Annotated in this window: 48 protein-coding genes, 1 tRNA gene and 3 pseudogenes (1 of these 52 only partly in view); 12 read left to right on the plus strand and 40 right to left on the minus strand. The window is 36.1% G+C overall.

Annotated features, from left to right (window positions below; translation table 11 throughout):
* From ME5_RS03275 to gshB, 19 genes and pseudogenes are all read right to left on the minus strand, one after another.
* Positions 1 to 835: glycosyltransferase (locus ME5_RS03275; RefSeq protein ID WP_039964547.1), on the minus strand; the 835-nt coding region annotated here is incomplete at its 3' end.
* A gap of 247 nt (positions 836 to 1082) precedes the next feature.
* Complete coding sequence (locus tag ME5_RS03280; RefSeq protein WP_155799369.1) at positions 1083 to 1547, minus strand: hypothetical protein; 465 nt, start codon at positions 1545 to 1547, stop codon at positions 1083 to 1085.
* A gap of 132 nt (positions 1548 to 1679) precedes the next feature.
* Complete coding sequence (locus tag ME5_RS10965; protein ID WP_081485927.1) at positions 1680 to 1820, minus strand: glycosyltransferase; 141 nt, start codon at positions 1818 to 1820, stop codon at positions 1680 to 1682.
* An 81-nt stretch (positions 1821 to 1901) separates the two neighbouring features.
* Entirely contained in the window at positions 1902 to 2378 is a 477-nt protein-coding gene (locus ME5_RS03285; protein WP_008038384.1) for an acyltransferase, read from the minus strand.
* A 110-nt stretch (positions 2379 to 2488) separates the two neighbouring features.
* Entirely contained in the window at positions 2489 to 4099 is a 1611-nt protein-coding gene (locus ME5_RS03290) for a glycosyltransferase family 61 protein (RefSeq protein ID WP_008038385.1), read from the minus strand.
* Positions 4100 to 4266: 167 nt separating this feature from the next.
* Positions 4267 to 4722: a sugar 3,4-ketoisomerase gene (locus ME5_RS03295; RefSeq protein WP_008038387.1), complete on the minus strand. Its 456-nt coding sequence runs from the start codon at positions 4720 to 4722 to the stop codon at positions 4267 to 4269.
* A gap of 309 nt (positions 4723 to 5031) precedes the next feature.
* Positions 5032 to 5934: a hypothetical protein gene (locus ME5_RS03300; protein WP_008038388.1), complete on the minus strand. Its 903-nt coding sequence runs from the start codon at positions 5932 to 5934 to the stop codon at positions 5032 to 5034.
* Positions 5935 to 6101: 167 nt separating this feature from the next.
* Positions 6102 to 6557, minus strand: a complete 456-nt coding sequence (locus ME5_RS03305) for a sugar 3,4-ketoisomerase (protein ID WP_008038387.1) — start codon at positions 6555 to 6557, stop codon at positions 6102 to 6104.
* Positions 6558 to 6866: 309 nt separating this feature from the next.
* Positions 6867 to 7769: a hypothetical protein gene (locus tag ME5_RS03310; RefSeq protein WP_008038391.1), complete on the minus strand. Its 903-nt coding sequence runs from the start codon at positions 7767 to 7769 to the stop codon at positions 6867 to 6869.
* 167 nt (positions 7770 to 7936) lie between these two features.
* On the minus strand, positions 7937 to 8392 hold the full coding sequence (locus tag ME5_RS03315) for a sugar 3,4-ketoisomerase (protein WP_008038387.1): 456 nt from the start codon (positions 8390 to 8392) through the stop codon (positions 7937 to 7939).
* Positions 8393 to 8775: 383 nt separating this feature from the next.
* A pseudogene (locus tag ME5_RS03320) lies at positions 8776 to 9908 on the minus strand (IS3 family transposase).
* 587 nt (positions 9909 to 10495) lie between these two features.
* A complete protein-coding gene (locus ME5_RS03325) occupies positions 10496 to 11449 on the minus strand; it encodes a cell wall hydrolase (protein WP_008038393.1) in 954 nt (317 codons plus the stop codon).
* A gap of 145 nt (positions 11450 to 11594) precedes the next feature.
* Complete coding sequence (gene phoB, locus ME5_RS03330) at positions 11595 to 12278, minus strand: phosphate regulon transcriptional regulator PhoB (RefSeq protein ID WP_008038394.1); 684 nt, start codon at positions 12276 to 12278, stop codon at positions 11595 to 11597.
* A 14-nt stretch (positions 12279 to 12292) separates the two neighbouring features.
* Positions 12293 to 13015 (minus strand): phosphate signaling complex protein PhoU, encoded by a 723-nt coding sequence (gene phoU / locus ME5_RS03335; protein WP_008038397.1) that lies wholly within the window; start codon positions 13013 to 13015, stop codon positions 12293 to 12295.
* Between the two features lie 21 nt (positions 13016 to 13036).
* Positions 13037 to 13795 (minus strand): phosphate ABC transporter ATP-binding protein PstB, encoded by a 759-nt coding sequence (gene pstB / locus ME5_RS03340; RefSeq protein WP_008038399.1) that lies wholly within the window; start codon positions 13793 to 13795, stop codon positions 13037 to 13039.
* 62 nt (positions 13796 to 13857) lie between these two features.
* Entirely contained in the window at positions 13858 to 15150 is a 1293-nt protein-coding gene (pstA, locus tag ME5_RS03345) for a phosphate ABC transporter permease PstA (protein ID WP_008038400.1), read from the minus strand.
* Positions 15147 to 16631, minus strand: a complete 1485-nt coding sequence (gene pstC, locus ME5_RS03350) for a phosphate ABC transporter permease subunit PstC (protein WP_008038403.1) — start codon at positions 16629 to 16631, stop codon at positions 15147 to 15149. Before pstC ends, pstA begins: the two co-directional genes overlap by 4 nt.
* Before the next feature lie 60 nt (positions 16632 to 16691).
* A complete protein-coding gene (locus ME5_RS03355) occupies positions 16692 to 17738 on the minus strand; it encodes a PstS family phosphate ABC transporter substrate-binding protein (protein ID WP_008038407.1) in 1047 nt (348 codons plus the stop codon).
* 152 nt (positions 17739 to 17890) lie between these two features.
* On the minus strand, positions 17891 to 18835 hold the full coding sequence (gene gshB, locus ME5_RS03360) for a glutathione synthase (RefSeq protein ID WP_008038409.1): 945 nt from the start codon (positions 18833 to 18835) through the stop codon (positions 17891 to 17893).
* 85 nt (positions 18836 to 18920) lie between these two features.
* Here gshB and ME5_RS03365 point away from each other — a divergent pair, with 85 nt between their 5' ends.
* Entirely contained in the window at positions 18921 to 19679 is a 759-nt protein-coding gene (locus ME5_RS03365; RefSeq protein WP_008038410.1) for a molybdopterin-synthase adenylyltransferase MoeB, read from the plus strand.
* A 304-nt stretch (positions 19680 to 19983) separates the two neighbouring features.
* Here the strand turns inward: ME5_RS03365 and ME5_RS03370 are convergent, their stop codons facing one another.
* From ME5_RS03370 to ME5_RS03390, 5 genes are all read right to left on the minus strand, one after another.
* Positions 19984 to 20733 carry an outer membrane protein gene (locus ME5_RS03370; RefSeq protein WP_008038411.1) on the minus strand — a complete coding sequence of 250 codons (750 nt, stop codon included), beginning with the start codon at positions 20731 to 20733 and terminating at the stop codon, positions 19984 to 19986.
* 198 nt (positions 20734 to 20931) lie between these two features.
* Positions 20932 to 21552: a ribonuclease D gene (locus tag ME5_RS03375; RefSeq protein WP_008038412.1), complete on the minus strand. Its 621-nt coding sequence runs from the start codon at positions 21550 to 21552 to the stop codon at positions 20932 to 20934.
* The gene (locus ME5_RS03380; RefSeq protein WP_008038413.1) at positions 21545 to 22942 is read right to left on the minus strand and encodes a M20/M25/M40 family metallo-hydrolase; all 1398 of its coding nucleotides are present in this window, start codon (positions 22940 to 22942) and stop codon (positions 21545 to 21547) included. Before ME5_RS03380 ends, ME5_RS03375 begins: the two co-directional genes overlap by 8 nt.
* 66 nt (positions 22943 to 23008) lie before the next feature.
* The gene (gene mutM / locus ME5_RS03385; protein ID WP_008038414.1) at positions 23009 to 23884 is read right to left on the minus strand and encodes a bifunctional DNA-formamidopyrimidine glycosylase/DNA-(apurinic or apyrimidinic site) lyase; all 876 of its coding nucleotides are present in this window, start codon (positions 23882 to 23884) and stop codon (positions 23009 to 23011) included.
* Between the two features lie 280 nt (positions 23885 to 24164).
* Positions 24165 to 25415, minus strand: a complete 1251-nt coding sequence (locus ME5_RS03390; RefSeq protein WP_008038415.1) for an aminopeptidase — start codon at positions 25413 to 25415, stop codon at positions 24165 to 24167.
* Between the two features lie 298 nt (positions 25416 to 25713).
* Between ME5_RS03390 and ME5_RS03395 the strand changes: the two genes are divergently transcribed.
* Positions 25714 to 26658: a 2-hydroxyacid dehydrogenase gene (locus ME5_RS03395; protein WP_008038416.1), complete on the plus strand. Its 945-nt coding sequence runs from the start codon at positions 25714 to 25716 to the stop codon at positions 26656 to 26658.
* A gap of 343 nt (positions 26659 to 27001) precedes the next feature.
* Here the strand turns inward: ME5_RS03395 and moaA are convergent, their stop codons facing one another.
* Positions 27002 to 28009: a GTP 3',8-cyclase MoaA gene (moaA, locus tag ME5_RS03400; protein ID WP_008038417.1), complete on the minus strand. Its 1008-nt coding sequence runs from the start codon at positions 28007 to 28009 to the stop codon at positions 27002 to 27004.
* Between the two features lie 415 nt (positions 28010 to 28424).
* Between moaA and ME5_RS03405 the strand changes: the two genes are divergently transcribed.
* Entirely contained in the window at positions 28425 to 28754 is a 330-nt protein-coding gene (locus ME5_RS03405; protein WP_008038430.1) for a hypothetical protein, read from the plus strand.
* On the plus strand, positions 28754 to 29419 hold the full coding sequence (gene msrA, locus ME5_RS03410) for a peptide-methionine (S)-S-oxide reductase MsrA (RefSeq protein ID WP_008038431.1): 666 nt from the start codon (positions 28754 to 28756) through the stop codon (positions 29417 to 29419). Before ME5_RS03405 ends, msrA begins: the two co-directional genes overlap by 1 nt.
* Positions 29420 to 29557: 138 nt before the next feature.
* Here the strand turns inward: msrA and ME5_RS03415 are convergent, their stop codons facing one another.
* From ME5_RS03415 to ME5_RS03425, 3 genes are all read right to left on the minus strand, one after another.
* Positions 29558 to 29764 (minus strand): SlyX family protein, encoded by a 207-nt coding sequence (locus tag ME5_RS03415; RefSeq protein ID WP_196793524.1) that lies wholly within the window; start codon positions 29762 to 29764, stop codon positions 29558 to 29560.
* A gap of 147 nt (positions 29765 to 29911) precedes the next feature.
* A complete protein-coding gene (locus ME5_RS03420; RefSeq protein ID WP_008038433.1) occupies positions 29912 to 30199 on the minus strand; it encodes a group III truncated hemoglobin in 288 nt (95 codons plus the stop codon).
* Positions 30200 to 30203: 4 nt separating this feature from the next.
* Entirely contained in the window at positions 30204 to 31190 is a 987-nt protein-coding gene (locus tag ME5_RS03425) for a hypothetical protein (RefSeq protein ID WP_008038434.1), read from the minus strand.
* Between the two features lie 249 nt (positions 31191 to 31439).
* Here ME5_RS03425 and ME5_RS03430 point away from each other — a divergent pair.
* Positions 31440 to 31515: transfer RNA gene (locus ME5_RS03430), tRNA-Thr, on the plus strand.
* A gap of 280 nt (positions 31516 to 31795) precedes the next feature.
* Here ME5_RS03430 and ME5_RS03435 read toward each other — a convergent pair.
* The 3 genes from ME5_RS03435 to ME5_RS03445 all read right to left on the minus strand — a co-directional run bounded on the left by ME5_RS03435 (position 31796) and on the right by ME5_RS03445 (position 36323).
* Positions 31796 to 33685 (minus strand): BCCT family transporter, encoded by a 1890-nt coding sequence (locus tag ME5_RS03435; protein ID WP_008038435.1) that lies wholly within the window; start codon positions 33683 to 33685, stop codon positions 31796 to 31798.
* 338 nt (positions 33686 to 34023) lie between these two features.
* The gene (locus tag ME5_RS03440) at positions 34024 to 35475 is read right to left on the minus strand and encodes an NAD-dependent succinate-semialdehyde dehydrogenase (RefSeq protein ID WP_008038436.1); all 1452 of its coding nucleotides are present in this window, start codon (positions 35473 to 35475) and stop codon (positions 34024 to 34026) included.
* Between the two features lie 350 nt (positions 35476 to 35825).
* Positions 35826 to 36323 carry a peptidase dimerization domain-containing protein gene (locus ME5_RS03445; protein ID WP_342413253.1) on the minus strand — a complete coding sequence of 166 codons (498 nt, stop codon included), beginning with the start codon at positions 36321 to 36323 and terminating at the stop codon, positions 35826 to 35828.
* On the opposite strand from ME5_RS03445, the gene ME5_RS03450 reads away from it, so the two are divergent.
* The 5 genes and pseudogenes from ME5_RS03450 (at position 36324) to ME5_RS10615 (ending at position 38710) form a co-directional block, all read left to right on the plus strand.
* Positions 36324 to 36596, plus strand: a complete 273-nt coding sequence (locus ME5_RS03450; protein ID WP_008038438.1) for a hypothetical protein — start codon at positions 36324 to 36326, stop codon at positions 36594 to 36596.
* A gap of 560 nt (positions 36597 to 37156) precedes the next feature.
* Positions 37157 to 37495 carry a hypothetical protein gene (locus tag ME5_RS03455; RefSeq protein WP_008038439.1) on the plus strand — a complete coding sequence of 113 codons (339 nt, stop codon included), beginning with the start codon at positions 37157 to 37159 and terminating at the stop codon, positions 37493 to 37495.
* Between the two features lie 9 nt (positions 37496 to 37504).
* Positions 37505 to 37639, plus strand: a pseudogene (locus ME5_RS10860) (autotransporter outer membrane beta-barrel domain-containing protein); the annotation flags it as partial.
* A gap of 436 nt (positions 37640 to 38075) precedes the next feature.
* A pseudogene (locus tag ME5_RS03465) lies at positions 38076 to 38261 on the plus strand (autotransporter outer membrane beta-barrel domain-containing protein); the annotation flags it as partial.
* A gap of 140 nt (positions 38262 to 38401) precedes the next feature.
* On the plus strand, positions 38402 to 38710 hold the full coding sequence (locus ME5_RS10615; protein ID WP_081485921.1) for an autotransporter outer membrane beta-barrel domain-containing protein: 309 nt from the start codon (positions 38402 to 38404) through the stop codon (positions 38708 to 38710).
* 270 nt (positions 38711 to 38980) lie between these two features.
* On the opposite strand, the gene ME5_RS03475 is transcribed toward ME5_RS10615, so the two are convergent.
* From ME5_RS03475 to ME5_RS03515, 9 genes are all read right to left on the minus strand, one after another.
* Entirely contained in the window at positions 38981 to 39724 is a 744-nt protein-coding gene (locus ME5_RS03475; RefSeq protein WP_008038455.1) for an ankyrin repeat domain-containing protein, read from the minus strand.
* Between the two features lie 384 nt (positions 39725 to 40108).
* Positions 40109 to 40807 (minus strand): IS6 family transposase, encoded by a 699-nt coding sequence (locus ME5_RS03480; protein ID WP_008038456.1) that lies wholly within the window; start codon positions 40805 to 40807, stop codon positions 40109 to 40111.
* 23 nt (positions 40808 to 40830) lie between these two features.
* Complete coding sequence (locus tag ME5_RS03485; RefSeq protein WP_342413254.1) at positions 40831 to 42018, minus strand: hemagglutinin repeat-containing protein; 1188 nt, start codon at positions 42016 to 42018, stop codon at positions 40831 to 40833.
* A gap of 504 nt (positions 42019 to 42522) precedes the next feature.
* Positions 42523 to 51249, minus strand: a complete 8727-nt coding sequence (locus ME5_RS03490; protein ID WP_245256479.1) for a hemagglutinin repeat-containing protein — start codon at positions 51247 to 51249, stop codon at positions 42523 to 42525.
* A 68-nt stretch (positions 51250 to 51317) separates the two neighbouring features.
* Entirely contained in the window at positions 51318 to 53060 is a 1743-nt protein-coding gene (locus ME5_RS03495; RefSeq protein WP_008038463.1) for a ShlB/FhaC/HecB family hemolysin secretion/activation protein, read from the minus strand.
* Positions 53060 to 53614 carry an invasion associated locus B family protein gene (locus tag ME5_RS03500; RefSeq protein ID WP_245256480.1) on the minus strand — a complete coding sequence of 185 codons (555 nt, stop codon included), beginning with the start codon at positions 53612 to 53614 and terminating at the stop codon, positions 53060 to 53062. Before ME5_RS03500 ends, ME5_RS03495 begins: the two co-directional genes overlap by 1 nt.
* A 221-nt stretch (positions 53615 to 53835) precedes the next feature.
* The gene (locus tag ME5_RS03505) at positions 53836 to 54234 is read right to left on the minus strand and encodes a hypothetical protein (RefSeq protein WP_008038466.1); all 399 of its coding nucleotides are present in this window, start codon (positions 54232 to 54234) and stop codon (positions 53836 to 53838) included.
* Between the two features lie 121 nt (positions 54235 to 54355).
* A complete protein-coding gene (locus ME5_RS03510; RefSeq protein ID WP_008038467.1) occupies positions 54356 to 55171 on the minus strand; it encodes a DUF5681 domain-containing protein in 816 nt (271 codons plus the stop codon).
* Positions 55172 to 55177: 6 nt separating this feature from the next.
* A complete protein-coding gene (locus ME5_RS03515; RefSeq protein ID WP_008038469.1) occupies positions 55178 to 56533 on the minus strand; it encodes a site-specific DNA-methyltransferase in 1356 nt (451 codons plus the stop codon).
* A gap of 296 nt (positions 56534 to 56829) precedes the next feature.
* Between ME5_RS03515 and ME5_RS03520 the strand changes: the two genes are divergently transcribed.
* Both ME5_RS03520 and ME5_RS03525 read left to right on the plus strand, forming a co-directional pair.
* On the plus strand, positions 56830 to 57306 hold the full coding sequence (locus tag ME5_RS03520) for a DUF2924 domain-containing protein (protein ID WP_008038471.1): 477 nt from the start codon (positions 56830 to 56832) through the stop codon (positions 57304 to 57306).
* Positions 57303 to 57671: the start of a recombinase family protein gene (locus ME5_RS03525; RefSeq protein WP_008038472.1), read on the plus strand. The gene runs 1338 nt beyond the window's last position; only the first 369 of its 1707 coding nucleotides appear in the window; it begins with the start codon at positions 57303 to 57305; the stop codon falls past the right edge of the window. The genes ME5_RS03520 and ME5_RS03525 overlap by 4 nt, the downstream gene beginning before the upstream one ends.

The raw sequence follows: 57671 nt of genomic DNA on the forward strand, positions 1-57671 counted from the left end.
TAAATATATTTTCATCTATTTTTAATTTTAAAAGTTTACGGTTTTTACAAATAAAATCATAATTTTCAACAATCCGTCTTTTAAAGGCCCATTCAAATTCCGGAGCTATGTGTGCAATCATTGCTGCAACCAATATTGTAAAAACAGATTTCTCTTTTTTTGGGCGTATATCCCAATGACCGCCAGAAACTCTATACGAATAGGCTAATTTAGGCTTATAATATAATTCACCAAATTGAAACATAAAGGGTACAATCGTATTATCTATAAGAAAAGGTACGGATGCTAATTTTTTAATTTGACTACTAGAAAGCTGATTACGAAAAACAAATGTCCCAGAATGGGCATAATTTTTACAAATAAAGTCATATCTATTGACTATACCCTCATGAAGTTTATTGTCATTAATATCAACATAATTGGCTATTTGTAGCTTATTAGGAAATCTATACTCAAAGTTGAATACTACAGAACTTATAGAGTCATCATTATCCATGATTTCAATAGCATCTTTAGAAAATTCTTTGCTTAAGCAATAGTCATCACCATCAAACAAACAAAAATATTTTCCAGATATATTTTTTAGAGCGCATTCATTGAAGTTCTTAATTCTTTCCATTAATGGGATTTCAATTTGAGGATCCCGTTGTTGAACAATTAATTTAATTATATCAGGATATTGACTTTTCCATCTTAGAAATTTTTCATTTGTACCGTCATCAGAACCATCATCACTGACTATAACTTCGTAAATACATATAAGATCTTGGTTAAAAATACTTTCTAATACAGCATCAATTTCATTACACTGATTATAACATAAAAATATAAAAATATAAAACTCATTTTAATCAGAGTGTTTCCATCTATTTTTTTAAAAGGAATAAACTTAAATAAATAATAAATTTTATCATCATAGTTTGTAATATATTCTTTAGAACACAATATATTTTTATTTAATTCTTTATTAGTTACATTATTTTTTTGGTAATTTTCTCTATGAATTTGTTTGATTTTTCATCTAAAAATTGAGTTATATAAGCAATTTCGTTGATTTCTTTTTTCTTATCATTTATTTTTATTTAAAATATCGAAGAAAATAACTTTTCAAGATATTCACGAGCATAAAATAAAAAATTTACAATAATATCTTTTTGGACTTCATCCAAACCCGTATAAATACCTTTGTGATCAATTTCATATACAGTATTAGTGACGTTTTTGTAGTAACCTTTACCTTTATTTAAATGCCAACAATTTCTAAATTTATCACCTCTTATAGTTTTTTCATAGTCCGTACCAATATAATTTTTAAGATTTTCAATATCATGTTGGTTATAATAATTGCGAAAAAAAATTGCAGATGAGTGAGTAAGAGGACAGTATACAGATGTTTTAAGATCATAATCAGTAATAGAACTTTGAACAGTAGTTAAACCCAATTCTTCGCCAGTAATCGAAAGCATCATGGTATTTGTTGCATAAAGACGATAATTCTCATGGGATGTTAAGAATTTTAAAGCTTCGTCAATGTGGTTTTGTGCCAACCAATAATCATCAGAGTCAAGGACCCTCTAAAATGGCGTTGTTAACAATTCGCATCCTCGAAGCACACAGTACCTAAATAACGCATATTCTTTTTATTTTGATAAAAGAAAATTTTTTTCAGGCAATTATTGTCAATATTCTTTTACGATAAATTGGCTACCATCTGTCGAACAATCATCAATAACAATAACTATAAAAGAATAATCGGTTTGCTGATTTAAGATAGAGTCAATAGCACATTTTATAACGTGTGCTTTATTGTATACAGCCATATAATGGTCAGTTTATAATCTAATTTCATTTATGGTTAGCCTTTAATATGATAAGATACTTTTATGCTTGATATTGCAAGATTACGAACCTTTAATATCATTATATTTAATTATTCGAGCTGGATTACCCACAACAATTGCATTATCAGGAATATTTTTTGTAACAACACTTCCAGCACCTACCATGGCATATTTGCCTATTGTTATGCCTGGTAATATAGTTGCATTTGCACCGATGCTCGCACCTTCATCTAATATTGTCGTAAGAAATTTATCAGGATAACATTTTGATCTTGGAAAAATATCATTACAAAACGTCGCATTAGGTCCTATAAAAACATTGCTAGCTATGCGAATTCCGTCCCATAATTGTACACCGCATTTTACAGTGACATTATCACCAATGATAACATCATTTTCAATAAAAACATGATCACAAATATTGCAATTTTTTCCAATCTTTGCGTCTTTTAATATATGAACAAAAGCCCAAATATTTGTATCTTCACCTATATTAAAAGTTTCACATATTGCTGCATCATGTACAAAATAAGACATAATCAATAACTCCGTTAATTTAAATTTTGTATATATTTACATAAATTTGATAAAAGCAGGACGCAATTACAATTAGTTATAAAACTAATTAAATTCATTATTTAAAATTATTAAGTAGTAATTTGTTTTATTTTATCTATGTCTATTTTGTAGTCACAATGTGGATATCTTACATCAATATCTCCTTGTACTTGACCAGTAATAATGATCAAATCAAAACCAATAAATTCTGCAATAATTTTCCAAAATGACATATTATTAAATGGGTGGTCAGGATAAAAAATGACAACTTTAATATGAGGTGAACACCATAATAGATTAGTCATAGCTGCACCAGTAGGCCCCATGATGACTTTAGCCTTTGAGAAAAACAATACCTGATCAAGAAAAGATAAATTTTGTGTTTCTATGATTTCGTAACCACTATCAATTAGATGTTTTTCAATGATATTTTCGTTAAGTACTAATCGTGCACCAAATTTTCGCGGGATATAAATTTTATTTAATGTTTGAGTTTTAGATGAATTTTCGTTTTCCACATATTTTAATATTTTTTTTCTTAATGAGTTTAAGATAACATCTGGAAATATGGTAACATTATTATCACTAATCTTGTTATAAGTATTAGCAGCCAACGTAATATCTGATAAATAATACAATTTATTTACTAATATTTTTTTACCACCATCTATTTTAATAATTTTTCTATTTTTTACGTTAATAATATCAATCATTTTGTAAATATTTTCATGCAAATCGTTAGATACTATTATAGGAACATTGTCTGGAAAAATATTATTGTCTTCTATATAAGATAATTTAGCTAAAACTTCAAAAATAAAATGAAAATAATTGTGATTATATTCTTTTGTTAAGTGAATACCTTCTTTGATAACAATATTTGATTCTTCAATATTTTTGATTATTAATTTTTCTTTAAAAAAACCATGATGCATCAAATCTTTTATAGGATCACCATAAATATCTTTTATTTGATATGAATAAAATAGCTCATCATTTATGACATGTTTATTATCAAAAAAAATATCAGCGGTGCCCGATATAATTTTAACATTATTGAATATAGCATAATAAGGCATATTATAGTTAAAAAAAGGATTTTTCAGATAAAATTTACATTCTTTATCTAAAAATGTTTCTTTTTTTAGAAAAGTATAATTAATATTATTCTCTTCTAGATATGAAATACCATTTTTTAAATTACATAAATTAAAATTAACAATTTTTTGAAAATCTTCGAAAAGATTTGGTTTAAAAAATTCAATATCATTATTATTTTTAATATTAAATTCTTCCATAAGTCCTAAAAGATAACTTTTATGTTTAGGAACATGATTTGATAATAATTCAAATAATACTTTCGGTTTTATTAAAGAATTTGTATTTATTCCCCTTTTTTCACCAATAACTAAGTAATGTAATAAAGGATTAGAATTCGGTTTATTGATAAGATAATAAGATCTATACCATTCTGAATCAAATAAATCGCAAGGATTAATATTTTTTTTAAATCCTACTTTCTTATAATGCTTCCATATATTTGTGTTTTTTTCTATAGGAAACCCTTTTTCAAGGCATTTTTCTCGGTAATTGCCGAGCTCTAAAATGCGTTTAGCATTTGTAATTGCTCGATAGGTCCTTATTAAAGATGACGGCGATAGAAAAAATCCAATTTTTTTTTGAATTGATTTAAGATTCACTTAGTACCTTTTAAAGTTTATAGTATCATTGGTCAGTATGTTGATATCAAATTTAATCGTTTTAATGTTAAAATACACCCTACTTTATAATTAAATAAAAAAGAGGGAATCATAATCAGTTAATATAATAAACGGATTTAATTTAAAATTACATTTGCAAACGTTAATTAATTTTTTGAGATGTTTAAAGCGGAGGATATTTTTAAAAATTCATCATATTCACGAATATAGTCTGATTCTTTATAAAAATCATTTGCAATAACTAATAAGACAGCATCATCAGAAAATTTTTTCATAGTACGCCAAACTAACCCTTCAATAAGTAATCCTTGTTGCCGTGAAGATAATGTGTATGTTTCTTGTTTGTTTTCATATTCACAAATAATGTCTACACTACCAGATATAGCGATTAAAACTTGTTTCAAATTTTTGTGTGCATGATGTCCACGCGTAATATTGGGTTGAATACCATAAATGTAATACATACGTTTCATATCAAAAGGGATTTGTTTCATTTCCTCTAATGCAACCAAAAATCCTTTTTCATTTCCAATAGCTTGAAAATTAAGTAACTTTACACATGTTGAAAATTTTTCATTTTTATTTTTATTTAAAATATTCATCTATTTATTTTTCCTATTGGCAATATTTAATTTGATTCAAATGTTTAAAGTAGTTGAATTAATTATCGCTTAAATAATTAAGATACTATTTTTTTAGAGTTAATAAAAAACAAAAAAATAAATTTTATCAGTACCATCATTCTTATTATTTTAAAAAAATAAGACGGATAAATTTTATTTTTTTAATTTTTGAATTAGTAAACTAACAGCCATATTGTATAAAGTATGTTGTTATGTTTACGATGTATAAATATTGAAAATTGATTAAAAATAACTTCTTGCCCTTCAGTAATTTTTTTCTAAAAGACTTCAGTTCATTGTGAAAAGTGGCTTGGTTTGTCTGAACAGTTTGTAGTGTTTTGTTAAGTGAATACCTTCTTTGATAACAATATTTGATTCTTCAATATTTTTGATTATTAATTTTTCTTTAAAAAAACCATGATGCATCAAATCTTTTATAGGATCACCATAAATATCTTTTATTTGATATGAATAAAATAGCTCATCATTTATGACATGTTTATTATCAAAAAAAATATCAGCGGTGCCCGATATAATTTTAACATTATTGAATATAGCATAATAAGGCATATTATAGTTAAAAAAAGGATTTTTCAGATAAAATTTACATTCTTTATCTAAAAATGTTTCTTTTTTTAGAAAAGTATAATTAATATTATTCTCTTCTAGATATGAAATACCATTTTTTAAATTACATAAATTAAAATTAACAATTTTTTGAAAATCTTCGAAAAGATTTGGTTTAAAAAATTCAATATCATTATTATTTTTAATATTAAATTCTTCCATAAGTCCTAAAAGATAACTTTTATGTTTAGGAACATGATTTGATAATAATTCAAATAATACTTTCGGTTTTATTAAAGAATTTGTATTTATTCCCCTTTTTTCACCAATAACTAAGTAATGTAATAAAGGATTAGAATTCGGTTTATTGATAAGATAATAAGATCTATACCATTCTGAATCAAATAAATCGCAAGGATTAATATTTTTTTTAAATCCTACTTTCTTATAATGCTTCCATATATTTGTGTTTTTTTCTATAGGAAACCCTTTTTCAAGGCATTTTTCTCGGTAATTGCCGAGCTCTAAAATGCGTTTAGCATTTGTAATTGCTCGATAGGTCCTTATTAAAGATGACGGCGATAGAAAAAATCCAATTTTTTTTTGAATTGATTTAAGATTCACTTAGTACCTTTTAAAGTTTATAGTATCATTGGTCAGTATGTTGATATCAAATTTAATCGTTTTAATGTTAAAATACACCCTACTTTATAATTAAATAAAAAAGAGGGAATCATAATCAGTTAATATAATAAACGGATTTAATTTAAAATTACATTTGCAAACGTTAATTAATTTTTTGAGATGTTTAAAGCGGAGGATATTTTTAAAAATTCATCATATTCACGAATATAGTCTGATTCTTTATAAAAATCATTTGCAATAACTAATAAGACAGCATCATCAGAAAATTTTTTCATAGTACGCCAAACTAACCCTTCAATAAGTAATCCTTGTTGCCGTGAAGATAATGTGTATGTTTCTTGTTTGTTTTCATATTCACAAATAATGTCTACACTACCAGATATAGCGATTAAAACTTGTTTCAAATTTTTGTGTGCATGATGTCCACGCGTAATATTGGGTTGAATACCATAAATGTAATACATACGTTTCATATCAAAAGGGATTTGTTTCATTTCCTCTAATGCAACCAAAAATCCTTTTTCATTTCCAATAGCTTGAAAATTAAGTAACTTTACACATGTTGAAAATTTTTCATTTTTATTTTTATTTAAAATATTCATCTATTTATTTTTCCTATTGGCAATATTTAATTTGATTCAAATGTTTAAAGTAGTTGAATTAATTATCGCTTAAATAATTAAGATACTATTTTTTTAGAGTTAATAAAAAACAAAAAAATAAATTTTATCAGTACCATCATTCTTATTATTTTAAAAAAATAAGACGGATAAATTTTATTTTTTTAATTTTTGAATTAGTAAACTAACAGCCATATTGTATAAAGTATGTTGTTATGTTTACGATGTATAAATATTGAAAATTGATTAAAAATAACTTCTTGCCCTTCAGTAATTTTTTTCTAAAAGACTTCAGTTCATTGTGAAAAGTGGCTTGGTTTGTCTTAACAGTTTGTAGTATTTTGTTAAGTGAATACCTTCTTTGATAACAATATTTGATTCTTCAATATTTTTGATTATTAATTTTTCTTTAAAAAAACCATGATGCATCAAATCTTTTATAGGATCACCATAAATATCTTTTATTTGATATGAATAAAATAGCTCATCATTTATGACATGTTTATTATCAAAAAAAATATCAGCGGTGCCCGATATAATTTTAACATTATTGAATATAGCATAATAAGGCATATTATAGTTAAAAAAAGGATTTTTCAGATAAAATTTACATTCTTTATCTAAAAATGTTTCTTTTTTTAGAAAAGTATAATTAATATTATTCTCTTCTAGATATGAAATACCATTTTTTAAATTACATAAATTAAAATTAACAATTTTTTGAAAATCTTCGAAAAGATTTGGTTTAAAAAATTCAATATCATTATTATTTTTAATATTAAATTCTTCCATAAGTCCTAAAAGATAACTTTTATGTTTAGGAACATGATTTGATAATAATTCAAATAATACTTTCGGTTTTATTAAAGAATTTGTATTTATTCCCCTTTTTTCACCAATAACTAAGTAATGTAATAAAGGATTAGAATTCGGTTTATTGATAAGATAATAAGATCTATACCATTCTGAATCAAATAAATCGCAAGGATTAATATTTTTTTTAAATCCTACTTTCTTATAATGCTTCCATATATTTGTGTTTTTTTCTATAGGAAACCCTTTTTCAAGGCATTTTTCTCGGTAATTGCCGAGCTCTAAAATGCGTTTAGCATTTGTAATTGCTCGATAGGTCCTTATTAAAGATGACGGCGATAGAAAAAATCCAATTTTTTTTTGAATTGATTTAAGATTCACTTAGTACCTTTTAAAGTTTATAGTATCATTGGTCAGTATGTTGATATCAAATTTAATCGTTTTAATGTTAAAATACACCCTACTTTATAATTAAATAAAAAAGAGGGAATCATAATCAGTTAATATAATAAACGGATTTAATTTAAAATTACATTTGCAAACGTTAATTAATTTTTTGAGATGTTTAAAGCGGAGGATATTTTTAAAAATTCATCATATTCACGAATATAGTCTGATTCTTTATAAAAATCATTTGCAATAACTAATAAGACAGCATCATCAGAAAATTTTTTCATAGTACGCCAAACTAACCCTTCAATAAGTAATCCTTGTTGCCGTGAAGATAATGTGTATGTTTCTTGTTTGTTTTCATATTCACAAATAATGTCTACACTACCAGATATAGCGATTAAAACTTGTTTCAAATTTTTGTGTGCATGATGTCCACGCGTAATATTGGGTTGAATACCATAAATGTAATACATACGTTTCATATCAAAAGGGATTTGTTTCATTTCCTCTAATGCAACCAAAAATCCTTTTTCATTTCCAATAGCTTGAAAATTAAGTAACTTTACACATGTTGAAAATTTTTCATTTTTATTTTTATTTAAAATATTCATCTATTTATTTTTCCTATTGGCAATATTTAATTTGATTCAAATGTTTAAAGTAGTTGAATTAATTATCGCTTAAATAATTAAGATACTATTTTTTTAGAGTTAATAAAAAACAAAAAAATAAATTTTATCAGTACCATCATTCTTATTATTTTAAAAAAATAAGACGGATAAATTTTATTTTTTTAATTTTTGAATTAGTAAACTAACAGCCATATTGTATAAAGTATGTTGTTATGTTTACGATGTATAAATATTGAAAATTGATTAAAAATAACTTCTTGCCCTTCAGTAATTTTTTTCTAAAAGACTTCAGTTCATTGTGAAAAGTGGCTTGGTTTGTCTGAACAGTTTGTAGTGTTTTGTTAAGTGAATTTGCGTCTTGATCACGCTGTCATTATTATGGTTTCCAACGCTTTGAAGTATGCCATATCCAGTATTATCGCTACCAAGCGATGAATGTGGATTTCTGGTATTGCAAAAGTTAGATATCGGCCAATGCCAGCACGTGCCTTAGCAACGCTCTTATAGGTATGGAGATAAACCTCCTCATATTTGACTGTTTCAAAATCGCTCAACAAAGGCATTGTGGCGTCACGCGCCCTTGCCATCCATTGAGATAGCGATTTGCGCGTTCTGTAGTACTGCCGTGAAGTCTATCGACGTCAATTGTGAGTCTTGGTTGGTATTGAATATGTCGGGTTTACCATAACGCGCAAGTGCTTCCTTAACGACGCTCACCTATGCAAAAAGCGGCTACCATTGTCATTGACCGCCACAAAGACAAAACCCTTCGACTAAACCAGTCCACAACGACACAAAGATAAAAAAACCACAGGCTATGGGAATATAGCTGATGTCCATCGCCCAGACCTGATTAAGCCATGTCACAGCCAGATGACGCAGCAGATAGGGATAGACTTTATGAGCAGAAGTTGGCTTCGAGGTATTAGACCGTCGCGGTATATCGCTTCTATCCCTATTTTCTTCATTTGCGTGGCGACATCTAGTTGCCCGACTTCCATCTTTCGCTTTTCAAAGCCCTTGCAACATTCAGCTTCTCGCAAACGGATATTCGATATTCAAAATGGAGTTCGTCAATTCGGCGTATCAGTGCCAAATCACCATCTGATACATGGCACGGGGAATGGTAAAGACTGCCACGGCTGAAACCTAAAAGCTTAGATTGGCGTGAGATCGATAGTTTGTGTTCAGGGTCAATCATTTCTTTGCACTCAGCAATCCCGCCGTGTTGAACGCCCCTGATAAAAAATCATTCTCTAAAGTCAGCTCCCCAATCTTGGCATAAAGCGTCTTCACATCAACGCTGGGCGCGCACTGTTCTGCCTTGGCTTCATGACCAAATATGAAAGTCGCCTTCTCAAGAAGCTGATCTTTCCATTGCTTGATCTGGTTTGCGTGTACGTCAAAGTGGTGAAAGAATCCAATAAGGTTTTCTTGCCCCTGATTGCAGTAGGGGGTACTTTCGCTTAAAAGCTGCGCTATGGAATGCAGACATTGATGTTTTTATCAATTAGCGCTTGTCTGAAACAGTCTACATCGTAAATTTGTCGAAAAAGAATTTTTTTTGTATTAGGCAAAACCGCTAGTAGGATAGTTGTTCTTTTTCTCACTTATCTGTCCTTGCGCCATAAAAGCATGCATATCAAATTTTTATTCTTATTGCAGACTCTGTATGCAGTTTTGAGTTTAAGATGTTCTCTTTTTAAATCCAATGGGGACAATAGTTGATAGGTGCATCTTTTCATTGCATTCTACGCTTTTGGGTAGCTACAATACAGTTGATAACGCGTCATGTTATCAATACGAATAATACCATTACACAATAACATTAGGCAATATCTACGTCATTAATTCTTGACGCAATAAACACAAGCCTTTTGTGGATAGCTTTTTCATCAAATGCATAAATCAAAAAAATTAAGAATTTTTAAAATGAATAAATCCTGAGCATAGTCTAATTTCCTAATATTCCTATATTAAAAGCAATATTTTCTTAAAATTTTTAAAACTTGATGACTCTTTATAAGACAATCATAGTAAAACTATTTTTATCTATTGGTCATTATAATTTAAGCCAATTGATTAACGATAACGCTTTTGTTGCTGTAAAATTGCGCCAATCTCATCAAATTTTTGCTTTGATGGCATTGCATAACTTACCAAAATGGAACCTGTTTCGACATGATCTAAAGGAGAGGGGATCGGTGTGGGCACAAAGCTATAGTCCGCTTGTACAACAATAGGCGCCTTTGATTTGGGGGTGAGTACTGTCAAATTTGGGGTATTGTTATCTGAAGCAATGTCGTTTTGTATGTTATGAGCAACCAATTGTGTTTCTGGTTGTATGGTTTGTGCTTGTGCGACAATAACAGGTGCTTGTTCATTTATGATAGAGGGTGTGGATGTTGCTGGAACAACTACTGGATTATCAAATTGTGGTGCATTGCCGCTGCGCTCTTGCGCAAAAGCAAAAGCGACATCATAAGGAGCATCATTAACAGGCACCTGCAATGAACCATCACGTTTACGTTTTTCATAAAAAGCATTACCGCCAGCTACTTGCACATAGTGCATGTTTTTATAGGGGAATGATAAGCCTGCTGTATGAAAAAACATGGCATTTTTACTTTTTTTCGCGCGCTCACCACGTAAAACCGCATCTGCGGCTTCTTGTGCTCTTGCAACTGATTGCGGCTCTTTCATCTCTCGGGTTAGAACACCAGGCGCAAATTGTTTTGGCTGCCCAACCACACCACAAATTGTTTTAGGATAGGCGGTGGAATTGACGCGATTCATAACAACCGTACCAACCGCAATCATACCATCGCGGCTTGAGCGACTTGATTCAAAATACATCGCACGCATAAGACATGTGCGTTCTGACATAGGAAAAGCATGAGTTTTTTGAGACTGTGTCTCATTTCCATCGAGGCCAGTGTGTTTTGAAGCACAACCAGTGATAACCAATGGCGCTATTAAAATCGCCGCGATACCTGTCAAACGGATATTCATAATTTTAAGCGTAACCCATCTCATTTTTAGTGATTTGCGTGACCATACACACAAATTAAAAAAGGCAATATCATGGCAAATTTGTAAAAAAAGCCATATTCATGACAAAATCGCGCAATCTACGCCATTTTTCAATGTCTTACTATGAATAAAAAAGTTTAAAAAAAACTTAACCGAATGCATAACCTGCACCACGTACGGTACGAATAAGATCAACATCGCCATGATTAATAGCCAAGCGCAGACGTCGAATATGTACATCAACCGTACGATCATCGACAAAATTATCACTTCCCCAAACATTATCGAGAAGTTGGGCACGTGAAAATACACGCCCTGGAGCGCGCATAAAAAATTCCAACAATTTAAATTCAGTAGGTCCTAAATGCAGTTCCTCATCTCCACGAAAGACTTTATGTTTATGACGATCAAGAATTAAACCATCAGCTTGCAAACTATCCGCTAAAAGATCAGGATTAGCACGTCGTAAAAGCGCGTGAATGCGTGCTAAAAGTTCAGGCATAGAAAAAGGTTTAACGATAAAATCATCCGCACCAACATTTAAGCCACGTATGCGTTCATCTTCTTCCCCACGCGCCGTTAACATAATTATTGGAAGCTTTTTCGTTGCAGGGCGCGTACGCAATCGCCGACACAATTCAATGCCAGAAAGTCCAGGCAACATCCAATCTAAAATCAAAAGATCTGGTATATTTTCTTTTAACTCATAATCAGCGTCTTCACCGTCGCCAATTGTGCGCACAAAATAGCCTTCATTTTCTAAATTATAGCGTAAAAGCGTTATAAGCGCTTCTTCATCTTCAACAACAGTAATTGTTGGTTTATGTGACATTGTTATTGTCTCTTTTATTTTTCTGTTAACCCACTTACACCTAATTTATATGTCAAATCATCACGCGGGCGTTCAGTGGCAAGATAGCTGCCTGTAATAATGTAATGTAGGGTTTCGGCAATATTGGTCGCATGGTCACCAATGCGTTCTATATTTTTTGCACAAAATAAAAGATGGGTACAGGCTGTTATATTGCGTGGATCTTCCATCATATAGGTCAGCAATTCACGGAAAAGCGATGTATACATCGCATCAATTTCTTCATCACGTTCACGCACAGCATCAATACGTTCAACTGAGCGACTGGCATAAGCATCTAATACTTCTTTAAGCTGATTGAGCGCAAGCGATGCAAAAGCTTCAAGCCCACGATAAAATGTTGCTGGTTGGCGCGTTTCAGCAATTGCTGGTGCTCTTTTGGCAATATTTTTACCCATATCACCCACACGTTCTAAATCCGCTGAAATACGAATAGCACCAATAATTTCACGAAGATCAACAGCCATAGGTTGACGTTTTGCAATAATCGTTACAGCTTTTTCGTCAATTTCGCGTTCACTTTCGTCCAATATAACATCTTCCGCGATCACTTCGCTGGCCAAATGAAGATCATCATGAACCACGGCATTGATAGCGCGTTCAATCATGCGCTCTGCATGCCCGCCCATTTCGGCAATTTTTGCCTCAAGATATTTGAGTTCTTCATCAAATGAACGTACAGTGTGGTGAGTAGGCATTCTCATCCTCCTAAGGATACATTAACCAAAACGGCCAGTAATATAATCTTGGGTGCGCTGTTCTTTAGGTGAGGTAAACATCATTTCCGTTTCACCTACTTCCACCAGATCACCTAAATGGAACATTGCGGTAAATTGCGAAACACGTGCAGCTTGCTGCATCGAATGTGTGACAATAACAATTGTAAAATTTTGTCGCAAATCATCGATCAGTTCTTCAATACGCGCTGTTGCAATAGGATCAAGCGCAGAACAAGGTTCATCCATTAAAATGACTTCAGGACTTACAGCAATAGCCCGTGCAATACATAAGCGTTGTTGTTGACCTCCTGATAAACCAGTTCCTGCATCATGCAGTCTTTCTTTAACTTCATCAAAAAGCCCAGCTTTTATTAGGCTGCGTTCCACAATCTCATCAAGCTCTTTACGTGATTTTGCGAGTCCATGAATTTTCGGGCCATAAGCAACATTTTCATAAACAGTTTTAGGAAAAGGGTTAGGCTTTTGAAACACCATGCCCACACGGGCGCGCAATTCAACCACATCGATTTTTGAATCGTAAATATCTTGACCATCAAGACTGATCAAGCCTGTCACTTTAGCACCGTCAATTGTATCATTCATACGATTTAAGCATCGTAAAAATGTTGATTTTCCACACCCTGATGGCCCAATAAGTGCCGTTACTTTATGTTCGGGAATATCCAGATTGACTCCGTGTAGCGCTTCTTTATCGCCATAGAGTACTCTGACATCTTCACCACGCATTTTGATCTTCATATTAGACTTGACCTTATTTTTGTGTCACATTTTATGACTATAATGCATGAAACAACGCCAGTTTACCAACGTCGTTCAAATTTCCGTCTTAAGACAACTGCTGCAATATTCATCACCGCTAAAAATCCAAGCAATACAATAATGGCACCAAATGTACGTTCATTAAATGCTCTTTCTGGTTCATTTGCCCACATAAATACTTGAACAGGCAAAGCAGTAGCTGGATCCATGGGTGTTGTGGGATAATTGGCAACAAATGCAACCATACCGATTAATAAAAGTGGCGCTGTTTCGCCCAATGCGCGCGCTAATCCTAAAATGGTCCCTGTTAAAACGCCGGGAACCGCTAAAGGCAAAACATGACTGAAAACAGTTTGTGTTTTGGAAGCGCCAAGTCCCAAAGCCGCATCTCGTATTGAAGGGGGAACTGCGCGTAAAGCAGAACGCGTGGCAATAATAATTGTAGGAAGGGTCATCAAAGTTAAAACCAACCCACCTACAAGCGAAGCGGCGCGTGGCAAATGTAAAAAATTGATAAATATCGACAATCCTAAAAGACCAAATACAATGGAAGGAACAGCAGCGAGATTATTGATATTGACTTCAATCAAATCTGTAAACTTATTGCGTCTTGCATATTCTTCCAAATAAATTGCTGTTGCAACACCAATTGGCAAGGCTAATACCAAAACAATCGCCATCATGTAAAAAGAACCAATAATTGCTATACCAAGCCCAGATGTTTCGGGTCTGCTAGAGGCTCCAAAGGTAAACAATCCTTTATTAAAGGCTTTATATAAAACATCTTGATCAGCAAGTTCATACATCCACGCAACCTGACGATCAGACACTTTACGATTTTGTTCAGAAACATTGAGATCAATTTGCCCCTTAAAAGCAGAATCAATGTCCGCTGCGGCCAATACAGTAATTTTTTGGGTTGTACCAATTAAATCAGGATTTTTTGTTACAATATCACGCAATTCAACACGAACACCATCAGAAAACATTCGATTAACATCACGCATTGCAGCACGATCACTTGTATCAATGCCTAATTTTTCAGCCAAAGCATTACGAATCAAAAGAGGATAATTGGCTGTTATAAGAACTTGAGGATTGGTATAACGCTGATGTCTTGGGTCGATGATTTTTTCATCAAGTTTCACATGAAGTGTCATTGATGTTTGCTCAAAAGCTGTATAACCCTGACTTATTATTGTCCACATAAGAACGATAAGAAAAAACACCCCAATAGCAATAGCAATCAATCCATAAGCACGAAACCGACGCTCAGCACGATAACGCCGTTTTAGTCCTATATCTCGTGGCTGAGTTTGAACAGAAGTACTCAATCGTATTGCTCCCGATATTTATTAACAATGTAAAGTGCAAAAATATTCATTAAAAGAGTTAAGACAAACAATGTCATTCCCAATGCGAAAGCGACTAATGTTTGAGGAGAGTTAAATTCAAGATCGCCTGTCAGCTGATTAACAATTTTGACTGTTATTGTTGTCATCGCTTCAAAGGGATTGATTGTAAGATTAGCCGCTACACCTGCAGCTAGAACCACAATCATTGTTTCACCAATAGCGCGAGAGGCCGTTAATAAAACTGCACCAACAATGCCAGGCAGAGCGGCAGGCAAAATAACCTTTTTGACAGTTTCTGATTGTGTTGCGCCAAGTCCATAGGAACCATCACGTAATGTCTGCGGAACCGCGGTGATAATATCGTCTGAAAGCGATGAAACAAAAGGAATGAGCATAATACCCATAACCAAACCAGCTGTCAGGACACTTTGTGCCATAATGAACCCTTGTCCGCCTGCAATAGCGATGGAAAGATCTCTTAAAAATGGCCCAATAGTCATTAAAGCAAAAAAACCATAAACAATTGTTGGAATACCCGCCAAAACTTCTAAAAGAGGTTTGATGATAGAGCGCATGCGAGATGAGGCATATTCAGCCATATAAATGGCTGCAAACAAACCAACGGGAACAGCAAAAAGCATAGCAATTAATGCGATATAAAGCGTTCCTGCCAAAAGCGGTAATAAACCAAACTGACCGACTTCGCCACCCGATCCAGCAGAAGCAAAACGTGGATCCCAAACAGTTCCTAAAAAGAAATTTGACAAAGGAACGGAATTAAAGAAACTTATTGTTTGAAAAAGCATTGAAAAAACAATGCCGATTGTCGTTAAAATGGCAACAGTTGAGGCAATCATAAGTGCCCATGTTACCATTTTCTCAACCTTATTACGGGCTCTTTTTCGTGGTGCAATTTGAATAATGGCACTGATAAATCCAATAGCCGCCAAACTTAATGTTATGCCAGCACTCCATAAACGAAAAAAGTGTGAGCGTTCTTGCCATTCTAATGCGATTGGAACAAGATAATCAGCACCTTCTGTTGGCAACATAATGCCCTTTTGAGCCATCTCTTCACGAATTGTATCGTACAATAAAGATGCAGTGTCACTGTCGTGAGAAATGTTAACAGAAGGGGTCTTTGTTAAAGCAAAAGCTTGGGTTAAATTACGAATAGTGCCTAGTGCCAAACTATGATTAAGATAGTGACCTTCTGCAACTTTTTCATCCAAACGTGCCGACGCACGATGCTCAATATAAACGGCACTTCCAATATCCCAAATTGCAAGAACAATTAAAGAAGGTATAATGGTAACAAGAAACGTCCACCATCCATAATATTGAGGACGAGAATGCATCTTCGTCCCTTTACTTTCAATAAAACGCGCCCGTGTGGATGCGAAAAAAAAGCCCACACTACCAAGAGCCAAGACAATCAAAACTATAAAGGATGCGGACATTGTATTTTCCGGTGAGAAAAGTAAAGTGACGCGAAATATTCCGCGTCACAAAATTCTGATTTAATTAACGGACATAACTGTGCCATTTTCGAATTTTGCACGTTGGTCTTCACGTTCTTCATCTGGCGCGGCAACAAGACCATATTCAGCCAATGGACCATCAGGACCAACCATTTGATCAGATAAGAAAAACTCAACATATTCTTTCAAACCAGGGATGACACCAAGATGTGCCTTCTTAACGTAAAAGAAAAGAGGGCGAGAAACTGGATATTCACCACTTGAAATTGTTTCAACACTTGGTCTTATACCATTAACAGTCGCGATTTTTAATTTATCAGCATTATTTTCATAAAATGCAAGACCAAAAACGCCAACGCCAGTTTTGTTGGATGCAATGCGCGCTAATGTCTCTGAATAATCCCCATCAATATCAACGGCTTTTCCATCTTTACGAACCGCAATACATGCTGCCGCAATGGCCTTATCATCCATACCAGAAGATTTCATTGCTGCTTCTGCACCGCTTTCCTTACATCCTTCGCTCATAAGCTTTTCTTCAAAAACTTCACGGGTTCCGTGTTTTTCACCAGGAATATAAGCCGCGATATCCCAATCAGGAAGAGCGCTGTTGACTGTATTCCATTTGGCAGCTGTATTTGGTTGTAATTTTCCATCAACAACAATTTGAGCCGCTAAAGCTTTATAAACATCAACAGGTGTTAAAGCCCAATCGGGCCCATTAATGTCTGTGGCAAATACAATGCCATCATACCCAATACGAATTTCTTGCACGTCTTTCACACCAGCATCCATGCATGATTGCAATTCACTATTTTTCATTGGGCGTGAAGAATTGGCAATATCGATTGTATTGGCACCAACACCACGACAAAATTCTTTAATGCCAGCACCAGACCCACCTGATTCGATGACAGGAATTTTAAAATTTGGATATGTTTCACCAAATGTTTCAGCGACAATTTTTGCATAAGGCAGGACAGTTGATGACCCTGAAACTTGGATTTGGTCGCGTGCGCTTGCAACACCTGTCGATAATGCGAAAGCAAGACTAACCCCTGCGACTGTTGAAAACAATTTGGTCATCCATCGAACTCCTTAAAATTTGAACCAATTTTTTCCCGAAACATATCCAATTTATTCAATATGTTCGTTAACTCTATTGTGAGCCTTATTCTATAGTGAGCGAATTTTATGACACTATTATTACAGTTTAAAGACAGTGACCATATAAAGGATTAACGTTTGGTTTTTTTCTTGTTTTCCACACAATCCCAAAACAAAGATGCAATATCTTCACCACCGAAACGTTTTATTTCTCTAAGCCCTGTGGGTGAAGTGACATTAATTTCTGTCATATAGTCACCAATAACATCAATACCAACCAATATAAAACCACGTTCTTTTAAAGAGGGCCCAATACGTTCACAAATCTCGCGTTCACGCATTGTTAACTCTGTTTTTTCAGCACGCCCCCCAACATGCATGTTGGATCGCGAATCGGTTTCTGCAGGAACACGATTAATAGCACCAACAGCTTCACCATCAATGAGTATGATTCTTTTATCTCCCGCCCTGACATCTTTTAAATATCTCTGAACGATAAAAGGTTCACGATACATGCTATCAAACATCTCTAACAGTGACGTTAAATTGCGATCTTCTTTGGTAAGATGAAAAACACCCGCACCTCCATTTCCATAAAGTGGCTTAATGATAATGTCTCCAAATTCTTCGCGAAATGTTTTTACTTCTTCAATATCACGCGTAATCAATGTTTCTGGCATTAAATCAGGAAATTCTGTTACAAAAATTTTTTCAGGACTGTTGCGAACCCAAGCAGGATTATTCACAACAAGTGTATCAGGATGGATGCGTTCAAGCAGATGAGTTGTTGTGATATAATTCATATCAAAAGGCGGATCTTGGCGTAATAAAACCACGTCCATAGTGGATAATATAGTCCGTATTGGAGTGCCTAAGGTAAAATGATCACCTTGTTCATCACGCACGGTTAAGGCTTCTAAGCGTGCCACAATTTGCCCATCACGCATTGATAGTCGATCAGGAGTGTAATGAAATAATTCATGACCACGTCTTTGTGCTTCAAGCGCAAGTGCAAATGTTGTATCTCCAGTGATATGAACGGAAGAAATATGATCCATTTGAATGGCGATTTTCATAATATTGCCTCTGTATTAAAAAAGATAGACTGAGCACCTATCTTATAGAATTATAAAGTTATTTAACTATGGCAAGGGATAAGTGATGATGCAAGCACAAGATGCAAATTTAACATCGGAAGAAATTGAACGTTATGCTCGTCATATAATTTTGCCTGAAATTGGTGGTTTTGGTCAACAAAAGCTAAAAGCTGCGCGTATATTGGTGATTGGCGCGGGTGGGCTTGGCGCACCTGTTTTAACGTATCTGGCAGCCGCAGGCGTTGGGAATTTAGGAATTGTTGATGATGATCACGTTTCATTATCTAATCTTCAACGACAAATTATCCATGCCACTCAAGCCGTCGGATTATCAAAAACGCAAAGTGCTGAAACAACAATCCAAGCTATTAACCCTCATGTTAACGTAGATCAATATTGTTTACGTTTGGATGAAAGCAATGCAAAAGAGATTATCACCAAATATGATATGGTTGTTGATGGCTGCGATAATTTTTCAACGCGTTATCTTTTATCCGATAGTTGTGAAGAATTAAGAAAACCGCTTATTAGCGGTGCAATGGGGCGGTTTGACGGATCGGTCAGCGTATTCATGCCTTATAAAGATAATAATCCTTCCTATCGGGATCTGTTCCCCAGCCCACCACCTAATGGCGTTATTCCAAGCTGTGCTGAAGCTGGCATAATCGGTGCATTGCCTGGTGTCATTGGATCAATACAGGCAATGGAAACGATTAAAATTATTACAAATATTGGGCAACCCTTAATTGGACGACTTTTGCTTTATAATGCGCTTTCAGCAAATTTTGATATAATAACTTATAAAAAACAACCTAGTGAATAATAGAACTACTTCTTATATAATATTGAAATAAAATTATTTATTTAAAATAAACAGTAATGTGTAAACAATATTTTTGCAGACTATAAAAAAGTCATTAAAATTTAAAAAAATAAAGAAATTCTCTACAAATTTTTAAAGTGTGTTACATAAAAACTTATTAATTTTTTATATTAAGCCTCAATGATAATAACAAAAACAATGTCTAAAGATTTTTCAATTTAAACATGCATTATCATCAATATGTTTTTTAAATACAAAAAGCCTCGTGAAGAATCACGAGGCTTTTTATTCAATGTTTTACAAATTAGAATTTGTAAGCAACACCGACGCGAACGTCATTTGTTCTGTAATCAACATTGTATTTGAAATTGTCGTTACCGAAGTCTTTGTCACCAAAGTCTGTGTAACGATATTCAGCGCGGAGAATAACATTGTCAGTCATTGCATAGTCGAAACCTGCACCAACTGTCCAACCTGTCATTGTTTTGTCGCCGCTTGCGCTGCTATAAGTACCAGCAGTTGGATTTGAGAATCTTACGTTAGAATCAACTTTTGCGTAAGCAACACCAGCTGCGAAATAAGGCAACCAACGGTCAGCTGCGTAACCGATACGTGCACGTGTTGCACCAGCCCATTTTTCTTTGATTTTACCTCTTACAGTAAATTCATCTGCAGCACCTGCATTGTATGTTTCACTGCTGCTGTCGTCCATGTCAGCCCAAACCCAATCGGTTTCAGCACCGATTACAATGTTGTTGCCCATGTCGAAGTTGTAACCAGCATAAAGACCACCCATAAATCCTGATGGATCAGGTGAGAAGTTTTTGCCAAAGCCTGTGAAAGGGGTAGGTTGTAAATCACGACCACGGATTTTTTGGTCTGTATCAGCCCAAGTGCCACCAATTTGACCACCAGCGTAGAAACCAGTCCATGAGAACATTGGAGCTACATAAACGGGTGCTGGTTCTTGAACCATGACAACGTCAGCAGCTTTTGCGCCTGAGGCAGCTGTCAAAGCAACAACTGATGCAGCGATGAGATATTTCATTTTCATTTTTAACTCCATGCGATATGTTTTGCAGTTGAGATTAATATATGTGCTTAGTTATAAAAGTCTGTAGTAAAATTGCCACACTCTCAAAAAACTGTTTTTTTTTGTTTAAAAAGGCTTGAACATTTTTTTTATAGTAAACAAAACCTTTAAAAATGCAGCAAATCAGGGATTTTTCTGCGTGCTTTTCAAAACTTTTCTTTATCTATGAGCAAAAATATCTGTCTCTGGCCATCCCAAAAGATCTAATTTTGCCCTTGTTGGCAGAAATTCAAAACATGATTTTGCCACTTTCTGTCTTTCGTCGCGAATAAGGCGCTGTTCTAAAACGTCTTTTAAACGATGAAGATAGAGAACATCTGATGCCGCATATTCAATTTGCGATGTTGACAGTGTTTCGGCTGCCCAGTCAGATGATTGCTGCTGTTTGGATATATGAATATCGAGAAGTTCGTTGCAAAGTTCCTTCAGTCCGTGACGATCTGTATAGGTTCTTGTCAGTTTTGAAGCAATTTTCGTACAAAAAACTGGTTGAGGCATGACCTCAAAGGTATGAGTAAGAACAGCAAGATCAAAGCGTCCAAAATGGAATATTTTTGTAATGGTATCATTTTTAAGCAATTGAACAAGATTAGGAGCGGTTTTTTGACCTTTTGCAATTTGAATTACATCGGCTGTGCCATCTCCAGGGGAAAGTTGAACAACGCAGAGACGGTCGCGATGAGGATGCAATCCTAATGTTTCTGTATCAATAGCGACGGCATCGCCTTGATAATGAGTAAGATCAGGTAAGTCACCTTTATGTACACGTATTTCAGCCATTCTTTTTATCTTTCTTTGCGATCGTAGAGAGGATACGCGCCCAAGAGCGTTGTCCTTTATGAAAAGATTTGAGATTATATTTTTCATTGGGTGAATGAATGCGATCATCATCAAGCCCAAAACCGACAAGCAATGATTCCATGCCAAGAAGTGTTTGAAAATCTCCTACTATTGGAATAGAGCCGCCCATAGCAGCCAATATTGCTGGTTTTTCCCACTCATCGGATAAAGCTTTTTGAGCCGCTTCAACTAAAGGCGAATCATAAGGCAATTGAATAGCAGGAGAGGCTCCATGATCGATAAATGTAACATGACAATCTTCAGGCAATTGCGCCCGCACATACTGTCGAAATGCTTCTCTAATCTTTTCTGGGTCTTGTTGGTGAACCAAGCGAAAAGAAATTTTCGCGCGCGCTTGTGATGCAATGACGGTTTTAAATCCATCACCTTCATAACCGCCACTGATGCCATTCACTTCTGCGGTAGGGCGAGCCCATGTCAATTCAAGCACGGAACGTCCTTTTTCTCCTGAAGGTTGCGACAAGCCGACTGGACCTAAAAACTCTTTAGCACCACGTCCTAATGCTTCCCATGATTCAAGAATTTGTTGCGGTGTTTCTTCAACGCCATCATAAAAATTTGGAAGAGTGATCCGTCCATCATTATCATGAAGTCCTGCAATAATTTTTGCTAATATGTGAATAGGGTTGGCCGCAGCACCACCAAAATAACCTGAGTGAAGGTCTCGATCAGCAGCTGTAATAACAATTTCTTCACCGAGTAAACCACGTAAGCCTACAGAAATTGAAGGCGTATTCGCATTCCACATTGACGTGTCGCACACGAGTGCAAAATCAGCTTTAAGCTCTTCTTTATTGGCATGCAAAAAGGGATGCAAAGAGGGTGATCCTGACTCTTCTTCTCCCTCAAATAAAATGGTAACAGCAACAGGTAGCTTACCTGTTTCTTGTTTGTAAGCACGACAGGCTTCAATAAAAGTCATTAATTGACCTTTATCATCAGAGGATCCGCGTGCAGAAATAATTTTCTCACCATTGAGATCCTTGATTTTGGGATCAAATGGATCATCATCCCATAACTCTAAGGGATCAACAGGTTGAACATCATAGTGCCCATAAAAAAGAACATGCGGTGCATTGGGGTGGGGGCCTTCATGATGAGCAACCACCATAGGGTGTCCTTTTGTATCCCTACGTGAGGCTTGAAAACCGAGTGTTTTTAGATCTGATACAAGAAGATCGGCCGCTTTTACACACTCATCTGCATAAGTTGGATCCGTCGAGATTGAAGGAATGCGTATAAGTGTAAAAAGACGCTCAAGACTGTCATCAAGATTAGAATCAATACGGGATAAAACCTTTTCAATCATTGTTACACCTAATAGATTTAAAAAAGTAAGTTTAAGCCTCTTATACCCTTTTGCAAGCAGTTCTTATTATTTTTGACAATAAGCGCAGTAAAAACTTGATCGTCCTGACTGTGTAATGCGTTGTATCGGTTTTTGGCAACGTCGGCATTTTTCGCCCATGCGGTTATAAACTGAAAAGCGATGTTGAAAATAGCCTAAGGATCCATCTGTTTGGACATAATCTTTAAGTGAAGAGCCGCCAGCAATAATGGCTTCATGAATAACATCACGAATAGATACAGCAAGAAGTGCTGCACTTGTTTGAGCTTTTTTTGAATGAAGCGCAAGTGTATATGCAGGTCTTTCAGGAGATAATCCTGCTCGCCACAAAGCTTCGCAAACATAGATATTACCGAGCCCTGCAATAAGTGATTGATCTAAGAGGGCGGCTTTAAGAGGGGCTTTTTTGTTTGCGAAAATTTTTTGAAGATAATGGCCAGAAAGCGTATTGCCTGTGGGTTCAACGCCAAGTTTTGACAATATGGGATGATCATTAAGTGTTTCTGTTTTGACAAGTTCTATAAAACCAAAACGCCGTGGATCATTGTAAATAATATGCAATGTTTGATGTTTGTTTGTGAAAACTTGCATCTCAAAATGATCATGAACGGATAATTTGCCCTTGGTAAAATAATCATCATGAAGCAGTTCGTTTTCTATACGCCAAGATCCTGACATACCTAAATGGCTTATGATTGTTTCGTGTGATGAAAGATGGATGAGCAAATATTTCGCACGACGCGTAAGAGCAATAACTTTCAGTCCGATTAAAATTTTTGAAAAATTTTCAGGAAAGGGATAGCGTAAATTTGCGCGATTTGTTTTAGCAGTTAGTATTTTTGCATCTGTGAGAACAGGCTCTAAGCCGCGTTTAACGGTCTCAACTTCAGGTAATTCAGGCATATCACAGATAATCCATTTTTGTGATTAGACATTCATCTTTTCTCAGTCATTTTCTTTGTGTTCGATAAAGATGAGGTCTTTTATGTTATAATAGAACCATTTGAGTTTCATTCAATTTTCACTAATGGATAAAAATTTTAAAAACAATCATGACAAATTTTATTGAACTTTAATAGTGAAAGCATGACAATTGGTTGATGCATGAAGTGTTATTTAATGACTCATAAAATGAACATATGCATTTGATAAAATGGTCGGGCTATATCCGACCACTTATTGTTCATTGACACCATTCGCCTTGACGAAAAACAGGAATATGCGTTCCGTCACTATGGATGCCATCAATATTTATTTCTCCAGAACCTATCATCCAATCAATGTGAATAAAACTTTTATTGCCACCTCTTCGTGCAATTTCATCTGCCGATAACGATGTACCATTTACAAAACATTTCGAATAACATTGTCCAAGGGCAATATGGCAAGCAGCATTCTCATCAAATAAAGTATTATAGAATAACAAACCACTTGTTGAAATTGGCGATGAATGGGGGACAAGTGCAACTTCACCAAGTCGACGAGCGCCTTCATCAGTGTCTAAAATTTGTTGAAGCACTTTTTCACCTTTTGATGCATGGGCTTCGATAATGCGTCCATTTTCAAATTTGACGCGTATGTCATCAATGAGCGTACCTTGATGGGACAGGGGTTTGGTTGAACTTACAAAACCTTCAACTTTATTGGCATGGGGTGTTGTGAAGACCTCTTCGGTTGGTATGTTTGGATTACAGGTAATACCATTTTTTGCTGTAGAGGCTCCGCCATGCCATTCATGCATATCAGCTAAGCCAACGATTAAATCTGTTCCTGGTCCTTTAAAATGCAATGCGCTAAAGCGATGTTCATTTAACCATTTTGAGCGTTGTTTTAAATGTGCATTATGGTTTTCCCAAGCCGTGATAGCATCATCTTTATTAACACGCGATGCAGCAAAAATAGCCTCGGCTAATTTTTGAGTGGCTTCGACAATCGGTAAATCCGGAAAAACAACAGCTGCCCAAGATGGATTGGGATATGAAACAATATTCCAATTCACATCAAATCCTGCAATTTTCTCTAAAGCAGGCTGTGAAGCCATTGAAGCGGCTTTATTTAAACGGGCAACTTTTTGTGCATCTTGATCTGCCAGAAGTAAAGGATTGTCTCCCGCAATCGCAAGTCGAGCTGCACCTTGTGAAAAAGCTTTGGCCATACCTTCATAAAGCCAATCGGCTGCTTGATCAAAGCTTTCGTCATGTCCATTTTTAAAGCGTTCAAGAGAAAGCGTTTCGTCATGGAAAAAAGGTGTTATGACTCCAGCGCCATGGCGATAAGCATGATGGGCGATACGCCGTACAAGTGGCATTGCTGCAATTGGGGCAGTAAGAACAATATCTTGACCTTTTTTTAATCCAAGACCAACTTTGATAGCAACTTCCGCAAGGCGATCTAATTTCACAGGATCGATCAAAATATGGGCATCGTGATGCATAAAATATCCTTTTAATGATTATAGTGTTTATCTTTAAGATGATAGCGCTCATAATTGGCAATGAATTTATAAAAAACGTTGTTCATTAAGTCATGACATTTAAAATGGAAATCTCCTTATCAAAAACAGTTCATAGTCTTATAATTCATCCTAGGAATAAAGGTGCGTAATTTTTTAAAGAATATCCCTTTATTTAGAAAATAAGTATGGCTACTATTATGATCAAGACGCAAGATGTAAATTGCCTATTCACTCAATCATGTTACCTTGCATCTGTATTTTGGGAGAGGAAAATTTTATGAAACCAAACATTATGGTATTGAGTCCCTTGCGTGAACATCAGATGGAACAATTAAAGCGCGATTATCACTTATTGCGTGCTGATCAAGCCGATGATTTAAATAATTTTGTCAAGCATAATGGTTCCCGTTGTCAAACTCTTATTACGAGCGGTAATATTGTTTTGGATAAAACTTTATTGGATAAAATGCCTGAGCTAGGTTTAGTTGCTTGTGTTACAGTTGGGTATGATCAAATTAATCTGGCTGATTTAAAAGCACGCAACATTTATTTATCCAATACTCCTGATGTGTTAACTGATGACGTTGCAGATGTTGCATTAATGTTAATGCTTTCGGCAAGGCGGAATTTAATTTCAGGCGATCGTTATGTGCGCTCTGGCGATTGGGAGATAAAAGGACCTATGCCATTAACTGATACAACTGCGAAAAAACGCGCTGGTATTATGGGCTTAGGGCGTATTGGAAAGGCTATTGCTAAGCGGTATGAAAGTTGTGGTTTAGAAATTGGATATTACGGACGCAAACAAAAAAATGATGTCTCTTATCAGTTTTTTTCTTCTTTAGAAAATATGGCCAAATGGGCTGATATTTTGGTTGTCGCTGTTACAGGAGGGAAAGAAACAGAAAAACTTGTTTCTAGTAAAGTGATTAAGGCGCTTGGAAAACATGGATCTCTTATCAACATCGCCCGCGGCAGTGTAATTGATGAAAATGCCTTAATTGAAGCTTTGCAAAAAAAACAGATTGCTCATGCAGGTCTCGATGTTTTTTTAAATGAACCACACATAAATAAAGCATTTAGAGATTTAGATAATGTTGTTCTTTATCCTCACCATGCTAGTGGCACGGTTTCCACACGGGATAAAATGTCACAATTGGTGTTTGATAATATTGAAGCATTTTACGCTAACAAACCTTTGTTGAGTGCAGTAAATTTATAAGCTTTCACAGATCTTAATCTCATTTAATTTTAGTTAGTTCTTTGTAAAATAATTGACAGCACAATTAAAATAAAGTCTTTTTGTTTTAACATATGCATATTGAGATGAGGTTATTTCTTTTCTTCCTGATCTTATCACTTTGGAATAAGAAAGCTGCATCGTTTATCATTAAAGTAATAATCTCTATTATCACGCTACAATGCTAAGATACGACTATGTTAAAAGAATTTAGATCGTCTTAAGTAAGGATGATTTTTTAGTCCAATCACTCTTTAGTCCCTATGATATAAGGTTTAAGAGTTGATGTGCTGATGATAGCAAGTATCACCACTTTTTTTATTTTTTAGCCACCTAAATGTGACATGTGGCGACGAAGTCCGCATGTTTTATTTTCTTTAATAAGAAAATCATGTCCTTTTGGTTTGTATTCAATTGCTTGATAAATTTTAGCCATAAGCTGTTCGTCACTTTCGCTCAGACGCATAGCTTCTCTTAATTCTACCATGCCTGTTTGTCCCATGCAGGGAAAAAGCTCTCCTTTCGAGCTGATGCGAATACGATTGCAAGAAGCACAAAAATCGCATGATAGTGGTGTTATAAAGCCAAGACGGCCTCCTGTTTCTGCGACTTTAACGTAACGCGCAGGTCCACCTGATGAATGTGCATCTGGGATAAGAGTCCATCTTTGTGACAAATCATTGCGTATTGATTGAAGTGAAATATGAGTTTGAAATCGGTCATGACCCGTTTCTCCCATAGGCATTTCTTCAATTAAAGTTAGATCCATGCCGCGTTTATGCGTAAAGCGGATCATATCGTCAACTTCATTTAAAAAGGCACCGCGCATCGCAACAGCATTGATTTTAATTTTTAATCCCGTGTCTTGTGCCGCATCAAGCCCTTCAAAAACATGGTTTATATTGCCGCGACGGGTTATGTTTTTGTATCGCTCTGGATCGAGTGTATCAAGGGAAACATTGATCCGCCTCACTCCGTTTTCATATAACGCTTTTGCATAACGTGATAAAAGTGTTCCATTGGTTGTTAGTGTCACTTCATCAAGCTCGACACCAATGTGCTGGCTTAACATTTCAAATAAGGAGATAACATTACGTCTGACTAATGGTTCGCCTCCAGTCACACGAATTTTCTTAATGCCCATATCAATCAGTTTGGAACTAACACGATAAAGCTCCTCAATGGTCAAAAGATCTTTTTTAGGCAAAAACACCATATCTTCTGACATGCAATACACACACCGTAAATCGCATCGATCTGTCACAGAAAGACGTAAATATGTGACCTTTCTTCCAAAAGGATCAACCAATTTTGAATTCGATTTTGTTTGCACGTTTTTTCTTTCAAGTCGATAGGCGTATGATTGGTTCTTCTATTTATATATTGCTGTTTTATTCAAGAACCAAGAGGGAAAAGATAATTGTCTCTTCAAAAATCAAGACAACTTAAAGCGAATACCGTTTGTATAATAGACATGTTATTTACTTTTATGAAGAAAAAAATTAGAAAAATTAATTTTTAGTCGCTTCGTTGACCACAAAGTTTTACTCTGTAAAATATATGATAAAAAACGCAAAATGAACTGACGGATTTTTAGTGGGTTCATAATATTTCGATATTTATTATAAAAAGTATTAAAAGTGCGGCTTTTTTGCATTTCAATGTTTTGACATATTGTATTTTTTTTAATTGCAACAATATAAGAGCTTAAGCGTTATACGTAAGCATAAGATAAAAGATAATTTCATATGTTTCGGGGAATTGCCAAATTTGTGTCTGTTTTATTTTTATTGGCGTTATTGACAATAGCTATAATTGATAGTGCACGCAGTATTGGCCAATCAGATATTATCTTAACACCATTTTATACCTTATTGGAAAGCATAGTCCAATTTGAACTAAATAACATTAAAGATGGGGTGGAAATGACGTTTTCTTCCTATCTTTCATATTCGGTAGTCTTTTTTATAAAACTACCTGCGGTTGTTATTTTGGGCTTATTGTCTCTTTTATTTTTTGTGATTGGGTATAAGCAGAACCAAAGCTTGAGTGAATCAAGCGATTTAAGGAAAATATAATGTATACATTATCCTCTTTATTTGAAAAAACTATGATGCCCTCGCAAGACACAGCTTTGCCAGGTCGTTCAACACCTATTCAAACTGCACAAACGCATTTTGTGAACGGTCGTAAGCTTAAAGGACCGTATCCTGAAGGACTTCGCCACATCGTAGTGGCAATGGGTTGTTTTTGGGGTGTTGAACGGTTGTTTTGGAATCTAGATGGTGTCTATGTGACTGCAGTAGGTTATATTGGAGGCTTTACGCCTAATCCGACTTATGAAGAAGTGTGCACTGGTAAAACAGGCCATACAGAAGGGGCTTTAATTGTTTATGATCCAAAAAAAATAAATTTGCAGGATTTGCTTGCTATTTTTTGGGAAGAACATAACCCCACACAAGGTATGCGTCAGGGAAATGATGTCGGAAATAATTATCGTTCAGCGCTTTATTTAAGTCGTGAAGAAGATTTTAAACAAGCGGTGGAAAGTAAAGAACTGTTTCAAAAAGCGCTTGATGCACGTGGATTAGGAAAAATCACGACTGAGATTGAAATGGAAACACCTTTTTATTTTGCAGAAGATTATCATCAGCAATATTTGGCAAAAAATCCAAATGGATATTGTGGATTAAAAGGTACGGGTGTGTCATGCCCAATTCCTTTACGTGAGGTTGTAAAATAATTTAAGATGATTTTATTGAAAAACATACCATGACGCAATTGTTATTCAATAAATAGACGTATCGAAATGGTGTGTTCGTTTTTATATATCATGCGATATAGATCAAACTTATGAAGACATAAAATTTAAGAGGCCGCCCTAATAATGGGGCGGCTTTGTTATAGGGATATCGGGGGGAATTTGCTCTTCTAAATGAACAAAACGTTTGGTTAATAACGTCAATTGATGTTCAATACGCTCTATTGTTTTCCATTGTTGAGCCAAAACGGATGATAATTCATCAATTGTTTTTTCTTGCTCTGAAACTTTTATTTCAAGTTCAACAAGCCGTTCATTATTAACCATATTGTACATCATTATTATCTCGAATATAACGCTCACCTGTTTTCAACATAACATTATGTTGATTAGCAACACCTAATTCCAAGCTATAGGTCATTTGGGTAGCTTTTTTAATAAATAATTCTGCATCTTCTGGAATACAGATATCTTCTACTGTGTTTTTAATACTGTGTTTTTAAAAATTTCAAGCCAACGATCAAAATGATACGCATCAATTGGCAATACACCATGTTTTGGCATTGGGCGGCCATCATAACGTCGACTAAGTAAAATTACAGAAGACCAAAACGCAAGCATTCGTTGTAAATGGGGTTCCCAATCATGAATACGCTCTTCAAAAATTAGACCAATAAGCGTGTCATGTTGAATGCGACCATAAAAACTTTGAGCACCATTCTCAATAACGTCATCATCAATTGCGATTGCTTCTAGTGTCAAGATCTTAATTACTCGCTTTCATACCTATATTATAAATATTTATCGCATGACCTTCACCGAGTAAGTCACTTGTGAGATAAAGTTTACCAGCACCTTTACTATTTTGCGGTATAGAAACCTGAAACAGAATATTTTCACGATTAGAAAGAATTTCAAAGCGCCGTCTGCCACATTCACTGCCAGTACCAAAATCACATGTAATGCTTAACTGGCTGGATTGGGTTCCATCACTTTGTGCATCAATTTCAAACATAATGCTTTGACCACGCAGCTTATTAAGAACACCCTCACCAATCGAAATAATTGCAGCATCATCTGCATTGTTGGCAAAAATATGCATATAAGGCTCTCCGGCATTCATTCTTATGTCAACAGAAGCGGCACCGCGTGTTGCTACAGAAGAGGCATCATTAGGATGAAAAATTCGAATCCAGCTTGTATCTTGCTCTTGGTTGTTTTTTTTGTCATCAACAGCTTGATAGTGTGAAGAAGAGGATGATGCTCTTGGTGTTTCAATTATATGCTCAGAAGGTTTTTGAGAAGAAAAACTTAAAATCAGCGACCAAATGATAAAGATGACAATTAAAAATCCGATAAATCCTAATCCTAAAATTATAAGGATTTTGCTTCTTTTTTTGTGAATTTGCTCTCTAACTCTTGATGATGGATTATTGGAAACACCGTCAACTTCAATTTCAATTTGATCTTCAGGGCCTAAGGCATGCAGTGTATTATTTTGTGACTGCGCAGGATCAGAGTGTGAGTGATTGAAAGAGGCTTCTTGCGATAGATATTCATTTTCAATCAATCGAATAACGCGCATTAGTTCATCACGGCGGCGCTCGCGATTTATATCATCTAAGGCTGTATTAGAAATTAAAGCTCGTTCGTGCGCATTCCAAGCTGATTCATAGACACGACGACGATCAGCTTGGTTGAAAGCATCAACATTTAACAATGCATTGCGTATGGCTTGCTCAGCATTGGTCAAGAAGTACCTCCTCAAGAGTCATAATTATATCTCCCACAATAGGCATTTGAAAAACAGATAGCAATGGTTTTATGTTTATGAAACGATAAAACAGCTTTTATTCATTTTTATAATGTTTAAAAAAAGAAAAAAGCGACAATAGATTTTAATTGATGTCTTGCATGAATCACTTCTTTTGTCTATCACGCCAATAAAATCTTATAGTTAAGATGCCTTTCTTATAGTTAAGATGCCTTAATGAAGATTTGTGCCGCATTAGCTCAGTTGGTAGAGCACATCATTCGTAATGATGGGGTCGTTGGTTCGATTCCGACATGCGGCACCATAAAAATTTAATAAAAAAATAAGCTATATATCATCATATATATGTTATAAAGTTGTCTTTAGGTTTACTGAACTTATGCCAACTTCATGATATTTTATGACGTTTGCGTTTACGGCATTCTTAAACCTGTTTCAATTTTGTAAAAAATGTAAACATGATATAAAAAATGAGCTTTTAGAATTTGTTGTTCTGATAATTAATCTAATGTGTAAAAAGCGCGTTGTAATTTATACAACGCGCTTTCTCTTCTTTTTAAGAGTTTTATCATTTTTAATATTTTTTAAGTGTCATCATTTTCATTTTTTTCACGCGTTAGTCGTGTAAATTCCATGCGTGCTTGCTGTGCAGCTTTTGATGCGGTTTCTTTTGTCGTTCGTGCTTCTTTAAGAGCATCCGTTGCTCTTTTTTGTTCTTCTAAAAGCTCGTCTGGTATTTTATGTTCTGCAACATCTGCATCCCATTGTAGAGCAAGTGAGCGAATTTTTTTTCGTACTGCAAATAAATCATTATTAGCAAGACGTTCATTTTCAGAAGCCTCTTGTGCTTCATCACGCAGTTGTTCAAATTTTGCCAGAGCAATACCTTCTGTTGACCATGGATCAATTTCATCGGTCTCAGTAATATTAATGACAGGATCGCTATATTCTTCTTGATTGCGTAAGTCGAAATTTGCAGCCTTAACAATTGAAACCATTTGCAGTGCAACAATAAAGAGCAAAGGTAAACCACCAACGATGGCAGCCGTTTGCAACGTAGAAAGTCCACCCATAAAAAGAAGTGTTGTTGGTAAAAACGACAGTGCAAATGCCCAAAATAAACGGTTCCACCGCATAGGTTCTTTATTGATTTTTTTTTGCACAACAGCAGCCAAAATATACGAGATAGAGTCAAATGTTGTTGCTGTAAAAATCACACATAAAATGGTAAAGACCAAGATAGCGAGATAGCTAAATGGTAATTGTCCTAATGTGGCATAAATTGCTGAAGTTGGTCCTTGATCTTTTAAGATTTGAATAACATCAAGTGCTCCACTTAACTGAAGTGACAGGCTGTAATTTCCTAAAACAATAAAGAATAAAAAACATCCCAGAGAACCAAAAAAGAGAGAGCCAGCAACCATTTGTTTCATTGTACGACCGCGAGAAATACGCGCAATGAAAAGCCCCATACTTGGTGCAAAAACCAACCACCATGCCCAATAGAAGATCGTCCAATCTTGTGGGAAATGGGTATCATCAAAATCACTTAAACCACCAAAGGGTTCAGTCCATGTTGCCATGCGGAAAAAGTTGGTCAACATACGTCCGATTGCATCAAGACCCGTGTTAAGAAGAAAAACAGTGGGTCCGACTATGAGGACAAAAGCTAAAAATCCCATTGCACCCCAAAAGTTAATATTGGAAAAAAATTTTATCCCTTTTTCCATTCCCGCATAAGAGGAATAGGCAAAAATACAGGTACAAATAAGAAGAACGCCCAATTGCGCTAATAATGTCGTTGGAAATCCAAAAAGAACATGAAGTCCTTCTGTGATGAGAGGTGCAGAAATACCAAGCGTGGTTGCACCCCCACCAAGCATACCAAAAACGAACATAACGTCGATCAATTTACCTGTGAGGCCTTTACTTTTTTTTTCACCAATAACAGGCATCAATGAAACTGAAACTTTTAAAACTTCTTTTTTGCGAACATAATAAAAATAAGCAATTGGTAAGGCTGGTACAAGATAAATAGACCAAGCAATAAAACCCCAGTGGAAAAGACCATAAGTTGTTGCCCAACGCACTGCTTCATGACTTTCTGGAATGGCATTAAATGGCGGTTGAATATAATAATAGGCCCATTCAATTGTTCCCCAATAAAGAATAGATGCACCAATGCCACCACAAAAGAGCATGGCGCCCCATGATAAGGTGCCAAATTCCACGTCTTCATCGGGCTCACCTAGTTTTATTTGTCCGATATCAGAAAAAATGATATATATCATAAAACAAAAAGCGGCTAATCCGAGAGCCAAATAAATAAAACCGAATTCATCGGTTAAGATTGCTTTTGCTTGATTAATCCATTGTTCACCTGCTTCAGGATAGAAAATGAGCGGCATTGTTACCAAAAGTAACAGCGCTACTGACCCCCAAAATGTTATTTTGTCTATCAAATGAAATTTCACACTGACCACCTTATGTTAATGTCTATTTATTTTGAATGCGATGAAGAGGACTTAACAAATCCCTCGTTAAAAAGAGGCTATTGTTTCATAGATTAGTGACAAAAAGCAAATTAACCATGAATGAACTTATAAAACCTAAGATTTTTTTGGGTTTTTAAATCCTTTTACAAGTGGATTATCTTTTCTACATGAAATTTTAAAGTATTATAGTGGAGTGTTTATCATAAAACCGTAAAATTTCAACAAATGGGCGTTGAATTATATGAAAAACATGTGAAAAAAGGCGCCTTTCTAAGTGGAGAGCGCCTTTTATATATGAATGTAAGAATTGAGAAATTTTATTTGATTTCACCCAAACAAACATATTTCAACTCAAGAAAATCATCGATACCAAAGTGTGATCCTTCTCGGCCAAGTCCTGAAAGTTTAATGCCACCAAAAGGTGCTTCTGGAGTTGAAATTAAACCTGTATTCACCCCCACCATTCCAAATTCAAGTGCTTCACTCACTCGAAAAACACGTGCCAAGTCTTGAGCATAGAAATAGGATGCAAGACCAAAATCGGTATTATTGGCTTGTGCAATCACATCATTTTCGTCTTTAAAGCGTATAAGCGGCGCAACAGGACCAAAAGTTTCTTCATGCGTCATCTTCATTTTAGGTGTGATATCGGTAAGAATAGTGGGTTCAAAAAAAGTTCCTCCCAATGTGTGTGGTTTGCCACCAAGTAAAATATGACCACCTTTATTGACTGCATCTGCTATGTGGTCTTCTACTTTTTTAAGAGCGGCTTCATCGATTAAAGGCCCAAGATCTATATTTTTTTCCATGCCGTCGCCAACTTTTAAAGCTTCAACAGCCGTTTTGAGTTTTGTGGCAAAACGGTCATAAATTGAATCTTGAATGTAAAGACGATTGGCACAGACGCATGTCTGACCGTTATTACGAAATTTTGCAATGACCGCACCTTTTACAGCTGCATCAATATCTGCATCGTCAAATACAATGAAAGGAGCATTACCACCAAGTTCTAATCCTAATTTTTTGATTGTGGGTGCGCTTTGAGCATAGAGTTTTTTACCAACTTCAGTTGATCCAGTGAAAGTTAGTTTACGCACAATAGGACTTTGCGTAAGCACCGCGCCGATTTCAGTTGCTGATCCCGTTATGACACTAAAAAGGCCTGAGGGTAGACCTGCCCGTTCTGCCAAAATTGCTAATGCGATAGCAGAAAAGGGGGTTTGTATTGCAGGTTTTAGCACCATGGCACAGCCTGCTGCAAAGGCTGGTCCTGCTTTGCGTGTGATCATCGCATTCGGAAAATTCCAAGGTGTAATTGCGCCCACCACACCAATGGGCTGTTTCATAATGAGAATGCGTTTATCTGTTTGATGCCCAGGCAAAATTTCGCCATTGACACGGCGCGCTTCTTCTGCAAACCAGCGAATAAAGCTTGCTCCATAATCAATTTCACCAAGAGCTTCACTTAAAGGTTTTCCCTGTTCAAGTGTTAAAATATGACCAAGATCTTCACGATTTTCCATTATGAGAGAATACCAATGCTCAAGAATCACAGCACGTTCATTTGCTGTTTTTACTGCCCAAAATTTTTGAACTTTTTGTGCGGTATTAAGAGCCGTTTGCACCATTTGTGTATCACATTTTGGAACATATCCGATAATGTCGCCCGAGGCTGGGTTTATCACAGCAGTACCGTTTTGAGGATCTGCATCAATCCATTGACCTGCAATAAAGGCTGCTTGTTTGAATAATGTAAGATCTTTTAACATTTTTTATCCTTTATATTGCATTTATCTCTTAATTTGATTGATCCAAAAAGCGCCTATAAAACCCGTTCTTATTTTATAAATTATATTTTTAGTGATAAGATTCAAGTCCACACCAATGAGCGATGAAAAGCGCTATTGTTTGGGTGACACAACAAACAGATTCAAGATCGACACATTCTTCAAAACCATGTGGGTTTTTGCAATAAGGTCCGTAGACTAATCTTGGACAATTTCCATAAAGTTCATTGCATTGAGCATCTGTTGTTGCAAAAAAATACGTTCTTCTAATTGCTTATTCCATACATTGTAATGACGCTGTGCAAGAATTTTTTCTTATTCATCAGCATCTTTCAATAAATATCCTTCTGCAAAATACCTTTATAATGAAATCTTGGGAAATGATTTTTTAAAAAAGTGTGTGTGGCTGTTTGTTCAAAAATAAATCTACGAATTTTTTTGTATGCTTTTTGACGTGATTGTCCGGGATAAATCGCAATACAGACTTCAAACCAACAATCTGCCGACATACTGGAAGGCCATTCGACTCCTTCTATACGCCCGATATTAAAATGAATGCGATTTGGATGTCTATCAAAAGGAAGATAATCTGTTTTGCGATCATTCCAACGTTCTTCTAATATATCAAGTGATTGAATGATTTTTATTGTATTATGAATAGTATCTGCACCTTTGCCAAAATCACCTGAGGCATGGCCATGAGCACCATCAATATCACCGCGCATCCAGATGGGACCTGTTAGACCGCGCTTAAATTTTGGTTCTAAAGGCTTAAGGATAAAAGCCGCATCTGCTGTATATTCACGAACAAGATAGGTAATGCAACGGATATGTCAGCAAAACTCACAGGCTCTGGTGATTTGGTTATTAAGGCAGGCAACGATAAAATCATTTTCATTTCAAATACAACGAATGATTATACAGGAACAATGACAGCCTCGACGGGTACTCTTTTGTTGAGAGCTTATAATGTTCTTGGTAAAATTTTCTATTTGAACATCACTTCACATGGTGGTGTTGATATGGATGGATATTTGCAAACGATCGGCGTAGTGAATACGAGCCTTGGTTGGCAATTAAGGGTTTCTGAGGGTCACAATTAACAATTGATAAAGCTTTGCGCTCTGATGGCGAACTTTCTGGTGGTTACTTAGATCTTCATACATCATATAGTGGGGTAAACATCAACATTCAATCTTCATTTTTTCTATCCATGGTGTTCAAAATGCTTTTATAGGCTCTTTAGAAGTTGATGGTGGTTCCCAAATTATTGCGAATACAGCGCACGCATTTGATCATACAAAGACCATTTATCAGTCGGTCCAGAAGATAGGTTTACTTTTGCAAATCTTTCGATTGATGGCGACGCTCGATCAGGGTCTCTTCAAGGAAAAAATAGGCGTCTTTTGCAGGGCATGGTCGGGTAAAAATATGCGATGGGAGCCTTCTGATTTTACTAGTAACAGTAATCATTTTGAAGGAACCTTGAATAAGGAACATTGGATATTGGCGCGGATAATGTTGTAACAGCGAATGAACCCAAAATATTGGTGAGGGATCAATTCTTGCTAACGGTCCTTTTATTGCGAAAACTGATCAGAAATGGGATTTAAACGATCGTTTTGAAGGTGATGGTTGTTTTATCAAAGATGGTAGCGACATCATGCAAATTGGTCATGCTTTATCTCGTTTTGTCAGGCGTACAAATGTTGATAATGGAACGTTGATTGTTGGTGATGACACAATCCATGATGCGCAAATTGGTGGCGATGTCATTATTGCAAAAAATGCTCTACTATCGGCATCAGGTCGCGTTACAGGATATGTCAACAATGATGGGATTATTTGGTTATTAAATGCCATTGGTGGGCATGAAGACGTGGCTCTATCCAATTTAAACCTCGGCGGATTAACAAATATTGGCACTATAGATCTCGCAAAAAGTTCAATTGGTAATACAGTGACTGTTAACGGCGATTATTATGGTGATAAGGGTGTATAACATATTAATATTGTTTTAGAGAGTGAGCAATCAGTGAGCGATCAAATGTATATTACAGGCGATGTATCAGGTAAGACGTCAATCATAGTTAAAAATCGTGGTTGTCTCGGTGCCTCAATAAGTGGTAACGGCATTAAAATTATTGATGTTCAAAAATATCCCCTAATGATAGTTTTGTCATGCAAAGTAATTATAACTATGAAGGGAAAGTTGCAATTTTTGGGGGTGCTTATGCCTATTCACTTTACCATAATGGCGTATCCAGCGATGCAGATGATGATAATTGGTATTTGCGTTAATTAAATATTGAAACAGAACTAGAAAATCCAAAAAAACCAATCACGGACCTGATAGCAAAGATTTAAAAACTATTTATCAACCAGCAGCGGCTTTATGCGAAATTTATCCACATACACTTCTTCAAATGAATAAGCTTACTACATTAGAGCAACGCATTTAGTTGAGGAATGAAGATAGCGATAGCGTTTCGTCTTACGCAATGAATGATGATGGCTTTTGGATATAAGTACAACGCTCAACAGGACATATTAATTCTAAATAATCTTTCAACAATTCTCATTATGACGTTACGATGATCAGTACTCAATTTGGTTTAGATTTTGTTGCGTTAGATAAAGCAATTGGTCAAGTTAATGGTGGTGTTTATTTTCAATATGGACATAATAAAATGGACGTTTTTTCTCGTTTTGGCAAAGGGGTTATTAAAAACAACGGTTATGGCTTTGGCGTAACACTCACATGGTAAGGTAACAATAATATCTCTATTGAAGGTGATGCGCAAATAATGTGGTGTAAATTTGATATTTAACCTGACACACTTGATAAACGAGAAACTAATCATAATAGAGCGAGAGGTTACGCACTCAGTATTGAGGCCGGTAAAAAATCGGATTAAATCAATATTGGAGTTTAACACCGCAATCTCAATTATCTTATAATTCTGCTGAATTTAATACTATTTCCGATGCTTATTCCGCTATTATTCGTCACAAAAATAATGATGCTTTGACAGGGCGGCTTGGTCTTGCACTTGACCGAGAAAAAAACTGGACATCAGAAATGGAGGAACTTCGTCGTTTAAAAACTTATGGCATTGCCAATCTATATTATGAATTTCTTGACGAAACAGAAATTACCATAACAAATGTTACATTAGAGAACCGTCCAGATCGCTTTTGGGCAGTTTGGGTATAGGACTTTCATATAATTGGAAAAATGACAAATATCCCCTTTACGGTGAAGTTAATGCACGTAGTAGCTTTGCTAATTTTGGCGACAGTCATTATCTTCTTGGTAAAATAGGCTTTAAATCAAATTTAATGTCTTATTCTTTATAAGAAAACTAAACCCGACTTATAATACCACAGTCGGGTTTATTTATTTGTTTCACTCTAATAAAAGTAAAGAAAACACTCAATTAAAATCAAGATATAACTATAAATAATGTTATTTAATTGCTATTTATTAATAGTCGCAATATGGTTTGTTGTTACGATGATTAATAGCACCATGCTCTATCAAAATTTTAATTGCATCAGCACTGCCATTATCACAAGCAAAGGATAAGGCACTTTTATTATAGGCTGGATGATTGACATCTTTTTCAGTGGTGATTAAATCCGTTTTTGCACCATTTTCAAGTAAATATTTTACAATTTCTTGCCTATCATTACTAGAAGCAACAATAAGAATTGTTTCGCCTTGAAGGTCATTGCTTTGATTATTCAAATCAACTTTGTCTTTTAATAAGTCATGTATTTTTTTAAAGACGACAACATTCTTGCCAAGCCCTGCTGATTTGAGTGCATTGCTCACATCGGCTCTGTCTGTTGCCATGAGATTGGCATTTTGAGAAATAAGATAATCAACAATATCTTCATAACCGATAAAAGCAGCCCAGCCAAGAGCTGTTTGCCCAAAACTTGCTTCATCCTTTACTTCAATATCTTGACCATTCTCAACCATTGTTTTGATGGTTTCAATATCACCCTGTTTGACTGCATCAAACCATTTTGCATCGGGCCCTTCAGAAGGTTTATTATAAAATATTCTATGTTGCAATCGCGTAGGATTAGCGATTTCTACCATTTCAGCATAATCTAATCTGAATTGCTTATAACCATCGGGATTATTGGCATTAAGTTCAGCCGCGTGTGCGGTAAAACCGATTGTTGATGAAAGAAGAATGGATAAAAGTATCTTTTTCATAACAGCTCCTCATTTTATTCTATTTGGTTTACTAAAGATAAACTATATTAATTTTGGTATGTTTCCTAGCGAAGTGATGCCTATAATTTATTATAACCAAAGTCGATGGTGATAACTTATGATACATCATCGCTAAACATATACAGCGAAAATAAATATTTAAATTTCTCATTAAGTCATGATTGAAAGTTTCAATCTTTCATTAAAATATTAAATTTTAATTCATAAAACTTCAACGCTTTAAAGCATATTGATTAATTGATTTTAATAAAAATATTTTTTAAAATGATACAAAAAGTGTAAGTAGTTCATGAAACATAAAAAGTAATGGCGGTGTTGTCAGACTAAGTCTAACTCGTCTCTGAAATGCAGGGTAGGCGTGTTTTATGCAAGCGTTAAATTAAACCACTCATGAAGAGCGGTCGTTCGTTTTTGCTTGTATGTTTGTCTGCTTATTAAATGCCTTTCATGATTAAAATGATTGTAAATTTGTCCTTGAATATGTGTGAATTTCTGTAGCCAAGGCATACTTTTGAAGCGTTGCATTGCTCTTTCTCGTCGACGAAATGGTAGGTGTGAATTTTCACATCGATTGTTAAGACGACGGCCTGTTTCTTGACGATCTTCGATACCAATATCTCTAAATGCAGCCTTGTAAGATGCAAGCCTATCTGTTGTTATAACTTTAGGTAATCCATTGTGTTTTATGGCTTTTTTGATGAATTTTAAAGCGGTTTGTTTGTTGCGACGCTTGGAAACAAAGCATTCAAGAACTTCGCCTTCATGATCAACTGCTCGACATAGATAGTGTTGTACACCATTGATTTTTACAAAGACTTCATCCAAATGCCACTGCCAATTTGAGTGTTGATTTTTTCTTTTTTTACGAATGGAGCAAGCTATTAATTTGCCGAAACGCGCAACCCAATATCTTATAGTTTCATGACAAATATCAATGCCACGATCATGCAGAATATCTTCAACTTGTCGAAAGCTAAGTGGATATCTCACATAATACATCACTGCTAAACGGATAATTGCAGGTGAAGTTTTGAAATATTTGAAAGGATTTATCTTGCTCATGGCGCGAAATTATCACGCCACGTTCAAAACGTAAAGTTATTCTGACAATGCCCTGCGCCGCCATCACCCCAAATGTCACTGCCCGTTTGTTCTTTAAGTTTATCAGAAATTTTCTTAACGCCTTCTGCCATGTTCTTGGCAGCTTCTGTCCATTCCTGTTGCGTTTTTAACTGCTCATTGAGCTTCTTTTGAAGATCAGGAATTCCATCAATCTTATCATTGGTATGAGATGGATCACGGTTAAGGGTTACAATATCTTGTACTTGTTCATCTTTTTTTGTAATGATGATTTGACCAGGAGATACAGCAGCTTGTGCCTTGCCTTTATCCTTGCCACTATCATTCAGTGTTGGTGATACAAGTGGGCCAGTGCCAGCATCTCCTTGTTTTCCTGTGCCAATAGTATAACCACCACCTTTTGTGGTTACATCCCAGCTAGAGCTTGTGTTGATATCTTCAAATGTGATTGTGCCTGTTACAAGCTTGTTCTTGTCTTCACCAGCTGTTGAAGTAATCAATCCACCTTTAAGGGCTGTTTTGTCATCAACATTGAGATCAAACCCTTCATCACCTGCATGAATGCCTGATTGCTCATTAACAGTAAAGCTATTGCCTTTGCCGTTTTGTTTAACAACATTAACACCCGCCGTATTGGCACCAATATTGCCTGAGATGCTATCATGCTTAATCTTGACATCTTCAACATCAATTTGGCTTTCAATAATAAGGCTACCACCAACATTGGCCACAACTTTATTTCCAGAAACAGTTGCACCTTTCAAGGTAAAGTCACCGTCAGTGTTAACGGTTACAGTGCCTGTGCCTGTGACATGCGTATTTGTATGGGTAAGGCTGTTGCTATTACTATTGCTTTTATCATAATAGCCACTAGCATTTGGAGTTCCTGATAAATCCATGCCAATTAATGCACCAGATGCTTTTGAGCTGCTTTTGCTTTGCGTTGTGCCAATGGCGCTGTTTAAATTGATTTCCTTTGCGGTTAGATCAATATTACCAGCGTTTTTATCACCAATGTTATTCCAAAACGGATCACTGCCAACATTGATTTGCGCACCTTGAGATGTGATCTTGTTACCAGCTTCAATATCAATCGCACGTCCTGCATCTAATGTGGTGACAACAGGTGTTGATGTGGTTGATGAGCTCTCAGTTTTAGAATGATTAAACCCAACTCCAATAGAGGCATTGATGAGGTTTGCTTAACCAATGATGAACCAATATCACACAGTTATATTACCGTGTGACAAATGATTTCAGGTGATGTTTTGAAATATTTGAATGGATTTATCTTCCTCATGGCGTGAAATTATCACGCCATGCTTAAATTGCAAAGTTATTCTGACAATGCCAATAATGCCTCTAATTATAGGCGCCTCTAGCAATACATATTGGAAGTTTTGGATTAGTAAAATTTTTACATGATTCAAACGGTGTTTTTTTATCTTTAGTTATATAGCCTTTGTCATACATACAAAAAGTTTTTTTAAAGTGATTATTCATAAAAATCATATTTTGTTCTTTATAATTATACTTTTTTTCACCACATTATTTTAAATCCTCTTGAACAGATTGAATGGTACTTCCTGGCTTACTATACCATTCATTATTTGGGGTAGGAGGAGCAAATGTTTCTAACATGCTGTCCATGCTGCAAGCACTTATAAGTAGAGTAGATAAAATGGTTAATATTTTATTCATTTTGCACCTTTTGCTTTAATAATAATAGTATCTGATTTTCCGTAGTTATCTTTGCAATCATCTGATGCATTTCCATAACAGCTATGTGTAGAATATCCTTTTTTACCGAAGGTCATATTGAACCATTCTTGAAACTTATTGCTAGTTGACGGTATTTTATTATTGCTTGCAGGATTTCCACCAATCACAGAGCCTACATAATCGTACTTATTGTTTTGAAGATATACACCGTTTTGCTGTCCGCCACTTAAATCGTAAAGTGAATTAGCGGCCTGCTGTGCATTATAAGCTGGACCAAAAAAGTGAATATTCGTATTACCAAGTGCATTATTAACTCCGCTATTTTTTAATGATGATAAAGCATTACCAACAGTCATAGTTCCACGGCTGTGGCCATATATATCTAATCCATTTTGACCATATTGTTTCATTAAATCAACTACTTCTTGTGCTGAATTTGTTAAGCCCCAAAAATTATTTTCCAAATTTTTCTGATAACCAGCTATCATTAATTCACTTACAGAATTATCTGCTTTTGGAAACCAAACTATATAAAGCGGTCCTGATTTATCACCTGCATGTTGTAAAGCATAATGTATAGCAGCTTGTTCATTATTAAAAATACCATTAGCACTAATATTTATTTTTCCATCAGAGCCTGGCTGCATATGTTGCTTTTCTTCATCTGTTAAATGGCGTGCTTGAGGTATTCCATTTTCATCATACTCAATGATAGATACTGGATGTTCCTTTATAAACGTAGTTTTATAAGCTTCATCACTATATTTAAAGCCTAGATTAATAAGATCTTGTTTAAGAGCTTGCTCATTTGCAGCTTGTTGTTCCAAATGATGTATGTTTATTTTATCAGCAGCCTGATGAGCATTTTCAGTATCACGGTTAAGTGATGCGATTGTGTTTGCACTATTGTGGCCAGTAAGTGCCATTTGTCCAGCTTCATCTTTAATAATAATTGTTCCATTGCTAATTGCAGCATTCGTGTGACCTTTAGATGAATCATCCGCATGACCACTATTAAGTAAGTTTCCTATAACTGTTTTTCCTATGCCATATTTTCCCTTTGAAAAAATATCAGATGGCAAGTTGAAACCTTTGCTATCAGCGTTTGCTTCTGCAAAATTTTTAATATCATTTGTTGTAAGTGTTCCTGTCTCTAATCTATTTTTATCAGCCGTTGCTGTGCTACTAATAATGCCACCGATTAAGCCTGTATTATTATTGACTTTTATATTAAAACCACCATCTCCAACTTTAATACCAGACTGTTCAATTACACTTGCGTAATTACCAGATGAATTGGATTGTTGCCAACTGGCAGAAACATTACCATTAAAACCTCCAGAAATTGTTTGGTTTTTATTTTTGGAAACTTCCGTATCTTGGGGACTCACTATGTTAAGGTTACCACCAATTTCAGCTTTTAAGCTATCGCCTGTAATAACAGCGCCGTTCAAATTCGTATCAGCACCTGATTTTAATGTTATATCACCTGTCCCAGCAATATGAGTATTAAGGTTAGTGATTTCATTAGATGAACTATTACCATTGCTATAATATCCATTAGCCATCGGTCCAGTTGTTGATATTCCAAATTGCGCACCGCTAGAATTGGAGTTACTTTCATTTTTTTGTAAACCTTGTGCACTAATTAGATTGATTTCATTTCCAGCACTTAAACTTATATCACCGGCTTTGTTATCATTAACAAAATTCCATATTGGATTTGTACCAGCATTGATTTGCGCACCTTGAGATGTGATATTATTCCCAGCTTCAATATCAATAGCGCGCCCAGCTTCAAGTGTGGTGACAACAGGTGTTGATGTCTTGGATAAACTTTCATACTTGGAGTGATTAAAGCCTACGCCAATGCCAGCAGAAAGACCTAAGTCTTTAGAGTTAATCATTTTTTTAATATCATTTGCCTGAGATAATGCTACAAGACTATTACCAATATCACTTTTCCAATCTCCCCCTCCTATGCGATCAACCGAGTTGGCAATGCTTTGTGCAGCATTAGCAATGTTGCTGCCAACAGAAACAGTCACACCAGCAAAAAGCTTTTCATGCATTTCTTTATAGTTGCTAACATCATTAGCGGCGAGCAGATTAACATTATTTTCGGCATAGATATTGATATCACGCCCAGAACTTACATCTGCGGCTTGTAAGTTGGCATCACGCCCAGCACTAATATTAACATCATTGCCAGCTGTTAACGTAGAACTTGTATTGGTTTTTTGATCACTGCTTTTTTTATCAGTTGATGAGCCATAGCCAATGCCAATAGAGCCGCCCGTGCTTGAGCCTTGGATTTGAAGTCCAAAGCCTGATTTTTTCTTACTTTCAGTTTCTTCATAACTTTCATTGCCAGGAAGAATATTCACATCACGTGCAGCATCAAGGTTTATATCATTACCTGCTGTCACATTTGAGCCAATGATATTTACATCAGTTTGTGTAGCAACAATGTTGACATCGCCACCGGCAACAACGTTTGAACCAATATTTTTTGTTTCTTCTGTTGTCTTTTTTCTTTTGTCTGAACCATAGATGGAATAGAAGCCATCACCTGAACCAACACCAAAACCAGTTTTCTTCTTGTCAGTTGTTGAAGCATGATCTTCTTGTGCACCAATAACAGAAACGCTTGAAACGATAATATTGACATCTTCACCGGCAACAACATTCGAGCCAGAGATGACAGCATTGCCATTGGCGCTTAAATTAACATTGCCTGTTGCACCAAGATTAGATGCAACATTGGTTTCATCATAAGTGGTTTGCTTCTTTGATGAACTGCCTAAAAGCTTTTTAGTGCTTTTATTGCTATTTGTACTTTGCGTATCTTTACCAGAAGCAATAAGCAAATCACCACCAGCTTTAACATTCAAATCAGCTGTTTTATCATCTGTGCCAGCAACAATGTCAGATGCTGAAACCGTAACATTATTTCCAGCTTGAATATTAACACCATCATTACCAGAAATTGATGAACCTACAGTTGTTGTTGTATCTGTTGATGTTTCTTTTTTGTTTGTTTTCTTGAATAAGCCACCCGTTTTTGATTTTGTACTAATATCTTCATGGTAGCTATCTTCAGCCGCTAAGATACTCACATCACCTGTGGCTTTAAGGCCAACCTTACCATCAGCATCAATGCTGCTGCCAATAATATTAAGATTATGTTCTTTTCCATCTTGGCCAGCAATTGCTGTCACATTGCCACCAGCAGTTAAAGACGAGCCAACTTGCGTGGTCTCATCTCTATTCATTTTGTATTTATTTTGATCTATATGGTCTTCACTTTTGTTTTCCATAGAGGTGATGGTGATTTCACCTTGAGCGTCGAGTGACATATTGCCCTTGGCATCTAAGTTAGATGCGCCAATGAGAATATCTTCACCAGCTTTAACGCCCATATTCTTGTCAGAAGATACATTTGAACTTTGTTGAGTACTGTCAAGTGAAACACGTTTACCAGCAACTTCAACAGATTTATCTTGCGTTGCAACAATCGCAACACTTTGCCCTGCATCAATTGCAAGATTACCATCCGCATGAGCATCAGACCCAGCAATGACAACATTCTTGTCAGCAGACAAAGACATAGAACCGCCAGAGTTAAGCTCTGACTTTTGTTGTGTTGTATTAAAGCTAGAGCTTTCAACACGGTTAGCTTCAGCTGATTGAATGGTGAGATTACCACTTTCAGCTGATAACGCCATGCGATCACCTGCGTTGAGACTGCTCCCAGTTACAGTAATGTCATTGTCAGCTTTGACTTGCAGATCTTTGCCAGTTTCAATACTTGAACCGGTCACATTTTGCGAGCCATTTGCAGTTGTTGCCGTTGCTGTACCAATGGTGACATTTTTGCCTGAAAGCCCCATGCTTTCACCGGCTTTGGCATTCACACCATTCAGGCTTAAGTTATTATCAGCCGAGAGAATGGCCGTTCCACCAGCATTGATTGCTTGTGTTGGTAAAATAACTGTTTGGCCATTTAAGCTTGTTGTTCCAGCATTCAATTCAAGATTATTGGTTGATGCTAAAATCATGTCCCCACGAGAAGCAAAAGCACCACCATTTGATAAAATATCAACGCCTTGTATTTTTAGATCACTGTTTGAGCTAATGAGACCAGAATTATTAACAGTATTGGTGGTGATATTAACACTGCCACCTTCAATTTTGGAACCTGATGCAGAAATACTTGCTTTGTCTTTTGCAGAAATATAAAGAACAGGCGCATAAACCTCCATGCCATTGACGTTTTGTTTGACATAAACAACGATGAATTTATCAAGGCTTGCTACTTGTTCAGCCGTTAAAGGTTCTCCAAAGGTCAAACCATTTTTATTGCTATATTCAATACCTGCATCAAGAAGCGACTTCATCTGTTCAATTGGATCATTTCCTGGAACAAAAGAGCCATTACCCAACCCCTCACCAACAAGATCACGCATTTGCTTGTCTATAAGTTGGTTTTCAAAATAGGCGTCCCCAAGGAATAAAATTTGATGATCTGGATTATAGCCAATACGGTTCATAAAATAACCAGAACCATAAAACTTACCAACATCTAGAAACGCTGCACGCGTTTCATAGACAAAATATTGATTGGGTAATGTGCCACCAAAGCCACCAGAATTTGGTTTTGGAGCTGAGATATCACCACGTTCAATGGCTGTTGCAAGCGAGAAATTTCCATTTTCTTTTTGAACAAGGTTTAAATCAATATTCTTATCAAAAAGAGCACCGCCTGCCGTTAAACCATTAAGCGCATCAAGGGGATTACCAGATGTTGCTTCTGCCTCAAATTTTGCAGATCCTGCAATGGTGTTTTCCGCAACCGTATTATTAAGTGTTGTGGCATTTAATTGAAGTGCACCACCCGCTTTAATCGTGGCTGCAAAGCTTTTTGTCGCAACCATACCCGTTGTGATTGTACTACCTGCAGCCAAGTCTTTACCAGCAATGCGATTACCATCAGCATCATAAGCCATACATTGTGATTTTGAAACACAGGTGATGCTTGATGTTGTATAGGCTGTTGCACCGACATTATTAACAGTTTGGGCTGTAATTGTCGCATTGTTTCCAGCTTCAATATTGCTATAATTATTATCAATGACATCTGCATCAATCGTTAAGTCATTGCCTGCTTGAATGAGACCTGATTTGATTGTTTCAACGTTAAAAACCTGACCTGTTTCAGTTTTTTGCATTCCAGTAGGCAAAGGATTAAGGTAATAAAATTCAAGTCTTTTCTCAAGACGCGTATATCCCAATAACCAATTATCAGTTTTATAGGTAATGCCATCAATAACGAGAGTAGAATAAGCTTCTTCTTTGTTTTGATATAATTGTTCAGCAAGTCTTGGTGTATCATTATTAGATGTTTGTAAGATACCCCATGTATTTGTCGTATTGTCATAGCCAAGTGCATATACATATCTTGGATCAAGAGCAGGGAGTGGATATGGATTTATCTCATAATCATTGACTTTATTCAAACTTATGATTTGTCCATACTTACCTAATTGATCATAATCTTTTGGTGTATCAAAAGAAATCATCCCTGTATTTGTCGAAGATTGTTGGCTAAGCTCTGGATTAACATCCGCTTCATTAATAAGATGATTGGTGAGGATAGAAAGGTTTTTGCCAGACTGAATAAGACCTGCTTTATTTTTAAGAAGGCTGTTTTTGCCATTGCCGCTGTTATTTGCAAATTTCAAATTACCTTGCGCAATGATTGCGCCAAAGTCATTGACAATATCACCATCTGCAAAAAGTGCACCATTGCCTGCTGTATAGATTAAGCCTGTGGAATTATTAGTAATGGTACCAGTTGTATTAATTTGTAAGTCATTGGCGGAAGCAAGTTGACCATTGTTTTCAAGCGATGATGTGATGATTTTAAAATCATTATCAGCTAGAATATTTGTATTTCTGTCAACTACAAGGGTAGGGATATTGAGTTGAATATCACCTGATCCACCACCACTTTTAATCGCAGACAATTTTGCATTTTGAACATTGAATGCTGAAGCCGCATTGATAGTCAAACCACCATAAGTGAGTGTGCTATTAGAAACATCAACTGTTTGTGCTTTCAAAGCAAGCGTTTTTGCTGTTTGTATCTTTGCACGATTATTGCTTAAATCAAGGGATGTTGCTGATAAGCTAATATCACCACCTGCAACAAGATTGTTTTCAAGACTTAAATTACCTTGTTCTGTTGTAAGAGAAGCATTTTGATTGCTAAACAAATATTGGTATTGAATGTTATTCTTTGCATTCAACTGCAAATCATTTCCACTAAATGCTTGTTCTAAAGTAATAGCATTTGATGCATCAATAACTGTCTTTCCACCACTTGTATTAAATGAAACAAGACCAGTTTCATTGGCTTTATCAATATCAAGACCGCTAATAAGGCGTTGGGCTACAAAATTATTCGTATGAGCAATGATATCACGCCCTGCAAATAAAGTTTGAAGATTAATATCTTGAGCGTTTAAATTAGCATTGCCATAGATTGATAATCTATTCGCTTTTAATGCATTGCTGTTGACAATAAGGTTGCCACCAATTGTTGCATCGCCAAGATTAGCTTGTTGGGTTTGAACATTAAAATCTCTCCCACTATAAGATGCTCCCGATATTGTAACAGTATGTCCACTTATTAAATTAAGTGTTCCTTCGGTATAAATTTGTTGGGCTGTTATTGATCCATTTTGTGCCGATGTGTTAACATCTGCACCCGATTGTATCTGATTACTGGTAATAGAGCCTTGGTTTGCATTAAGTTGGATGGTGCTACCACTTAAGATTTGTTGAAGGACAATATCACCTGTTTTGGCTACAATGTTAGTTGTAGCAGTGCCATTCAAAGCACCATTATTATTTTGTCCAATAAGCTGCATGCCTGCAATGAGGCGTTGACCAGAGACAGAGGCTGCCTCAACAGCAACATTGCCAGATGCTGCTAAAGTGTTATTGATTGTAAGAGCTTGATTTGATGACGCATCAATAGTGTTTGTACTATAGATATTCCCTGCAGTTATAGAGCCTTGAGCCGCTTTCAAAGCTATATTAGCTTGACGAGCAAATGTTAAGTTGCCTGTTTCATCTGTTGCATTCATATCAAGACCATTTGCAATGGTTGATGCAATGATGTTGCCAAAGGCATGAAGATTAATATTAGAACCGGCCAAGATAAAGCCTGCATTAAGATTACGTCCTGTCTCTATATCGACAGTATTGGAGGCTTTAACATTTCCAGTAATGTTGAGATCTTGCCCAGCGGAGAGCGTCATATTATTAAAGCTGATGAGGGTAGCCGCTTCAATTAAACCTTTATTTGCAGTGACGTTTAAATCAGTACCGGCTTTAATTCCATTTGTTGACCTAATATTTCCATTTCTGTTTTGAAGTGATGCTTGACCATTGGCAACAGCAACAAGGACATCAATGTCTTGACCAGCGTTGATAAGCATTTGGTTGCCACTTGCAACCTGATTTGCTTTGATTGAACCATCCGCAGTAAGGCTTAAATTGCCACCAGCAATAAGGTCACCTTCAGCAGAAATCAGACCGTGCCCAGCGTTGACCATAATGTCGCCATCAGCACCAATCGTCTCAAGTGTGACACCTTGGTCAGCTTGAATGTTGACTGTTTTTTTAGAAGTTACTGTACGTGCTTCAATGCTATTATCATTAGCTTTTATTGTCACACCATCACGGCCAGATACCTTGTTAAGGGCAATTTTGCCGTTAGCTGATAATGATATTTCGCCAGCATTAGCAGCCATATCATTACGCATCCTCACGCCAACACCTTTTTCAGTGGCAACAATCTTAATGCGATCAGCTTGCAGAGCTCCCAGTGCTGAACCATCAATGGCATATTGAGGCTTACCAGCAATATCAGTTAGCTCTTTAAACTCACGTGATGCATAATCAAATTTACCCGTGCCAGCATGAATGCCTATATCATGACCAGAAACAGGACCATCAAGGATGACTGTTCTTGATACAACATCAAATATATCAACCGAACCTTTGCCAGAGGAAAGATTAGCACCTTTTTCACCAAAAGTAACATCGCCACCTTGAACGTCAAAACCTGTTAAGCGACCATCAAGACCAATTTGAGGAATACCAGTGGTGAGTGTTGCACGCGGTGTATTGATAAAGCCACAGCCATTACATGTAATACCGTTTGGGTTGGCAATAATCACATCAGCTTGACGACCAAAAATTTCTGCAGGGCCTTCCAAGGCTGAACGGTTACCACTTGTGACTTCGTTGAGAATAACGCTTGCAGAGCCAGAAGTGCGCAAATTTGGGTTACCTGGTGTAACACCCCCTAATTGTGATATCCCAACTTCTCCGTTATGATTATTAAGAATAACCCCTGGTGCACCAATATTGAAGTTATTGTATTTATTATGAGAAAGGCCGGCACCATTTGGCGTGGCAATATCAATCATAGGAACGCCGTTAGGAGCAGCACCTATGTTTGGCCGTTGTGATGCGCCTGCATTTGGGTCAACAGAAATTTGTTGGGCAGATACAAAAAGCGGTTGCATGATGAGTGAAAAACTCAAAACCCCAGCTAACAATTGTTGAGGAAGACGTTTGAATGTCTTTGAGTTTAAGAAGCTATATTTGATTATTGTTTTTGTCATGATACTCACCTTGAGCCACTGCATCTTCGCAGCCTATTGAATAAAACCCTACACGTTGTAGGAAACTTCTAAAAATTCATAGAAACAGATATAAAGCCCATGCCGCCTTTATCTTTTTTAACAGTCGTTGAAAAAATCTCAGAATATCCCCCATCAAGAGAGAATTTACCGCCTGACAGCTTAGCGCCAACAGTCCAACTGGCTAAATTATTATCCTCAAACCTATATTTTGCTTGTGCAAAAACTTGACCATAGTCCAACCCAAAATAAGGGCGAAACTCTCCAAGAGTTGAAGCGAGTGTTGCATTCTTTGTCCATGGAACGGTACGCCAAATAATATCATTACGTGTAAAAAAGCCATTGTTACCGTAAATTAAACTTTCACGTGCTCCACGCACATTTGAATAACTACCAATGGATATTTGTTCAGCACCAAATAATTGGTCTGGTGAATATTGCCCCACAAGAAGATTACTCAAAATAAAGTTTTGCTTACCTATTTTAAATGGCGTCATCACACTGATTGTTGCTGTGAATTTTGAAAACTCTGGATCTGCGTCTCCTGCAGCAGGTTCATGTTTTTTAACAGCTCCAAAAGCATTCAACCCTTGAAGGTAACTCACATCAAATGTCCATGTACCTTTTAACATTTGTCTTGAATGAGAAAGCCCTAAGTTACCAACTGTATATTGGCGGCTTCCCACTTCAATCTTGTTACCAAGAAGAAAATTATTGGTTGATTTATAAGCAAGCCCCATATTGAGCGTTGTAAGTGAGTTTCCATCACGGTGAATGATACGACTTGCACCACCACGCAATTCTCTAGAATCCCCAGATGTTTTCATAGGCTCATATTGTCCTTGAACAATGCTATGATAATTATAAAAATAGCCAGAGATATTAAATGTCCAATAACCGTGTGGAATACTCACACTTCCTGAGTAACTATTACTATGGCGATCTTGAGGGCTTTGTTTCCAATAATCTTTGTCTGTTCTTTGATAACTAAAGTTCCATATGTCGTTGATTTTAAGAATATTATCAAGCGTTAGCCCTGCATTATAGCGTGCATATCCCGTTGATTGTTGCCCAAGATTGTCATGACTTAGATTGACCTGCCAAGGTTTGTCTCTTTGATTAGTAATATTTAATATTGTACTACCATCATTGCCGCCAGGTAGCATCTCACTCTTGGCGTTATTAGAAGCAAGGCGGTTCATCTGGTCTAAACCTTGCTCGACATCACGCATATTTAAAACTTTTCCAAGAATTCCAGGGAAAGCACTTAACATAACACCATCATAAAGACTTGTGGGCTTTCCATTATAATAGAGAGAAGAAAGTTTACCTTCTTGAACGAGAAGACGTAATATTTTACTCGTTTTTATATCCTGCTCAGGAATATACACACGTGCAGTGACATAGCCTTTACTCAAATAGGCATCTGTAAGTGCCTTCATCAATGCTTGAATATCACTTAAACCAATACATTTATTATCATAAGGTGAAGTAATAGATGAGATAGTTCTTGATGATAATTTCGTTGCGCTTTCAACAACTACGTGATTAATCGTAAAACATGTCCCATCATCAGGAATGAGAGGCTGTTTCAATTGAGGTGATGGTCCAGCATTAGGTGTAAAATGACGTAACTGATCAATTTGCTGTTTCTTTTGCTGTTCAGCTTGACGGCGTGCAAAATCATCAGCAGGGGACTGCCCATAAGAAAGAGATGCTGTTCCTAGTAAAGATAACATCATTAAAAAAACAGGAAAAGATTTATACGTCATGAAACGAGATGGATATTTCATCAAGGTAAAACCTCACCTTTCTCAAAAGCGTTTAAAGCACTTGAGAAACCTTTAAGAGAAAACTTAATGTTGACATTTTGTCCATTGATTAAACGAAAATGCCCAGTTGCTTCATTAGATTTTTTTAATGCCGTGAGAGCCTTGTTATCAAGCTTTTGTTGTGCCCAGCATCCCGCTTGGTTGCAATTGCGATAAGTCATTTTGAATATATCTTTGCCATTTATGCTAAAGCGAAGGCCTGAAGGAAGGTAAACATTCAAAGGCGTAATGCTTGTCATTAAAAGCGAAGGTTTTTGTCCTGCTTTTTGTGGAGCGGTTAAAGCAATAGCGATTGATAAAACTGTTACTGTTTCATCTCCTTGCTTAACTTGTTGAAGTTGAACAACTTCACATTGCTGTATAGGTTTGTCATTGACTTGGGAAACATCATTACAACGATAAAACCAATCATCAAACTGTTTTGCATGAACGGGTGATGAAGGCTCATTTGCAAGTGGTTGCGCTAAACCAAAAGAAGTGAGAAAACAAAAGACGACTGAAAAAAGAAGATACATCTTCTTCAAAAGACACAAAGGTCTCATGCTTTCCTACCTAATGTAATAAATTATTAACTATAAATACTCTATAGTTTTGTATCAAAAAAATACAATAGTTAATTTATGGTATAAAAATATTTTTGAAAAATGTCACAATTTGAACACACTTATTGCGCGTGTAAATAGAATCTATTCAACTTCAAAAGAGAAAAGCTAATATAATAGCTTTGAAACTTCATTTATTGAGATAATTTGTAAATTATATCAGAACAGCTCATCCCTGAAGAAGTTTGAGTGAGTGCAATAACTTTACCTTGTTTATCTGTTGTCACGCTCACACTGCATGAAACTGTTTGCATTGTTTGAATGGGCGGACCATTCACAATGCTTGCAACATTATGACCATTGACCATGCGAGTTCCAGCAATTTTTTGTGATGAAGCAAGTGTAACCCAGCGTGTATCACTTCTATTCCAACTATAGACTGTTCCATCTTGGGTGTTAGATATTGAATCTGGGATACCAAGCTTTAATTCTACATCCTTAATAGAGTGCCCAACATATTGGTTTTGTATGGGTTGAGAAAGTGGCACATTGGTTGATGCGCAGTTAGACAAAAGTAAAACACTTGAAATCAAAAGAACCTAACGCATGATAAAATCCCCTCCCAATAATAACTTAAAATATAAAGCTAAGAATGTTTCTTAACAAGTGAAAAATAAAGACTGAAGCATTTTATCTCGTTAGGTTAATTCTTACTTATAAGATAACACTCCCATCGAAGTTGAGTATTCCATTTTGTATACCTTTCACGCGTTGTTCCATGGACTGCCAGCGGTTATGTTCTTTTACAACGTCTTCAACGGGTAACCCCCATCTTATCATGATAGTTTGTTCATAAAGCTCTAAAAAGTAGAGTGCTTTTTGAACAAGGTTTGATAGGTTTTTGTTCCTTTGTGTTGATTTATGAGATCTTAAAGCATTGACTGTATCTTCATATTCTTTCTTTGTTTGCCAAAGCTTGTCCCATAGGCGTTTATCTTTTTCATCAACAGGGCCTTTGATAGAAATCTCCATGCAGCGAATATCAATATCGATATGATCAGGATGGGGAATAAAATCATCTTCATGAAGGGGAAGACCTTGCGCTTTTCTTTGTTGAAGAATGGCTCGTGCTTTTTGTTTGTAGAGAAAGAAGGATTGTAATATCTCAGACGTCTGATTGGCTTGCTCGGTTTCAATTATGTGAAGGCTTTCCATAAAGAGCTTTTGAGCACCCACATGCCCTTGTGCTGCTTTAAGGGCAAGAGAGCGCATAGCGGCTTGTGCAACACTTAATTGAATTGGGCCATCTTTGTCTTGTATAGTGACAGTGCGATAAGCTTCATGAAGAAGAATATCATGAAGCTTTAAATGTTGGCTTGATAGCTTATTGGTTGAACCTTTGGGACGACCAGATGGATTACCAGATTGCCCTTGTTTAAATTGGTTGTCTTTTGGTGGCTTGCCATAACCAACAGGATAAGGTTCAAGAGTATGCATATTGGGTTTGAAGACTTTTGGTGCTTTTGTCATGTTTTGTTATCCTTGATGCTCAATTAAACTTGGACGCTCTAACAAGACAGCCTGATCTTTTGCATAGTCTTCATAGCGTTGAAGGATAATGTCACAATAATGGGGATCATATTCACTCAAGTAAGCACGCCGTCCTGTCTTCTCAGCCGCAATTAAGGTTGACCCAGAGCCACCAAAGAGATCAAGAACAATATCATTGCGTTGTGATACATCCTTAATCGCATCAGCAATCATCTCAACAGGTTTGACTGTAGGATGATGGTTAAGTTCTTTTTGATTGGCACTGCGATATTGCCAAACATTGGTACGATAACGTCCATGTTGGCCAAGTTCAAAACTATTAATGTGATCAGTTGTTCCATATTTGTAAGCAAAGATCAGTTCATGGCGTGAACGATAGAAGGTTCCCATACCACCATTATCTTTTGCCCAGACGATTAAGTTTTTAAGTTCACTATAAAGGCCACTTGCTGCATCCATGACTTCACGCATATGACGCCAATCCATACAGATAAAATGAATGGAACCATCTTTTGAATGCTCTGTCAGATGAATAAAGGCATTGCACAAAAAGGTGGTAAACTCTTGTTCGTTCATTTCTCCTGAAGCAAAAGCAAATTCCTTATGCTTGGTTTTACCATTGCCACCTACATGACCATCAATTTTAACATTATAGGGGGGATCAGTAAAAACAAGCGTGGCTTTCTCATTGTTCATGAGAGAGGCAAGTGTTTGTTTATCCAAACTATCACCACAGATAAGGCGATGATTGCCTAAAGCCCAAATGTCACCAAATTGGACGCGTTCACTTACATCTTGAGGAAGTGCATCCTCTCTTGGATCACCTGTTTCTTCCAGTTGAACGCCGTCAATAAGCTGATCAATCTCGGCGATTGTAAATCCTGTTGTATTAAGCTCAAAGCCAAGATCAATTTGTGACAAGGCTTTTAATTCTTGAGAGAGTAAATCTTCATCCCAACTGGCATTCAAAGCCAATTGATTATCAGCCAAAACATAAGCGCGCTTTTGTGCGTCAGACAGAGTTTCGAGGTAAAGACAAGGAACATGAGGAAGTTTTAAAAGCTTTGCCGCTTCTACGCGACCATGACCTGCAAGGATCGTGTTGTTCTGGTCAATAAGCACAGGATTAGTAAAGCCGAATGTTTCTATGCTTTTGGCAATTTGTTTGATCTGATGTTTGGAATGTTTGCGCGCATTTCTATCCCATGGTTTGAGATCGGTGATCTTTAAAAGGTGAATATGGCGTTTAAGGTCACTGTCTGCCTTATCTTTGTTTGCATCCGGGGTAGACTGATGAACATTATCTTTAATTGTGTTTTGGTTAGGTTCTATGTTGGTCATTGTGTTCGTTCACTTCAAAATTGGTGGGTGGGTTTGGGTGAGTTGTTGGTTATTGAAGTCTATATCATAAATAGAACATACAGTGAACATTTATTTAAAATATGTCATAAAACATTGGGATGTTTCTTTTAAAACGCAGAGTTGAACTCATAAGCATTATTTAACTGGACTTAAGGGAAAGTAAGAGCAAACGTGTTGATAGGTATCAATCATTCGAGTTGATGAAGCAACTGGGCAGGACTGTTTGAAAGTTTATAAGAACGGCATCATGGCAAAAGAAATAAAGAGGGGATGAGATGATTGATACTGGTTCACTTGAAACCTTGAAGCGTTCAGATCTTTTAGATCTCTGGCGAAATGTTATAACAACACCGCCATCACGGACCATGGGGCGCAATGTCATGTGTGGGATACTTGCGTTTGAGATACAATCTAAACAATATGGCGGATTGAATAAAACCTTCCAAAAAGAATTAAAGCGTTATGAAACAGCTTTGAATGCCGGCAAAATAATAAAAACTAAAGGACATAAGCTTCGACAAGGTTCTCGGTTATTACGCGAATGGAATGGGATAACCCATCATGTTGAGGTGACAGAGAATGGTTATCTATGGAATGGCAAACTTTATAGGTCTTTATCCTCCATTGCTAAAGCCATTACTGGCACGCATTGGTCTGGACCAAGATTCTTCGGTTTGAATAGCAAAGATGCTCATCATGGTACGAGTGGAATAGGTTATCAGCTTCATGAACGCGATGGGGAGCCAGCATGAGTAAGAATACTCAACAATCAACTAAAATACGCTGTGCTATCTATACACGCAAATCATCGGATGAAGGTTTGGAACAAGAGTTCAATTCGCTTGATGCACAATATGAAGCGTGTGAATCCTATATAGCAAGCCAAAAGCATGAGGGTTGGGTTCTTGTCAAAAAACGCTATGATGATGGCGGTGTCTCAGGTGGAACAATGGAACGGGCAGGGCTAAACGCTTTGCTCAAAGATATAGATCAAGGTCTTATTGATATGATTGTTGTTTATAAGATTGATCGTTTAACACGCTCTTTGATGGACTTTTCTAAAATCATTGAACGATTAGATAAAGCGAGTGCCAGTTTTGTTTCTGTTACGCAAAGT

The sequence above is a fragment of the Bartonella tamiae Th239 genome (assembly GCF_000278275.1).
In the GTDB taxonomy this organism is placed as follows: domain Bacteria; phylum Pseudomonadota; class Alphaproteobacteria; order Rhizobiales; family Rhizobiaceae; genus Bartonella; species Bartonella tamiae.

Excerpts from the sequence above, each read along its gene's own strand:
- ME5_RS10965 (WP_081485927.1), bottom strand. The coding sequence starts at position 1,820 with ATGGCTGTATACAATAAAGCACACGTTATAAAATGTGCTATTGACTCT.
- ME5_RS03285 (WP_008038384.1), bottom strand. The coding sequence starts at position 2,378 with ATGTCTTATTTTGTACATGATGCAGCAATATGTGAAACTTTTAATATA.
- ME5_RS03295 (WP_008038387.1), bottom strand. The coding sequence starts at position 4,722 with ATGAATATTTTAAATAAAAATAAAAATGAAAAATTTTCAACATGTGTA.
- ME5_RS03305 (WP_008038387.1), bottom strand. The coding sequence starts at position 6,557 with ATGAATATTTTAAATAAAAATAAAAATGAAAAATTTTCAACATGTGTA.
- ME5_RS03315 (WP_008038387.1), bottom strand. The coding sequence starts at position 8,392 with ATGAATATTTTAAATAAAAATAAAAATGAAAAATTTTCAACATGTGTA.
- ME5_RS03325 (WP_008038393.1), bottom strand. The coding sequence starts at position 11,449 with ATGAGATGGGTTACGCTTAAAATTATGAATATCCGTTTGACAGGTATC.
- phoB (WP_008038394.1), bottom strand. The coding sequence starts at position 12,278 with ATGTCACATAAACCAACAATTACTGTTGTTGAAGATGAAGAAGCGCTT.
- phoU (WP_008038397.1), bottom strand. The coding sequence starts at position 13,015 with ATGCCTACTCACCACACTGTACGTTCATTTGATGAAGAACTCAAATAT.
- pstB (WP_008038399.1), bottom strand. The coding sequence starts at position 13,795 with ATGAAGATCAAAATGCGTGGTGAAGATGTCAGAGTACTCTATGGCGAT.
- pstC (WP_008038403.1), bottom strand. The coding sequence starts at position 16,631 with ATGTCCGCATCCTTTATAGTTTTGATTGTCTTGGCTCTTGGTAGTGTG.
- ME5_RS03355 (WP_008038407.1), bottom strand. The coding sequence starts at position 17,738 with ATGACCAAATTGTTTTCAACAGTCGCAGGGGTTAGTCTTGCTTTCGCA.
- gshB (WP_008038409.1), bottom strand. The coding sequence starts at position 18,835 with ATGAAAATCGCCATTCAAATGGATCATATTTCTTCCGTTCATATCACT.
- ME5_RS03365 (WP_008038410.1), top strand. The coding sequence starts at position 18,921 with ATGATGCAAGCACAAGATGCAAATTTAACATCGGAAGAAATTGAACGT.
- ME5_RS03370 (WP_008038411.1), bottom strand. The coding sequence starts at position 20,733 with ATGAAAATGAAATATCTCATCGCTGCATCAGTTGTTGCTTTGACAGCT.
- ME5_RS03375 (WP_008038412.1), bottom strand. The coding sequence starts at position 21,552 with ATGGCTGAAATACGTGTACATAAAGGTGACTTACCTGATCTTACTCAT.
- ME5_RS03380 (WP_008038413.1), bottom strand. The coding sequence starts at position 22,942 with ATGATTGAAAAGGTTTTATCCCGTATTGATTCTAATCTTGATGACAGT.
- mutM (WP_008038414.1), bottom strand. The coding sequence starts at position 23,884 with ATGCCTGAATTACCTGAAGTTGAGACCGTTAAACGCGGCTTAGAGCCT.
- ME5_RS03390 (WP_008038415.1), bottom strand. The coding sequence starts at position 25,415 with ATGCATCACGATGCCCATATTTTGATCGATCCTGTGAAATTAGATCGC.
- ME5_RS03395 (WP_008038416.1), top strand. The coding sequence starts at position 25,714 with ATGAAACCAAACATTATGGTATTGAGTCCCTTGCGTGAACATCAGATG.
- ME5_RS03405 (WP_008038430.1), top strand. The coding sequence starts at position 28,425 with ATGTTTCGGGGAATTGCCAAATTTGTGTCTGTTTTATTTTTATTGGCG.
- msrA (WP_008038431.1), top strand. The coding sequence starts at position 28,754 with ATGTATACATTATCCTCTTTATTTGAAAAAACTATGATGCCCTCGCAA.
- ME5_RS03415 (WP_196793524.1), bottom strand. The coding sequence starts at position 29,764 with ATGGTTAATAATGAACGGCTTGTTGAACTTGAAATAAAAGTTTCAGAG.
- ME5_RS03440 (WP_008038436.1), bottom strand. The coding sequence starts at position 35,475 with ATGTTAAAAGATCTTACATTATTCAAACAAGCAGCCTTTATTGCAGGT.
- ME5_RS03450 (WP_008038438.1), top strand. The coding sequence starts at position 36,324 with ATGTCAGCAAAACTCACAGGCTCTGGTGATTTGGTTATTAAGGCAGGC.
- ME5_RS03455 (WP_008038439.1), top strand. The coding sequence starts at position 37,157 with ATGCAAATTGGTCATGCTTTATCTCGTTTTGTCAGGCGTACAAATGTT.
- ME5_RS03475 (WP_008038455.1), bottom strand. The coding sequence starts at position 39,724 with ATGAAAAAGATACTTTTATCCATTCTTCTTTCATCAACAATCGGTTTT.
- ME5_RS03480 (WP_008038456.1), bottom strand. The coding sequence starts at position 40,807 with ATGAGCAAGATAAATCCTTTCAAATATTTCAAAACTTCACCTGCAATT.
- ME5_RS03490 (WP_245256479.1), bottom strand. The coding sequence starts at position 51,249 with ATGACAAAAACAATAATCAAATATAGCTTCTTAAACTCAAAGACATTC.
- ME5_RS03495 (WP_008038463.1), bottom strand. The coding sequence starts at position 53,060 with ATGAAATATCCATCTCGTTTCATGACGTATAAATCTTTTCCTGTTTTT.
- ME5_RS03500 (WP_245256480.1), bottom strand. The coding sequence starts at position 53,614 with ATGTATCTTCTTTTTTCAGTCGTCTTTTGTTTTCTCACTTCTTTTGGT.
- ME5_RS03510 (WP_008038467.1), bottom strand. The coding sequence starts at position 55,171 with ATGACAAAAGCACCAAAAGTCTTCAAACCCAATATGCATACTCTTGAA.
- ME5_RS03515 (WP_008038469.1), bottom strand. The coding sequence starts at position 56,533 with ATGACCAACATAGAACCTAACCAAAACACAATTAAAGATAATGTTCAT.
- ME5_RS03520 (WP_008038471.1), top strand. The coding sequence starts at position 56,830 with ATGATTGATACTGGTTCACTTGAAACCTTGAAGCGTTCAGATCTTTTA.